The 57,671-nt window shown below is 45.9% G+C and carries 45 protein-coding genes and 1 pseudogene (2 of these 46 only partly in view); 15 read left to right on the top strand and 31 right to left on the bottom strand.

Features of this window, described 5'->3' with window-relative positions; translation table 11 throughout:
- Nucleotides 1-692, top strand: the 3' portion of a protein-coding gene (gene dacB, locus HQQ92_RS09055; RefSeq protein ID WP_173244755.1) for a D-alanyl-D-alanine carboxypeptidase/D-alanyl-D-alanine-endopeptidase. The gene continues 802 nt to the left of window position 1, outside the view; only the last 692 of its 1,494 coding nucleotides appear in the window; its start codon lies beyond the left edge, outside the window; its stop codon occupies nucleotides 690-692.
- Between the two features lie 101 nt (nucleotides 693-793).
- On the opposite strand, the gene HQQ92_RS09050 is transcribed toward dacB, so the two are convergent.
- The 10 genes and pseudogenes from HQQ92_RS09050 to aroA all read right to left on the bottom strand — a co-directional run bounded on the left by HQQ92_RS09050 (nucleotide 794) and on the right by aroA (nucleotide 10,996).
- Nucleotides 794-2,551 carry an acyl-CoA dehydrogenase family protein gene (locus HQQ92_RS09050; protein WP_173244752.1) on the bottom strand — a complete coding sequence of 586 codons (1,758 nt, stop codon included), beginning with the start codon at nucleotides 2,549-2,551 and terminating at the stop codon, nucleotides 794-796.
- A 229-nt stretch (nucleotides 2,552-2,780) separates the two neighbouring features.
- Complete coding sequence (locus tag HQQ92_RS09045) at nucleotides 2,781-3,323, bottom strand: DUF2058 domain-containing protein (protein ID WP_006086757.1); 543 nt, start codon at nucleotides 3,321-3,323, stop codon at nucleotides 2,781-2,783.
- A 70-nt stretch (nucleotides 3,324-3,393) separates the two neighbouring features.
- Nucleotides 3,394-4,215, bottom strand: a complete 822-nt coding sequence (locus tag HQQ92_RS09040; protein ID WP_028759878.1) for an SDR family oxidoreductase — start codon at nucleotides 4,213-4,215, stop codon at nucleotides 3,394-3,396.
- Nucleotides 4,216-4,400: 185 nt separating this feature from the next.
- Nucleotides 4,401-5,096 carry an orotidine-5'-phosphate decarboxylase gene (pyrF, locus tag HQQ92_RS09035; protein WP_173248631.1) on the bottom strand — a complete coding sequence of 232 codons (696 nt, stop codon included), beginning with the start codon at nucleotides 5,094-5,096 and terminating at the stop codon, nucleotides 4,401-4,403.
- A 45-nt stretch (nucleotides 5,097-5,141) separates the two neighbouring features.
- A complete protein-coding gene (lapB, locus tag HQQ92_RS09030) occupies nucleotides 5,142-6,302 on the bottom strand; it encodes a lipopolysaccharide assembly protein LapB (protein WP_113940394.1) in 1,161 nt (386 codons plus the stop codon).
- A 1-nt stretch (nucleotide 6,303) separates the two neighbouring features.
- Nucleotides 6,304-6,579, bottom strand: coding sequence for a LapA family protein (locus HQQ92_RS09025; protein ID WP_028759876.1), 276 nt, complete (start codon nucleotides 6,577-6,579; stop codon nucleotides 6,304-6,306).
- A 122-nt stretch (nucleotides 6,580-6,701) separates the two neighbouring features.
- Nucleotides 6,702-6,989, bottom strand: a complete 288-nt coding sequence (gene ihfB, locus HQQ92_RS09020; RefSeq protein ID WP_006081718.1) for an integration host factor subunit beta — start codon at nucleotides 6,987-6,989, stop codon at nucleotides 6,702-6,704.
- Nucleotides 6,990-7,062: 73 nt separating this feature from the next.
- Nucleotides 7,063-8,733, bottom strand: a pseudogene (rpsA, locus tag HQQ92_RS09015) (30S ribosomal protein S1); the annotation flags it as partial.
- 99 nt (nucleotides 8,734-8,832) lie between these two features.
- Entirely contained in the window at nucleotides 8,833-9,525 is a 693-nt protein-coding gene (gene cmk / locus HQQ92_RS09010) for a (d)CMP kinase (protein WP_168827070.1), read from the bottom strand.
- A 190-nt stretch (nucleotides 9,526-9,715) separates the two neighbouring features.
- Nucleotides 9,716-10,996 (bottom strand): 3-phosphoshikimate 1-carboxyvinyltransferase, encoded by a 1,281-nt coding sequence (aroA, locus tag HQQ92_RS09005; protein ID WP_173244749.1) that lies wholly within the window; start codon nucleotides 10,994-10,996, stop codon nucleotides 9,716-9,718.
- 435 nt (nucleotides 10,997-11,431) lie between these two features.
- On the opposite strand from aroA, the gene HQQ92_RS09000 reads away from it, so the two are divergent.
- The 3 genes from HQQ92_RS09000 (at nucleotide 11,432) to HQQ92_RS08990 (ending at nucleotide 15,425) form a co-directional block, all read left to right on the top strand.
- The gene (locus HQQ92_RS09000; protein WP_173244747.1) at nucleotides 11,432-12,622 is read left to right on the top strand and encodes an amino acid aminotransferase; all 1,191 of its coding nucleotides are present in this window, start codon (nucleotides 11,432-11,434) and stop codon (nucleotides 12,620-12,622) included.
- A gap of 375 nt (nucleotides 12,623-12,997) precedes the next feature.
- Nucleotides 12,998-14,557 (top strand): YjjI family glycine radical enzyme, encoded by a 1,560-nt coding sequence (locus tag HQQ92_RS08995; protein WP_173244744.1) that lies wholly within the window; start codon nucleotides 12,998-13,000, stop codon nucleotides 14,555-14,557.
- Complete coding sequence (locus HQQ92_RS08990) at nucleotides 14,529-15,425, top strand: YjjW family glycine radical enzyme activase (RefSeq protein WP_173244741.1); 897 nt, start codon at nucleotides 14,529-14,531, stop codon at nucleotides 15,423-15,425. Before HQQ92_RS08995 ends, HQQ92_RS08990 begins: the two co-directional genes overlap by 29 nt.
- On the opposite strand, the gene HQQ92_RS08985 is transcribed toward HQQ92_RS08990, so the two are convergent.
- The 3 genes from HQQ92_RS08985 to gyrA form a co-directional block, all read right to left on the bottom strand.
- Nucleotides 15,422-16,342: a LysR family transcriptional regulator gene (locus HQQ92_RS08985; protein ID WP_173244738.1), complete on the bottom strand. Its 921-nt coding sequence runs from the start codon at nucleotides 16,340-16,342 to the stop codon at nucleotides 15,422-15,424. The genes HQQ92_RS08990 and HQQ92_RS08985 overlap by 4 nt on opposite strands.
- A 357-nt stretch (nucleotides 16,343-16,699) precedes the next feature.
- Complete coding sequence (gene serC / locus HQQ92_RS08980) at nucleotides 16,700-17,791, bottom strand: 3-phosphoserine/phosphohydroxythreonine transaminase (protein WP_131524063.1); 1,092 nt, start codon at nucleotides 17,789-17,791, stop codon at nucleotides 16,700-16,702.
- 135 nt (nucleotides 17,792-17,926) lie between these two features.
- Nucleotides 17,927-20,677: a DNA gyrase subunit A gene (gyrA, locus tag HQQ92_RS08975; RefSeq protein WP_105253124.1), complete on the bottom strand. Its 2,751-nt coding sequence runs from the start codon at nucleotides 20,675-20,677 to the stop codon at nucleotides 17,927-17,929.
- A gap of 385 nt (nucleotides 20,678-21,062) precedes the next feature.
- Between gyrA and ubiG the strand changes: the two genes are divergently transcribed.
- The 5 genes from ubiG (at nucleotide 21,063) to yfaE (ending at nucleotide 26,906) form a co-directional block, all read left to right on the top strand.
- Entirely contained in the window at nucleotides 21,063-21,773 is a 711-nt protein-coding gene (gene ubiG / locus HQQ92_RS08970; protein ID WP_028759866.1) for a bifunctional 2-polyprenyl-6-hydroxyphenol methylase/3-demethylubiquinol 3-O-methyltransferase UbiG, read from the top strand.
- A 1-nt stretch (nucleotide 21,774) separates the two neighbouring features.
- On the top strand, nucleotides 21,775-22,446 hold the full coding sequence (locus tag HQQ92_RS08965; protein ID WP_173244736.1) for an HAD family hydrolase: 672 nt from the start codon (nucleotides 21,775-21,777) through the stop codon (nucleotides 22,444-22,446).
- Nucleotides 22,447-22,948: 502 nt separating this feature from the next.
- Nucleotides 22,949-25,237, top strand: a complete 2,289-nt coding sequence (gene nrdA / locus HQQ92_RS08960) for a class 1a ribonucleoside-diphosphate reductase subunit alpha (RefSeq protein ID WP_113940388.1) — start codon at nucleotides 22,949-22,951, stop codon at nucleotides 25,235-25,237.
- A gap of 74 nt (nucleotides 25,238-25,311) precedes the next feature.
- A complete protein-coding gene (nrdB, locus tag HQQ92_RS08955) occupies nucleotides 25,312-26,442 on the top strand; it encodes a class Ia ribonucleoside-diphosphate reductase subunit beta (RefSeq protein WP_028759863.1) in 1,131 nt (376 codons plus the stop codon).
- A 38-nt stretch (nucleotides 26,443-26,480) separates the two neighbouring features.
- Complete coding sequence (gene yfaE, locus HQQ92_RS08950; RefSeq protein ID WP_028759862.1) at nucleotides 26,481-26,906, top strand: class I ribonucleotide reductase maintenance protein YfaE; 426 nt, start codon at nucleotides 26,481-26,483, stop codon at nucleotides 26,904-26,906.
- 306 nt (nucleotides 26,907-27,212) lie between these two features.
- On the opposite strand, the gene HQQ92_RS08945 is transcribed toward yfaE, so the two are convergent.
- The gene (locus HQQ92_RS08945) at nucleotides 27,213-29,231 is read right to left on the bottom strand and encodes an NADPH-dependent 2,4-dienoyl-CoA reductase (protein ID WP_173244733.1); all 2,019 of its coding nucleotides are present in this window, start codon (nucleotides 29,229-29,231) and stop codon (nucleotides 27,213-27,215) included.
- A 165-nt stretch (nucleotides 29,232-29,396) separates the two neighbouring features.
- Between HQQ92_RS08945 and sppA the strand changes: the two genes are divergently transcribed.
- Together sppA and ansA are read left to right on the top strand one after the other, a co-directional pair.
- Entirely contained in the window at nucleotides 29,397-31,244 is a 1,848-nt protein-coding gene (gene sppA, locus HQQ92_RS08940; protein WP_173244730.1) for a signal peptide peptidase SppA, read from the top strand.
- A 137-nt stretch (nucleotides 31,245-31,381) separates the two neighbouring features.
- On the top strand, nucleotides 31,382-32,395 hold the full coding sequence (gene ansA / locus HQQ92_RS08935) for an asparaginase (protein WP_006086774.1): 1,014 nt from the start codon (nucleotides 31,382-31,384) through the stop codon (nucleotides 32,393-32,395).
- A gap of 305 nt (nucleotides 32,396-32,700) precedes the next feature.
- Here ansA and HQQ92_RS08930 read toward each other — a convergent pair whose 3' ends face one another.
- The 11 genes from HQQ92_RS08930 to HQQ92_RS08880 all read right to left on the bottom strand — a co-directional run bounded on the left by HQQ92_RS08930 (nucleotide 32,701) and on the right by HQQ92_RS08880 (nucleotide 46,958).
- Nucleotides 32,701-32,982 (bottom strand): YeaC family protein, encoded by a 282-nt coding sequence (locus HQQ92_RS08930; RefSeq protein WP_028759859.1) that lies wholly within the window; start codon nucleotides 32,980-32,982, stop codon nucleotides 32,701-32,703.
- Nucleotides 32,979-33,296, bottom strand: a complete 318-nt coding sequence (locus tag HQQ92_RS08925; RefSeq protein WP_028759858.1) for a hypothetical protein — start codon at nucleotides 33,294-33,296, stop codon at nucleotides 32,979-32,981. The genes HQQ92_RS08930 and HQQ92_RS08925 overlap by 4 nt, the downstream gene beginning before the upstream one ends.
- 12 nt (nucleotides 33,297-33,308) lie before the next feature.
- Entirely contained in the window at nucleotides 33,309-34,436 is a 1,128-nt protein-coding gene (locus tag HQQ92_RS08920; RefSeq protein ID WP_028759857.1) for a M14-type cytosolic carboxypeptidase, read from the bottom strand.
- 226 nt (nucleotides 34,437-34,662) lie between these two features.
- Nucleotides 34,663-35,343: a response regulator transcription factor gene (locus tag HQQ92_RS08915; RefSeq protein ID WP_028759856.1), complete on the bottom strand. Its 681-nt coding sequence runs from the start codon at nucleotides 35,341-35,343 to the stop codon at nucleotides 34,663-34,665.
- A 223-nt stretch (nucleotides 35,344-35,566) separates the two neighbouring features.
- Nucleotides 35,567-38,104 (bottom strand): TonB-dependent siderophore receptor, encoded by a 2,538-nt coding sequence (locus tag HQQ92_RS08910; RefSeq protein ID WP_173244727.1) that lies wholly within the window; start codon nucleotides 38,102-38,104, stop codon nucleotides 35,567-35,569.
- Between the two features lie 745 nt (nucleotides 38,105-38,849).
- Nucleotides 38,850-39,854 (bottom strand): Holliday junction branch migration DNA helicase RuvB, encoded by a 1,005-nt coding sequence (ruvB, locus tag HQQ92_RS08905; protein WP_028759854.1) that lies wholly within the window; start codon nucleotides 39,852-39,854, stop codon nucleotides 38,850-38,852.
- 47 nt (nucleotides 39,855-39,901) lie between these two features.
- Nucleotides 39,902-40,519 (bottom strand): Holliday junction branch migration protein RuvA, encoded by a 618-nt coding sequence (gene ruvA / locus HQQ92_RS08900; protein WP_028759853.1) that lies wholly within the window; start codon nucleotides 40,517-40,519, stop codon nucleotides 39,902-39,904.
- A complete protein-coding gene (gene ruvC / locus HQQ92_RS08895) occupies nucleotides 40,516-41,037 on the bottom strand; it encodes a crossover junction endodeoxyribonuclease RuvC (protein WP_006081743.1) in 522 nt (173 codons plus the stop codon). Before ruvC ends, ruvA begins: the two co-directional genes overlap by 4 nt.
- A 103-nt stretch (nucleotides 41,038-41,140) precedes the next feature.
- Nucleotides 41,141-41,887, bottom strand: coding sequence for a YebC/PmpR family DNA-binding transcriptional regulator (locus HQQ92_RS08890; RefSeq protein WP_173244724.1), 747 nt, complete (start codon nucleotides 41,885-41,887; stop codon nucleotides 41,141-41,143).
- 297 nt (nucleotides 41,888-42,184) lie between these two features.
- Nucleotides 42,185-43,963 carry an aspartate--tRNA ligase gene (aspS, locus tag HQQ92_RS08885; protein WP_028759851.1) on the bottom strand — a complete coding sequence of 593 codons (1,779 nt, stop codon included), beginning with the start codon at nucleotides 43,961-43,963 and terminating at the stop codon, nucleotides 42,185-42,187.
- A gap of 184 nt (nucleotides 43,964-44,147) precedes the next feature.
- Nucleotides 44,148-46,958, bottom strand: a complete 2,811-nt coding sequence (locus HQQ92_RS08880; RefSeq protein WP_173244721.1) for a transporter substrate-binding domain-containing protein — start codon at nucleotides 46,956-46,958, stop codon at nucleotides 44,148-44,150.
- A 150-nt stretch (nucleotides 46,959-47,108) separates the two neighbouring features.
- Here HQQ92_RS08880 and cmoA point away from each other — a divergent pair, with 150 nt between their 5' ends.
- From cmoA to HQQ92_RS08860, 4 genes are all read left to right on the top strand, one after another.
- Nucleotides 47,109-47,840 carry a carboxy-S-adenosyl-L-methionine synthase CmoA gene (cmoA, locus tag HQQ92_RS08875; RefSeq protein ID WP_173244719.1) on the top strand — a complete coding sequence of 244 codons (732 nt, stop codon included), beginning with the start codon at nucleotides 47,109-47,111 and terminating at the stop codon, nucleotides 47,838-47,840.
- Nucleotides 47,837-48,829, top strand: a complete 993-nt coding sequence (gene cmoB, locus HQQ92_RS08870; protein WP_113940377.1) for a tRNA 5-methoxyuridine(34)/uridine 5-oxyacetic acid(34) synthase CmoB — start codon at nucleotides 47,837-47,839, stop codon at nucleotides 48,827-48,829. Before cmoA ends, cmoB begins: the two co-directional genes overlap by 4 nt.
- Before the next feature lie 295 nt (nucleotides 48,830-49,124).
- The gene (locus HQQ92_RS08865) at nucleotides 49,125-50,984 is read left to right on the top strand and encodes a M3 family metallopeptidase (RefSeq protein WP_173244716.1); all 1,860 of its coding nucleotides are present in this window, start codon (nucleotides 49,125-49,127) and stop codon (nucleotides 50,982-50,984) included.
- Between the two features lie 203 nt (nucleotides 50,985-51,187).
- Entirely contained in the window at nucleotides 51,188-52,096 is a 909-nt protein-coding gene (locus tag HQQ92_RS08860) for a LysR family transcriptional regulator (RefSeq protein WP_028759846.1), read from the top strand.
- 154 nt (nucleotides 52,097-52,250) lie between these two features.
- Here HQQ92_RS08860 and HQQ92_RS08855 read toward each other — a convergent pair whose 3' ends face one another.
- The 6 genes from HQQ92_RS08855 to HQQ92_RS08830 all read right to left on the bottom strand — a co-directional run.
- Entirely contained in the window at nucleotides 52,251-54,464 is a 2,214-nt protein-coding gene (locus HQQ92_RS08855; RefSeq protein WP_173244713.1) for a putative metalloprotease CJM1_0395 family protein, read from the bottom strand.
- Between the two features lie 5 nt (nucleotides 54,465-54,469).
- Nucleotides 54,470-54,733: a chemotaxis protein gene (locus tag HQQ92_RS08850; protein ID WP_173244710.1), complete on the bottom strand. Its 264-nt coding sequence runs from the start codon at nucleotides 54,731-54,733 to the stop codon at nucleotides 54,470-54,472.
- A 102-nt stretch (nucleotides 54,734-54,835) separates the two neighbouring features.
- Entirely contained in the window at nucleotides 54,836-55,951 is a 1,116-nt protein-coding gene (gene thiH, locus HQQ92_RS08845; protein WP_173244707.1) for a 2-iminoacetate synthase ThiH, read from the bottom strand.
- Complete coding sequence (locus HQQ92_RS08840; protein WP_173244704.1) at nucleotides 55,948-56,712, bottom strand: thiazole synthase; 765 nt, start codon at nucleotides 56,710-56,712, stop codon at nucleotides 55,948-55,950. Before HQQ92_RS08840 ends, thiH begins: the two co-directional genes overlap by 4 nt.
- Before the next feature lies 1 nt (nucleotide 56,713).
- Nucleotides 56,714-56,917 (bottom strand): sulfur carrier protein ThiS, encoded by a 204-nt coding sequence (gene thiS / locus HQQ92_RS08835; RefSeq protein ID WP_173244701.1) that lies wholly within the window; start codon nucleotides 56,915-56,917, stop codon nucleotides 56,714-56,716.
- 1 nt (nucleotide 56,918) lies between these two features.
- Nucleotides 56,919-57,671, bottom strand: partial view of a HesA/MoeB/ThiF family protein gene (locus HQQ92_RS08830; protein WP_173244698.1) — the 3' portion only. 150 nt of this gene lie beyond the right edge of the window; only the last 753 of its 903 coding nucleotides appear in the window; its start codon lies beyond the right edge, outside the window; its stop codon occupies nucleotides 56,919-56,921.

The raw sequence follows: 57,671 nt of genomic DNA, 5'->3' as shown, positions 1-57,671 counted from the left end.
CCCAAGATAACCTCACCTATCTACTTAAAGGCGAGATGTCTCTTGCGGGTAAAGTACAACTCGGCACTAGCTTACCCCAAAAGGCAAAACTAATTGCCAGCCATAGCTCGGCGCCCTTACCTGAGCTGCTCGAGACTATGCTGCTCAAGTCAGATAATTTGATTGCCGATAGCCTTTTTAAGCAACTTGGTAAAAGTTATTTTAAGACCCAAGGCAGCTTTACCAATGGTGCCGCTGCCATGCAGCGAATTTTAACGAATTTAGGCATAGATTTGAGTAACGCCAATATTGTGGATGGTTCAGGATTGTCACGCTATAACTTACTCAATGCCAAGCAGTTAGCCGCGGTGTTGGCGCTAATCCACCAAGATAGCCGCTTTAGTCCGTTAATCACGAGTCTGCCACAGGCGGGGATCAGCGGCACCTTAAGATATCGTATGGGCTACAACAAGCCGCCGCTTAAACAGCAAATTTTTGCTAAAACAGGCTCGATGCAAGGCGTGTCTAATTTAGCGGGCTTTATCCGTTTGCCCCAGCATAACGATACCCTGTTTGTAATCCTTGAGAATGGCATGAGTCCTGAATTGAAAAATCAGCATAACCCCTCATTCAATGCCGAGTTTCTTAAACAATTGATTTCAGTGCTGCAACCGTCATCAACCACTGCAACTGTAAATACTGCGGCTCACTAGAGTCATTAATTAACTGCTACAGAGTAAAAAAATTGCACAAAAAAGCACTGAGTCATCAGTGCTTTTTCAGTTTTTATCTAAACGAATATACCGAAGCCTTGTTAAAACAACTCCGCAGGCATCGCCATAGTCGTCGCATCACCAGCTCTGACTTGAGCGATATGGTAATCCGCTTTTGGCAATAACTTATCAAAATAGAACTTAGCCAAATAGACTTTCTGCTCGGCAAAAGCTTTATCTTCATGATCCGCGACCTTATCGACCATAGCCAACCAGTAGAAACCATACAGGGTGTAACCAAAGGCATCTAAAAAGTCGACCGCACACGCATTAATAAGTGCAGGCTGAGCCACTTTGCGATCATTAACTGACTCGGCAACGATGACCAAGGCATCTAAACGTGCACATACTGCCGCCACTTTCACCGCATCAACGTGAGTAAATGCGCGCATTTGTGCCTTCAAGTCAGCCACAAATTCATTTAATGCGGCTAAGTTATCGCCAGTGACTTTACGACCGAGGAAATCGATGGCTTGAATGCCATTGGTGCCTTCATAAATCTGAGCGATACGGGTATCACGAACTAATTGCTCAATACCTGTTTCACGAATATAACCATGTCCACCAAAGACTTGTTGCGCCATGATAGTCGCATCTAGACCCCGATCGGTTAAAAATGCTTTCGCCACTGGCGTTAATAAACCCACATAACGCGCCGCTTTAGCCTTAACCTCATCTTGGGCATATTTTGCTAAATCCAGCTGTTGTCCTGTAAACACAGACAAAGCACGGCCCGCTTCTGTCATCGCACGAATGGTCAACAACATACGGCGCACATCGCCATGGACAATAATGGGATCAGAATCACTGCCCGTCGATGAGCCGCCAGCGGCGATGCCTTGATTACGCTCTTTAGCATAATCGGCCGCCATCTGGTACGCCGCCTGCGCACTGCCAAGCCCTTGAATACCAATTGCTAAACGCTCGTAGTTCATCATAGTGAACATGCACACTAGGCCACGATTAGGCTCACCAATCAAGAAACCTTGGGCATTATCAAAATTCATCACACAGGTCGCAGAACCTTTAAGGCCCATCTTATGCTCAATAGACCCCACTGATACACCATTGGCATTGGCTAAGCTGCCATCGGCATTCACCGATATTTTAGGTACAAGGAAGAGTGAAATCCCTTTGCTATCCGGTAGCTTGGCAAGCACTAAGTGGATGACGTTTTCCGTTAAATCATGATCGCCACCCGTAATAAAAATCTTGCTGCCCGTGATGGCATAACTGCCATCATCCTGCAGTAAAGCTCGAGTGCGAATATTACGCAGATCAGAACCCGCTTGCGGCTCCGTCATATCCATAGCGCCCGCCCATTCGCCGGAATATAACTTAGGCAAATAAGCTTGTTTCAATTCTTCACTGCCGTGGGCATTGATACATAAAGCCGCCCCCGCGGTTAACGAGCCATAAAGCGTAAACGCATTACAAGCACTGTAAGCCATTTCGTCAACTAAGATCCCCAGCATCTTCGGCATCCCCATGCCACCAAATTCAGGATCGCCACACAAACCAATCCAACCGCCCTGGGAATACTGCTCATAAACGGCTTTGTAGCCATCAGGGGTAATCACTTGATTTTCTTGATGCAACACGCCCTGCTCATCGCCCGTCCGGTTCAGCGGATGGATCAACTCACAGCTGATCTTGGCTGCTTCTTCCAAAATAGCATTGGCCGTGTCGATATCGACCATTTCTGCAATCTCAGGCAATTGTGCCCAAGTGTTTGGAGCATCAAATACCTGTTCCAGTAGGAAACGCATATCCGTCAACGGGGCTTGGTAAGGATTCATTGGTAGACTCTTAAACGTAGGATTAAAACAGTTGTTTTAATTTATACCAGTTCACTGTAGAAAACAATCTCATTACAAATACAGCCGCGAATAATATAAAAGTATGCGAGTGTGCGAGCTAAGTATAAATTCAACCCATAAAAAAACCCTTAAGCTTGAACTTAAGGGTCTCTATTTTATAAGCTTTAACACAGGGTTGTCGCAGCGTTAGCTCACAGGCTTGTGGCAATTACCACATTAAATCATCAGGAATTGCGTAATCTGCATAGGGATCATCTTCAACGACCACAGCTTTAGATTCATCCTGTTGCCACAGATAACCACACCACTGCGGCACCAGCAGTTTAACTCGCTCGGCTAACTTATGTGGTACTAAGTAACTCTTATCTTCGTAACGCACTATGCCTAACTGCCCTTTAAGCAATTCTGCCTGCAGTTTTTCATCTATGTATAAAGAATAAATTTTATTATCAAGAGTATAGTTAAATTTCACTTCAGCATAAGCTGGGATCTTAATCGCAGACTTAGTGAACTCTGTGATTAAACCGCGCACTTGTCCACGCTCAGATGCCTCAGCAAAACGTTGCTCATTTAGCACTTTATCTTTTTGCGCCTGCAACCGTTTTTGCTCGGCCACTTCTTGCTTAAAAGCACTTGAGCCATCATCAACTCGTGATTTTTTGTCACGGCGTTTTTGAGTCTTAACGTCGCGAACCTTTTGTTTACTGGCAAGCCCTGCTTTGAGTAGCTGCTCTTGTAATGCATTAGCCATGGATCATTACCTACTTAATTTCTATAAAATCAAAGTTCTCGATTTTGAATATCAATAATCTAAAACCAAACTACATTTTTGCGGCCAGTTCGCCAAGCTCTGTCATCGCGATACTGGCGCCGCCAAGTGACCAACCGCCATCAACCGGCAGCACAACTCCCGTAATATAGGAAGCTAATTCAGAGCCTAAGAATAGCGCGGCATTGGCGATATCCTGACCTGCGCCGTTGCGTTTTAGCGGAACGGATTGGGCAACCTTTTGCTGTAATGCGGCGCTGGGTGCAAGGCGATTAAAGCCTTCAGTGTTAGCTATGGGGCCTGGCATAATCGAATTAATTCTCAGCCCCTCACAGCCCCACTCTAACGCTAAAGTTCGCGTCAGCATATCCACACCCGCTTTAGCCGCACACACATGCACTTGCATTGGCATAGCGATCGAAGCCTGCGGCGCCGAAATCTGGATAATATTGCCATTGGGGCGACGCAGCAAAGGATAAGCCTGCTTTAGCACTTGAAAACTGCCGAGCAAATCAATGTCCATCACCGACTTAAAACCATTGGCCGAAAGCTTTGCGGCGCTGGCAGGGAAATTCCCCGCCGCGCCGCTTACCAGCACATCGATAAAACCAAACTCAGAAGCGATTTTATCAAAACCGACTTCAAGGGCGCTAAGATCGCGCACATCAAAACTCACACCCAAATGAATACCGTCAGGATTGGCCTGTTGCAACTGCAATACCGCGGCATCGATTTTATCTTGACTGCGGCTCGCAACGGCCACATTTGCGCCAGCCTGTGCGAACGCAATAGCAATCGCGAGATTTATCCCACTGGTACCACCAACAACGACAACATTCTTACCTTGATAGTTAAACATCGTAGCATTAAACATGGGCGTTCTCCGTGAACAGTGAGATATGCACTCAGGGCGTGATTAATTATTTTATGTTGTCATTCAACATACTATTTCAATTTTTATCCATCATCTCAAGGATACCAACGAGCGATTTCAAGCTTTTTTATTTAAACAACGGTCAAACGACTTTCAAACCGCGCTTTAGACGGCTAGTGTGGCGTCTATGCCAATGATTGGTGAATCGCTTGCAATGCCGCTAACGGATCGGCAGCTTTGGTAATTGGGCGACCAATCACTAAGTAATCAGAACCCGCTGCTATCGCTTGAGGTGGCGTCATCACGCGGTGTTGATCGCCAGCATCACTGCCAACTGGGCGGATCCCCGGTGTCACAAGCTTGAAATCATGACCTAACAGTGATTTCAAGGCAGTCGCTTCTTGGGCGGAACACACCACGCCATCGAGTCCCGCTTGCTGCGTGAGCTTCGCCAAACGTTGCACATGCTCAAACGCAGGCACATTGATGCCGAGTAATTTAAGATCGTCATCACTCATCGAGGTTAATACCGTGACCGCGATCAGCATAGGCGCTTTATCGCCGTATGGCAGTAAGGCTTTTTTAGCCGCTTCCATCATGGCTAAGCCACCGCTGGCATGTACGTTCGTCATCCATACGCCCAGCTCTGCGGCTGCGGCTGCGGCTTTGGCGACAGTATTGGGAATATCGTGAAATTTCAAATCAAGGAATAAATCAAAACCACGATCATGGATATCTTTCACCAGTTGCGGGCCAAACAAGGTAAACATTTCTTTGCCGACTTTAAGGCGGCACATGTTGGGATCGAGTTTTTCTATCAGTTGTAAAGCATGGTTTTTATTATCGTAATCAAGCGCTACGAGGATAGGTTTAGTCGTCATCATCTCTCCAACGGGGTTACACAAACTGTGTATTCTTCTAATAGATTATTCGCCGTCTAGGCCTCGGATCCGTTTAATGCTGCCCCAGTTTTTACAAGAAGGACAATGCCAGTAAAGCGCATGGGAAGGAAAACCACACTCCTTACAACGGTAACTCGGACGGAATTTAATTTGTTGTTCAACGAGCTGCTCTAGCATAGTTAAACTTTGCTTGGCTTGCCCTTCTTCGGCTTGACGCAAATGCATTTGCATCAAGTGCTGAAAACCTTTCATGGTAGGATGGCGATATAACGCATCGAGTACCATGGTCTCTGCCGCTTTAATCTCATCAAGACTTATCATGTGCTGCGCTAAGGCGACCACCACAGAAGCACCGGCGCCATCGGCCATTGCGCCCGCGAGTAATTCTTGAAAACCTTCTTTATCTTGCGTGTCGCGATAAACTTGTTTGGCCGTTGGAATTGCATCGGCAAAAAGCTCGATATCGGCTTTTTTCAATTGCAGCAGCATTTGCTTACACTGGGCATAATCTTGAATATCGAGGAATTTTTTCGCTAGGGTCAATAATGCACGACCGCATTGGGGATCTTGCTTCAGCGCTTGCTGTAGCAGTTTAATTTTCTGCGCATCATCACTGGCTTCATCGGCTAACTGGCAATAGAAATGCGCCGTTAACGGCTTTAAAACTTGCTGACGTTTACGACTCAAACGCTTAGTGATATCAATGGCTTTCTGCCACTCTTTAATCACTTGATAGATAGCAATCAGCTGTGTTTCAGATTCTTCACTGTGATCGTCTTGGCTGACCAAGTTGATAAAGATTTCTTCGGCTCTGTCGTAAAAACCTGCTGCTAGATAATCTTTACCCAGCTCCATCATAGCAATGTCACGCTGCTCATTAGTTAATGTAGGCCGCGCGATTAAATTTTGATGGATACGAATAGAGCGGTCGACCTCTCCTCGCTTACGGAACAGCGAACCGAGTGACAGATGGGTATCGATGGTTTCATCGTCAACATCTAGCATACTGATAAACAAATCGACGGCTTTATCCGATTCGTTCGACAGTAAGAAATTGAGGCCAGTAAAATAATCCCGGCTCAATTGTTTACGTTGATTACTTTGATTCTGCCTTATGCTCCGTCGCCCCATATACCAACCATAGGCGGCAGCAATGGGAAGCAACAGAAAGAGGATCTCAAGCATATTAGGCGTCTACATCCTGAGGGATTTTAGCGATCACTTGATTTAGTTTCTTTTTAGTTGCCGCTAAACTTAATTTCAAGCGAACAATATAGTAGCTAGCAAATAACCAACTCAAAATAAAACCAGCAAAAAAGACAATCGCTAAGACAACAGGTAAACGATATTCACCCTGTGCGACAAAATAGCTGATGGTCACCACTTGTTCATTACGCGCGCCAAAAATCAACGCCAAAATAAATAACAGTGCCACAAGCACAGTTGCTACAAATGATTTCACGCTGCACTCCCTAAACGCGTTTCAATTTAATGATTATCCAAGAAATTTACTAAGCTGACCAGCATTGCCTTACAATAGATACAAAAAAGCCTCCTAACGGAGGCTTTTTACTATGCGGTCAATCACACATTAACGGCGTCAACACGCTCGCGCAGTTCTTTGCCTGGCTTAAAGTGCGGGACGTATTTACCTTCCAAATCGACTGATGAACCAGTCTTTGGATTACGGCCAGTCCGCGGTGCACGATAGTGAAGCGAGAAACTACCAAAGCCACGGATCTCAATACGATCACCGCTTTCTAATGTTGTTGCCATTTGCTCCAACATTTCTTTGATTGCGCCTTCAACCTCTTTCGCCGACAGCTGCGACTGCCTGGTGGCGAGTTTTTCGATAAGTTCAGATTTCGTCATCCTAGCTATCCCCTATTATCAAGCCAAACACAGTCGCCTAATGGGGAGAGATGTCTCCCCAAACAACAGGCGATTATTTACGAGCTGCTTTAAACGCTTCAGCCATTGCATTGCTAATAACAGCGTCATCTTGTTTGTTCAGAGTCGCCATTACTTCTTTCTCTTCAGCTTCGTCTTTCGCTTTGATTGACAGGCTGATAGAGCGGTTCTTACGGTCAACACCCATGAACTTAGCTTCGATTGCATCACCTACATTATAGACAGTAGATGCATCTTCGATACGCTCACGTGAAATGTCAGCTACACGGATGTAACCTTCAACAGTGTCAGCCAGTTCAACAGTCACACCTTTAGCATCAACAGCAGAAACAGTACCGTTTACGATAGTACCTTTCTTCTTGTCAGCCAAGTATGCGTTGAATGGATCATCTTCAGTTTGCTTAACACCTAAGCTGATGCGCTCACGCTCTGGATCTACAGACAGAACCACTGCATGGATTTCATCGCCTTTCTTGTATTCAGAAACTGCGTCTTCGCCAGTACCGTTCCAAGAAATGTCAGACAGGTGAACTAGACCATCGATACCGCCGTCAAGACCGATAAAGATACCGAAGTCAGTGATTGACTTGATCTTACCAGAAACCTTGTCGCCTTTGTTGTAACGAGTTGCGAAGTCATCCCATGGATTGGTCTTACATTGTTTCAGACCTAGAGAAATACGACGACGCTCTTCATCGATGTCCAGAACCAGAACTTCAACTTCATCACCTAAGTTAACCACTTTAGATGGGTGAATGTTCTTGTTAGTCCAATCCATTTCAGAAACGTGAACCAGACCTTCAACGCCTTCTTCGATTTCTACGAAGCAACCGTAGTCAGTTAGGTTAGTAACGCGACCAGTTAAACGTGTGTTTTCTGGGTAGCGTTTGCTGATTTCTAACCATGGATCTTCGCCAAGTTGTTTCAGACCTAGAGACACACGAGTGCGCTCACGATCGTACTTCAGTACTTTAACGTTGATTTCATCGCCAACATTGACGATTTCTGATGGATGTTTAACACGTTTCCACGCCATATCTGTGATATGTAGCAGACCGTCAACACCACCTAAATCTACGAATGCACCGTAGTCAGTCAGGTTCTTAACGATACCCTTAACTGCTTGACCTTCTTGCAGGTTTTCTAACAGTGCATCACGCTCAGCGCTGCTTTCTGATTCGATAACTGCACGACGAGAAACAACAACGTTGTTACGCTTCTGGTCTAGCTTGATAACTTTGAATTCTAATTCTTTGTACTCTAAGTGAGCGGTGTCGCGAACTGGGCGCACGTCAACTAGAGAACCTGGTAAGAAGGCACGGATACCGTTTAATTCAACAGTGAAACCGCCTTTAACTTTACCATTGATGATACCGATTACAGTTTCAGCATCTTCATAAGCTTTTTCCAGAACGATCCAAGCTTCATGACGTTTCGCTTTTTCGCGAGACAGTTGAGTCTCACCGAAGCCGTCTTCAACAGAGTCAAGAGCTACGTCAACTTCATCGCCAACTTGAATTTCTAAAACGCCTTGAGCGTTTTTGAATTGTTCAGCTGGGATTGGGCTTTCAGACTTCAGACCCGCGTCAACCAGTACCATACCGTTTTTGATTGATACAACAGTACCACGAACGATAGAGCCTGGACGGAATTCCAGAGTTTGAAGGGATTGTTCAAATAGATCAGCAAAAGATTCAGTCATGTTTAGGTTACTTTCTTTATTAAACCACTGTCCGTCCTAGACGTGGAGTCAGTCAAATTATCCGTATCATCCTTAATACGAATACCTATCCGGTGAGCTAACTTAGTTAGTGCCGGATAATTTTTGGTTGATAAAGTTAAGCGCAAGCGCCAGCACTTCATCAATACCCTTACCGCTAGTATCGATAATGAGCGCGTCCTCGGCGGGGACTAAAGGAGCCACCGGACGATTCATATCGCGGTCATCACGTTCGATAATTTCACTTAAAAGGCGCTCGATATTAACATCGAAGCCCTTGTCCTGCAACTGATTATAGCGTCTTTGGGCACGCTCTTCGGCTGAGGCGGTTAAATATAATTTTGCCGGCGCACTTGGGAAAACGACTGTTCCCATGTCACGACCATCGGCAATTAATCCTGGCGCCGTTTTAAAGGCCCGTTGGCGACGTAATAAGGCTTCTCTCACCCGTGGAAAGGCAGCGACTTTTGAAGCGGCATTCGAGCACTCTTGGGTGCGAATGTCGTTGGTGACGTCTTCACCTTCCAATATCACTTGAACCGGATCTTTATCATTGCCTGTTAGAAACTTCACATCCAGATGTGCCGCTAACAACGTGATAGACTCTTCATTTTCCAGTTCAACGTTATGATGAATTGCTGCAAGCGCAAGAACTCGGTAAATGGCACCACTATCAAGTAGTTGCCAACCTAGATGCTGAGCCAATAATTGACTAATTGTACCTTTGCCAGCACCACTTGGGCCGTCGATTGTGACTACAGGAGCCCGTTCAGACATACATTCCTCCGCAAAAAATAACCATCATCCGTGAGTTCATCAAGTGAGCCCCCGAAAATGAGCGCGCCGCATTGTACAACAAAAGACAAACAAAATCCGTGGATTTTTTATGAAGATTTGAAGCCGCACAAATACGGCTTGCTATTCTTGACATCGATGGTTGTAACAATGACGAAACAAACAAACAGACTTAGCCTTGCAGGCTCGCAAACTGCTTAAAGTAGTCAGGGAATGTTTTAGAAGTACAATCTGGATCATTGATGGTGATACCGCAATCGGCAAATGCCAGCATAGAAAAGCACATGGCCATGCGGTGATCATTGTAGGTATCAATTTCAGCGGTGTTAATAACGGCTGGCGGGGTGATTTTAATGTAGTCATTCCCCTCTTCAACCTCGGCGCCCACTTTTCGCAGTTCAGTTGCCATAGCCGCTAACCGGTCGGTTTCTTTAATACGCCAGTTATAGATATTGCGAATAACCGTCGTGCCTTTAGCAAATAATGCGGCCGTTGCAATGGTCATGGCCGCATCGGGAATGTGGTTCATGTCTAAGTCGACGGCTGTTAATTGGGAGCCGCGGGCAATAATATAGTCATCGCCCCACTCGATATCAGCGCCCATTTTTTCGAGCACATCGGCAAATTTTACATCGCCTTGGATACTCAAACGACCCACACCCGTGACTTTGACTTCGCCGCCCTTAATCGCCCCAGCCGCGAGGAAATATGATGCCGATGACGCATCGCCTTCTACCAGTACTTTGCCTGGTGATATATAACGCTGGCCTGCAACAATCTCAAAACGGGCATAGTCATGGTTAATGACTTTAACGCCGAACTGCGCCATCAAGGCGATAGTAATATCGATATAAGGCTTAGAGACTAACTCACCTTTGACATGGATATTGACGCTGCCCTTAGCAAGCGGCGCCACCATCAACAAAGCCGTTAAAAACTGGCTCGATAAATCGCCTGCAATTTCAACATCACCGCCATTAAGGCCAGTGGCATTAATCGTCAGTGGCGGGAAACCGTCATTTTTAAGATAAACAATATTGGCACCGAGTTGCCTTAAGGCATCGACTAAATCGCCAATCGGACGCTCTTCCATACGTGGTTCGCCCGTGAGGGTAAATTCACCTTGGCCTAAGGTTAAGGCGGCGCATAAGGGGCGCATTGCGGTACCCGCATTGCCTAAAAACAATTCCTGCGCGGATGCTGAGGAAATCACACCACCTAAACCATCGAGTTCACACACAGTATTGTTTTGCGATAAACGGTAGTTAACCCCTAACTGTTTGAGGGAGGCCAGCATGTGGCGGATATCATCTGAATCGAGCAGATTGGTGAGCGTGGTCGTACCTTGGGATAAGGTGGCCAATAATAAGGCTCGATTTGAAATACTTTTTGAGCCCGGAATATTGATTTCACCGTGGACTTGCACAACAGGTTCAAGACGTAATTGCTTCATGAATAAATCTTCTTTCTCTATAGGGCGTCATCATCACGATCACGCGGACTGAATACGCAAAATGGCAACTTCACGCTACAGCGCGTCAAGTTAAGATTACAAATAAAAGGAGATTGGGGCCTTGTTGGTGCTTCGTCGTTATAAAATTACCGATTGTCGCTAAGGATTCAACCGTTTTTTCGAGAAAAATGGCATTTTGGTCAGATTATTTGCTGAGATCAGTGTAAAAATAACAAAAACGCAAAATTTAAGCGGTTAATTTATGATTTAACCGTATTTTTGGCAGGCTTTTTTGCCAAGATAACTGGCGTGTAATCACAGTTTTCACTTTAATTACTTTACCTTTCCGCGCTATTCTACCCTTTAAACGATAAATAACGCATATCTGATACGAACAATCACGTTTGCACTATAACCAGAAAGGTAGATGGAGCTATGTTTAACTCACTCATCGCAATGCCAGCGGACCCCATCCTTGGCTTGTTAACTCAGTACCGCGAAGACTCTCACCCACAAAAAGTGGATTTAGGTGTGGGCGTTTATAAAGATCCTACCGGCGTTACCCCTATTCTAAGCTGCGTGAAAAAAGCGGAAAAATTCCGTCTCGATACCGAAACCACCAAAGTGTATATCGGCCCAACAGGCTCACCACAATTCAACACCTTGATGACGGAATTAGCCTTTGGTGTTGGCCACAGTGCCATTATCGCTAACCGTATCCGCACAGTTTCAACACCCGGTGGTACAGGCGCGCTGCGCGTGGCGGGTGACTTTATCAAACGCTGCAACCCGAATGCCGTGTTATGGGTAAGCGATCCAACTTGGGCAAACCATATCGGTTTATTCGAAGCGGCTGGCATTACTGTTAAAACCTATCCTTACTATGACTACGATAGAAAATCATTGAAATTTGATGAGATGCTTGCTGCATTATCGCAAGTAAGTACTGATGATGTGGTGTTATTCCACGCCTGTTGCCATAACCCAAGCGGAATGGATTTAACCACAGAGCAATGGGATAAAGTGGTTGCCCTTACAAAAGAGCAAGGCTTTACGCCACTGATTGACATGGCCTACCAAGGCTTTGGTGATGACGTTGATATTGATGCCTACGGCGTGCGTCATATGGCGGCAGCGGTCGATAATATGATCCTGTGCAGCTCATGCTCGAAAAACTTCGGTTTGTACCGTGAGCGTATTGGTTCCTGCTCTGTGATTGCCAAAGATGCCAATACCGCCAATATCGCGCAATCGGTACTGCTTTATGTGGTTCGCTGCCTTTACTCTATGCCACCTGCCCATGGCGCGGCGATTGTTGAGACGATTTTAGGATCAAAAGAATTAACCCAAGAATGGCTTGATGAGCTGAAAGTGATGCGCGATCGCATCAACGGCAACCGCGCCATTTTAGTGGATAAACTTAAAGCCAACGGCGTAAACCGTGACTTTAGCTTTATCGCCCGCCAAAAAGGTATGTTCTCTTTCCTTGGGGTGGCTCCAGAGCAAGTGGCGCGCCTACAAAAAGAATTCAGCATCTATATGGTAGGTTCAAGCCGCATCAGTATTGCTGGGATCAGTGAAGATAACGTCGATTACTTAGCCCAATCGATCGCTAAAGTGCTCTAAGCGCCGCTGAGTTTATCTGCACCGCTCACTCTGCTGTATTCCCGCAATAAAGGGATACCGCAGAGTTCATTTACCGCCTAATGTATTCAATTTTTCAATCATCCTACCCGATAAGTTTTGACAGTTCATTAACCTCAGTTTCATATCCACAATATGACAAGCAAGGCCACGTCTCACTGTTCAAGCATTTATTTTTAATCGTAAAACCACATTCTAGCGATTTTATCATCGCGGCGTTATCGCAATAAGCCACAGATTGTGACCTCGGTCGGCGGATTTCCATTTCATTAATCAGGACTGCGGCTATTTTCACTTTTTAAAGCCAACGCCACTGAGTAGATTAGTGGTCATCATAGAACTTGTGGATGTTCAGCCATGTTATTACAAGATAAATTAGTGCAAATCGTCACCAACCCGCTGCTTTCACCCAAGCAAAAATCCAACTATTTAGCATTAGAAGCGGAAGCCAGTTTGCCCTATATGTCGATATCGCCCGAGGTAAAAGCGGCGATGAATGACGGTATTATTTGCGACATGTTTGAAGGCCATGCGCCGTTTAAACCACGCTATGTGTTGCCAGATTATGCCCGCTACCTTCAACAAGGCTCTGAATACTTAGAGTTATCTGCGGCAAAAAACTTGGACGAAGCCATCAATGCCTTAACGATTCTGTATCACCACGTGCCATCGGTGACCAATATCCCTGTGTATTTAGGTCAGCTGGATGACATTTTGATGCCTTTCGTTGAAGGAATGGATGCGGAAATCCTTTATCGTAAATTAAAACTGTTTTGGATCATGCTCGACAGAACCCTGCCCGATGCCTTTATGCATGTGAATATTGGCCCTACAGATAACATCGTTTGCCGCACCCTACTGCGCATTGATGCCGAGTTAAAACAAGTTGCCCCCAATTTGACCTTTATGTACGACCCCGCCGTCACACCGGATGAATTGTTGTTGCTTGCGACCACCAATATTTGTCAGTGCAGTAAGCCGCATATCGCGAATTACCCTCTGCATGCCAGTGCGTTTGATGAGCGCGGTTTTGGTATTGTCAGTTGCTACAACGCGTTGCCGTTAGCGGGCGGCGCCAATACCTTAGTTCGACTTAATCTTAAAGAAGTTGCGTTAAAGGCCAATTCTATAAACGATTTTTTTGATACTGTATTGCCAAATTACTGCTCACTCACCTTCGAGCTCATTGACGCGCGCTCGGCATTTTTGCATCAAGAATCACACTTCTTTGACAGCTTTTTAGTTAAAGAACAATTGATTGATGAATCGCGCTTTGCACCCATGTTTGGTATTTACGGCATGGCAGAAGCCGTGAATATTCTGCGGACATTCACGGCTACTGATGCAACGAAGTCATCTCAACGAGATCAACACACTGGCTATGGTCATCAGACAGACGCAAATCAACTTGGCTACCGTATTTCTGCCACGCTCGATGCCATAGTGAAATCCACACCCGTCGCCCATGGTTACCATGAGCGGGCACTACTGCATTCACAGGGCGGTATCAGTATCGACAACGATGTGACTCCTGGCGTTCGCATCCCCTATGGCACTGAACCGAATCCCATCGCCCATATTCAAGCCTTAGCGCAGCATCATCAGTATTATACGGCGGGGATTAGCGATATTTTGACTATCGATGAAACCGTGAAATCCAATCCTCAAGCCATGTTCCAACTGTGTAAAGCCGCGCTTGAGTTAGGTTTTAGGGAGTTTACCGCCAATGTCGCCTCTAACGATTTAATGCGCGTGACTGGCTATATGGTAAAACGCTCAGATATTGAAGCGTTTAAACAGTGCGGCTCGCGTCTCAATACCACAGGCTTAGCCGCAGAAGCTGCGGTTAATACGGGAATATTGCAACGACAAGCACGAGTTATCGCCCATGAACACTCCCCTTGTGTCTTTAAATAGACACGCTATTGTCAGTCAGCTATTGCCCTTTTCATGCGTCGACGGGCCTGGCAGCAGGCTCGTGTTATTCTTGCAGGGCTGCAACTATCAATGCAAAAACTGCCATAACCCACATACCATAGGTTTATGCGATGCCTGTGGCGATTGTGTCGCCACCTGCCCTGACAATGCGCTGACATTAATAAACCTCAATGATAAGCCTCGCATTCACTGGGATAATGAGCGTTGTAGCCAATGCGATACTTGTCTTGCCGTATGCCCGAAACAAGCGAGCCCTAAGGTCAGTCGTTACACCGTTGAGGAGATACTGACGATTCTCCATAGTCAGCGTCACTTTATTAATGGTATTACGGTTAGCGGCGGCGAAGCGAGTCTGCAACTGCCATTTATTCTTGCGTTGTTTAAAGGAATTAAGGCGACAGAGTCGTTATCACACTTAACTTGCATGCTCGACACCAATGGCAGTTTAAGTCTAACGGGATGGCATAAACTGCTGCCGTTTTTAGATGGCGCTATGGTGGATCTTAAAGCGTGGCAGCAAGATACCCATAGGTATATTACCGGTCGTGATAACCATGCCGTGTTCAAATCAATCCAGTTATTGGCTAAACAGCAAAAACTGTATGAGGTGAGATTGCTGCACATTCCGAGCATCACGGATTATGAGGAAGAAATAGACGCACTAGCGACCTATTTACTTCTGCTAGGCCCAGATACGCGAGTTAAGTTAAATGCCTTTCACCATCATGGTGTTGTCGATGAAGCTCTCAATTGGCCAAGCTGTAAACAAGCCGATATTGAACGCTTAGCCGCAACGCTTGCAAAGCGAGGCGTAACCAATCTCGTGTTGCCTTCTATATACCTTTAACGACTGCAAAGCAAAATTTGCTCATAAAGCCAGCGCAGTGCGGGATCTTTCATGCTTTGACTATGCCAAACTAAGCTGTAAGCCACTTTGCCATATTCTATAGGCAAAGATTTAATCGTTAAGCCTTGAGCTTGGCTAGCGATGGATGCCCAGCGGCGCGAGCAGGTAAAGAGCAACTCACTGTGATGGCACATTAACGCCGCACTGCCAAAGTCTGGGACCGAAATGGGAACGGCACGTTTTTTAGATTGCTGGGCGAGCAAAATATCAAAAAAAGGCGTACTCAGATCTGTGTCTGTAATGCCAATATGGCTAAAACTCAGGTAATCATCAAAGCTGATATGCGGCTGTTTAGCCAAGGGATGGGATGAATTCATCAGGCAGATCATTTCATCGCTAAACAAGGTTTCCCATACCAGATCGTCTTGAAGAGGATTAGGTTGACTCAGATCATGGGGTAACAGCACAAAGTCTAATGTACCTTTAAGCAATCCATCAAAACCAATATTGTCTTTGCTGTAAATATCGAGGCGAATATTAGGAGCCAAATTCAGAATATGGGCGCTGAGCTTGGCGGCCAGCAGCTCAAAGGTACTTTCCCGCATCGCAAGCGAGAAACGCCCCTCAAAATGTGCAGGGTTAAACGCATCCTGACTCATGATCTGATTCATATCATTGATCATCTGCTGCACACTTGGCCCTAATCGTCTTGCCAATGGGGTTGCTACAAGTGAGTTGCCGTTACGATAGAACAGTTCATCGTTTAAACTGTCCCTGAGCTGGCTTAAGGTTTTACTGACGGATGAGGGGCTTAAACATAAACGTTCGGCGCTGGCGGTTACACTCAGGGTATCGAGCATCACATGCAAAGTGATCAAATGCTTCATACTAATCCGCGAAAGTTTGGCCAAATCCATCGGTGACATCCTATTGATTTATCGTGTATACACATCTAAAGATACGTTCTTTTAATTATGATAAACAATAACATACAACTAACCCAGCATCTTACTCAGTAATGCGCGTCAGCTCACAGGCTTTCTCAAAACGAGTGTTCTTGAAGGCATCTGGTCTCAACGTCATCTTGCTTAACGCCATTGTCGATAAATTAAAGTTAACAAAAAAGCGAATGCATTTGAGCATTCGCTTTTGGGATGTCTCACTTGAGATGGCTAACTGATGATCAACATTCAATAAGCATAACGTTGATATTCAAGCAGCAAACTCTAGACGCTAAGCGTCGCAAGCTAATGAGTAACTCAATACAGCTAAGCCTAGCTATGTTTGTTTGCAAACTCATTCATAAACTTGACCAAGGCAACTACGCCATCGAGTGGCATTGCATTATAGAGGCTAGCACGCATACCACCTACGATACGATGGCCCTTTAAGGCAACGAGTCCAGCTATTTGGGCTTGCTTTAGGAACTCACTATCGAGCGCTTCGTTGACTAATTGGAAAGTCACGTTCATTTGTGAGCGGTTCGCTGCAACAACCCCATTACGGTAGAAAGCATTACCATCAATGCATTGATATAACATCTGCGCTTTTTGTTGATTAATTTTTGCAATACTCGCAATGCCGCCAATGGACTTAAGCCAAGCAAAGACTTCAGCGGCGAGATACCAAGCAAAGGTTGGCGGTGTGTTGAACATAGAGTCATGCTCAACGGCTAAACGATAGTCCATGATGGACGACTGCGGTAAACTCGGCAGTTTTAACATGTCATCGCGCACTATCACTATCGACAGACCCGATGGACCTATGTTCTTTTGTGCGCCAGCGTAAATCAAACCGTAGCGGCTGACGTCGATTTCACGTGACATAATGGTTGACGATAAATCGGCAACAATTGGCCAAGGTGAGTCTAATTCATCAAAAATTTCGATACCATCTACTGTCTCATTAGGGCAGTAGTGAACATAGCGATAATCGGCATCGATTTTATGTAAATCAGGCAAGACAACCGCATTGAGTCCATTGTGTTTTTCAACAATATTCAAGCTATCAATCTGCGCTTCACCCACGAGCTTTTGTGCTTCGGCTAATGCGGCAGATGACCATTGACCACTGACTAAATACAGGGCTCGGCCATGATTACCTAAAAAATTATTCACAACAGCGGAGAACTGTCCACGACCACCGCCGTGCATAAATAGCACATGGTAATTTGTGGGGATCTGCATCAGTTCACGTAAATCGGACTCGGCTTGTTGTGTAAGCGCGATGAACTCTTTACTTCGGTGGCTGATTTCCATCACGGAAACGCCTTGGCCATTCCAATCAAGTAATTCCTGTTGTGCTTTTTTCATTACCGCTGCGGGTAACATTGCAGGTCCAGCACAGAAATTATAAATCGCGCTCACTGACACTCTCCTTAATCCCAACCATGATGTAGGTATTGATAAATACGAAACCATTCTATAACGAACAATGCTATCAACATCAATGCCATTAAAAAAACGAGCGTCCAATTGGACGCTCGTTAATATGACACTTAATTACTCTTCGTCTTGCTCATCATCAGCAAGCTCGTCTTCATCTTCGTCCAACTCTTCTTCGTCATCCAGCGCTTCTTCAAGCGCCTCGTCGGCTAATTCGCCTTCGACAATGACAGGAACAATCGGTAAACCGTTTTCATCCAGCTCGACTTCATCTTCTTCAGTTTGGATTTCGTCGATACGTTGTAGGCCGACCACTTTCTCGTCGCCCGCAGTACGGATAATCGTTACACCTTGAGTGTTACGGCCAATGATAGACACGCCGCTCGCAGGTGTACGCACTAAGGTACCTTTATCACTGATGAGCATCAGTTCGTCGTTAAGACCGACTTGAACAGCCCCAACAACAGCGCCGTTACGTTCGCTCACCTTGATTGAAACTACACCTTTAGTCGCACGGCTCTTCGCAGGATATTCAGACAGTTGCGTCCGTTTACCGTAACCGTTTTCAGTCACAGTCAGAATCGCGCCATCGCCTTTGGGTACGATAAGCGACACGACTTTCTGACCTTCTTCTAAACGAATACCACGAACGCCTGTTGCAGTACGGCCCATAGGACGTAAGGACAAGACTTCTTCGCCGGTTTCAGGATCGGTTTTCACTTCGCCTGTTTCAGAATCACGTACTTTCTCACCAAAGCGAACCACTTTACCTTCGTTCGAGAACAGCATGATTTCGTCATCACCGTTAGTGATATCGACACCGATCAGTTGGTCACCGTCTTTGAGGTTAACGGCGATAATGCCGTTTGCACGTGGGTTGCTATAAGCAGTTAGTGCGGTTTTCTTCACAGTACCGTGTGAGGTGGCCATGATGATGTACTTGTCAGCAGCGTATTCACGTACTGGCAGAATCGCAGTAATGCGCTCGCCATCGGATAACGGCAACAAGTTAACAATTGGACGACCACGGGCCGTACGGCTCGCTAATGGCAGTTGATACACTTTGAGCCAGTACATCTTACCAAAATCAGAGAAGCACAAAATGGTATCATGGGTATTGGCAACTAACAGCTTCTCGACGAAATCTTCGTCTTTCACTTTCGTCGCGGCTTTACCTTTACCGCCACGGCGCTGGGCTTGGTAATCGGTCAATGGTTGATACTTGGCATAACCTAAGTGCGACAGTGTTACCACAACGTCTTCTTCGTTGATCAAGTCTTCAAGACTCATATCGACTTCGTTGGCATTGATCACTGTACGGCGCGCATCACCATATTCTTCAAGGATTTGAACTAATTCTTCCTTGATCACTTCCATCAAACGCTCAGGACTGCGCAAAATAAACAGCAGACCCGCGATAAATTCGAGCAGTTCTTCGTATTCGGCGATGATCTTATCGTGCTCAAGACCGGTCAAACGGTGTAAACGCAGTTCCAGAATGGCCTGAGCTTGTTGCTCAGTCAGGAAGTATTGACCGTCACGAATACCGTATTGTGGCTCTAACCACTCTGGACGCGCGGCGTCATCGCCCGCTTTTTCCAGCATGCCTTGAACGTGGCCTAATTCCCAACCTTGCTCAACCAATTTCACTTTGGCATCCGCAGGCGTTGGTGAGGCTTTGATCAGTGCAATAATCGGGTCAATGTTAGCCAGTGCAACCGCCAGCGCTTCCAAAATATGGGCACGCTCACGGGCTTTACGCAGTTCGAATACGGTACGACGCGTCACCACTTCACGGCGATGCAGAATAAAACATTCGAGCATTTCTTTAAGGTTAAACAGTTTAGGTTGACCATTGGTCAGGGCCACCATGTTAATCCCGAAAGAGCACTGCATTTGCGTTTGAGCATAAAGGTTATTGAGTACAACCTCGCCCACTTCACCGCGCTTAATTTCGATAACGATACGCATACCGTCTTTATCAGACTCGTCGCGTAGACCGCTAATCCCTTCAAGCTTTTTATCTTTAACCAGCTCGGCAATCTTCTCGATTAAACGGGCTTTATTCACTTGATACGGGATTTCAGTGACGATAATGCGCTCACGGCCATTATCTTCGGTTTCCACATCTGCCAGAGCACGCATGATCGCGCGGCCACGGCCAGTTTTATAGGCATCAATAATGCCTTTGCGGCCATTGATAATCGCTGCAGTGGGGAAATCTGGACCTGGAATGTATTCCATCAACTGTTCAATCGACAGTGAGGGTTCTTCAATCAATGCCAAACAGCCTTTCACGACTTCCGTTAGGTTGTGTGGTGGGATGTTGGTTGCCATACCCACGGCAATACCCGATGAACCGTTAATTAACAGGTTAGGTACGCGTGTAGGTAATACAGCTGGGATCTGTTCTGTGCCGTCGTAGTTAGGGACGAAATCCACTGTCTCTTTTTCAAGATCGGCCAGTAATTGGTGCGCTAACTTATCCATACGGATTTCGGTATAACGCATTGCCGCCGCTGAGTCACCGTCGACCGAACCGAAGTTACCTTGGCCGTCTACTAAGGTGTAACGCAGTGAGAATGGCTGGGCCATACGGACGATAGTGTCATAAACAGCAGAATCACCATGGGGGTGATATTTACCGATGACGTCACCGACCACACGGGCAGATTTTTTGTAAGGCTTGTTCCAATCGTTCTTCAATTCACTCATGGCAAACAGAACGCGGCGATGAACCGGCTTTAAGCCGTCGCGCACGTCTGGTAATGCACGTCCCACGATAACGCTCATGGCGTAATCAAGGTACGAATTCTTTAGTTCGTCTTCGATATTAATTGGCGAAATAGATGATGCCAGATCAGTCATAAACTGCTCGTTCCCCTGAAAAATAGCTGACAACGTATAATCCGTATCATTGCCTAGCCCAAAAACGTGATTTGGCATTCTAACACAGTTATTTAATGTCGCCAGACCTATCATTATCGAATTGAGAGTCTGGTGGCTTAATAGATGAAAACACTGTCAATTTGGTCGTTTGTGCGATAAACAAGCGTTGAAATTCACGGCTTACGATGAGGAAAAATCGTCAAAGGGATAAAGTAAAAGGTCGATACGGAGCACAACAATTAACATAAAAGTAGATAACTGCTGAAAATTCACTCAACCACAAGGGCTTAGCTCAGTCGAGCACTTTGTTTATCAAACATAGTCGTTATAATAGCCGCACAATACAGCTTCTTCAGGTAATAGCATGCATCAGAATACCAATGTAGACCCACAGGAAATCGCAAAGTTTGAACGTATGGCCGAAACTTGGTGGGATCTCAACGGCGAATTTAAGCCGCTGCATCTATTAAACCCGCTGCGCTTAAACTATATCGATCAAACCGCTGGCGGTATTTTCGGGAAGAAAGTGCTCGATGTCGGCTGTGGTGGCGGCATTTTGTCTGAAAGCATGGCCCGCATCGGCGCCGAGGTTGATGGCTTAGATATGGGTGATGAGCCCTTAGAAGTCGCCCGCCTGCATGCCCTCGAAACGGGCGTGAGCATTAATTATGTAAAAAATACTGCCGAGGCCCACAGCCAAGATCATCAAGCCTATTACGATGTGGTGACCTGCATGGAAATGCTCGAACATGTACCCGATCCACAATCTGTGATCAAGGCTTGCTGTGACATGGTTAAACCCGGTGGTCATGTGTTTTTCTCCACCATCAACCGCAACATTAAATCCTACGTGCACACCATTTTAGGCGCGGAATATTTGCTAAAAATGCTACCAGTTGGCACCCACGAGCATAAAAAATTCATTAAGCCTTCAGAGCTGATTGAGCTAGTAGATAATACCGATCTTATCTGTACCGATGCCTTAGGGGTAAGCTACAACCCATTGACGGGCATTTTTAAGTACACGCCTAAGGTTGATGTGAATTACATGATAGCGACGCGTAAGGTTGATTAATATGAGTCTGGCACAGATCAAAGGCGTACTGTTCGATCTCGACGGCACCTTAGCCGATACCGCGCCGGATCTGGTGCAAGCCCTCAATTTAAGTCTTCAAGATGTCGGCATCGCCGCGCAGCCGTTAGCGGCCATGCGCTACGCCGCCTCCCACGGCAGTTTTGCCTTAGTCGATGCCGCGATTCCTGATGCGGCAGAAGATCTTCGGTCTCAAGTTCAGCAAGGGCTACTCGCCCACTATCAGCATATAAATGGCGATCACTGTGCGCTATTCACAGGCATAGCGGCATTACTCGACTGGCTCGAGTTAACTCAGCTGCCGTTTGGGGTGATCACCAACAAGCCTGCGCGCTTTACCCGTCCCTTATTGCGAAAACTGAATTTACACTTGCGTATGCCCGTTATCATTAGTGGCGATTCTACAAAACACCCAAAACCCCACACTGCACCTATGCTGTTAGGCGCACAACAGCTGAACTGTGCTCCAGAACACATTTTGTATCTTGGGGATGCCGAGCGAGATTTGCTCGCGGCCAAGGCTGCTGGCATGTTAGGCGGCGTGGCCCTATGGGGTTATCTGGGCGTGAACGACAAGCCGTTGCAATGGCCAGCGCACGCGCATTTTGCGAGCCCAACTGAGCTACATCAAGCACTAATCGAAGCATTGGCTTAACAACATCAACCAAAAACAGCGCCTACAATGCTCAAGACTAAGGCATCCAATACGTAACTTCACTGACGGACATCAGTGTGTCAGCATACTATTTATGACCCACGAAAAAAGTCAGGCGGATAAAAGATCGGCACTCGTGAGCGATCGCGATCTAAAGAAAAGATCGCCTAAAAATCCCCCATGAGTGTGACACGCTAACCTGAAATTGAGCTTCAAGGTTAGTCGTTACTAACGCAAAATTTTATCCTCACGTTATCCACAAGATGTCCCCTGAATTCAGACTTGCAAATAGGGGCAAACCTCACTATCTTGTATCCCATATAATTTAAAACACCATATCTTGTGTATAGGTAACAATCAGACACACTAGAAGCTCGCCGCTTAATTGACTCGTTTTTAACCAGTCAGCTGTATTTAAGGGACGATTATTGATTGTTTTACAAGGATACGTACGGTGATTTTGCTCACCTAAATACATATAAGAACCAAGGCCTATCTCCAAATGAATAGCACTATGACAGTCACAAAACGCTGTGGCGATCGTGAGAATATCGATCTCGAAAAAATACACCGCGTAATTACTTGGGCAGCCAAGGGATTAAAAAACGTTTCTGTTTCGGAAGTTGAACTTCGCTCGCACCTACAGTTTTTCGATGGCATCCCAACCGAAGCTATCCATGAAACCATTATCAAGGCTGCGGCGGATTTAATTTCTCCAGAATCACCGGACTATCAGTTCCTTGCTGCCCGTTTAGCGGTGTTTCATTTGCGTAAGAAGGCCTTCGGTCAGTTCGAGCCGCCCGCATTGTATGCTCACGTGACTAAGTTGGTTGAGCTAGGTAAATACGATCAACACATTTTAAGAGATTACACCCGCGAAGAGCTGGATGTGATGGATACCTATATCGACCATTGGCGCGATATGGATTTTTCCTACGCTGCGGTAAAACAGCTTGAAGGTAAATATTTAGTTCAAAACCGTGTGACCCACGAAATCTATGAAAGCGCGCAGTTCCTTTACATTTTGGTCGCGGCTTGCTTGTTTGCCCGTTATCCAAAAGAGACGCGCTTGAAATACGTTAAAGATTTCTATGACGCGGTATCAACTTTTAAACTGTCGCTGCCAACGCCAATTATGGCCGGTGTGCGCACCCCAACGCGTCAGTTTAGCTCTTGCGTACTGATCGAATGTGGTGACAGCTTAGATTCCATCAATGCGACCGCTTCGTCTATCGTGAAATACGTCAGCCAACGTGCGGGTATCGGTATTAACGCCGGTCGTATTCGCGCCTTAGGTAGCCCAATCCGTGGTGGTGAAGCCTTCCACACAGGTTGCTTACCTTTCTATAAGTATTTCCAAACCGCAGTGAAGTCGTGTTCTCAAGGCGGCGTGCGTGGCGGTGCTGCGACCCTGTTCTACCCTATTTGGCACTTAGAAGTCGAATCTCTGCTGGTATTGAAAAATAACCGCGGCGTCGAAGACAACCGTATCCGTCATTTAGACTACGGTGTGCAGTTGAACAAAGTGATGTATCAACGTCTGATCAAAGGCGAGAACATCAGTTTATTTAGCCCATCTGACGTACCTGGCTTGTACGATGCTTTCTTTGAAGATCAAAACGAATTCGAACGTTTATATGTGCAATATGAGCAAGACAGCAACATTCGTAAGAAAACAATAAAAGCAGTTGAGCTGTTTTCACTGATGATGCAAGAGCGTGCTTCAACGGGCCGTATCTACATTCAGAACGTGGATCACTGCAACACTCACAGCCCGTTCGATTCAAAAGTCGCGCCGATCAGACAGTCTAACCTGTGTCTTGAAATCGCCCTGCCGACTAAACCATTAAACAACATCGATGATCCAGAAGGTGAAATCGCGCTTTGTACGCTGTCAGCACTTAACTTAGGTTCTATCAAAGAGTTATCTGATATTGAGCCATTAGCCGACCTCGCCGTACGCGCACTGGATAATCTATTGGACTATCAAGATTACCCTATCAAAGCCGCGCAAATCGCCTCGATGAATCGCCGTACCTTAGGCATAGGCGTGATCAACTTCGCTAACTATTTAGCGAAAAACGGCATGAAGTATTCCGATGGTAGTGCGAACGCTTTAACCCACAGAACCTTCGAAGCGATTCAGTACTATTTACTGAAAGCCTCAATGAACTTAGCCAAAGAGCAAGGTGCGTGTCCGTTATTCCACGAGACCACTTACTCTCAAGGTATTTTGCCAATTGATACCTACAAACGTGATTTGGATAAAATTTGTGCCGAACCATTGCACTTAGACTGGGAATCACTGCGTAGCGATATCAAGCAATATGGCCTGCGTAACTCGACGCTGTCGGCATTAATGCCATCAGAAACCTCGTCGCAAATCTCCAATGCGACCAATGGTATTGAGCCACCACGTGGCCTTATCAGCGTGAAATCGAGCAAAGACGGTCAGCTAAAACAAGTGGTACCTGATTTCGATACACTGAAAGATAGCTATGAATTGCTGTGGAAAATGCCAAGCAACGACGGTTACTTACAGTTAGTGGGTATTATGCAGAAATTCGTTGACCAAGCGATTTCGGCTAACACTAACTACGATCCTTCACGTTTTGAAGGCCGTAAAGTACCCATGCAAACCCTGCTGAAAGATTTGCTCAATGCTTACAAGTTAGGTGTTAAAACGCTTTACTACCATAACACTCGCGATGGTGCGTCGGATTCACACGATGACATCACCAATTTAGAGAAAGAAGATGACGGTTGCGCCGGCGGCGCATGTAAAATCTAGTCTTTAACTTTAACGTTAACGGTTTTATAGGGATCCCTATTTAGTGGATCCCTATCCATTGGAAAAATAGCACCATGGCCTACTCTACCTTCTGTCAAACACCTAACGATGCCACCCGTGAACCTATGTTTTTAGGTCAATCGGTCAACGTGGCTCGTTACGATCAACAAAAATATGAAGTGTTCGAAAAACTGATAGAAAAGCAGTTATCTTTCTTTTGGCGCCCGGAAGAAGTAGACGTCAGTCGCGATAAGATTGACTACGGTGCATTGCCTGATCATGAAAAACACATCTTTATTTCGAATCTGAAATACCAAACCCTACTCGACTCGATTCAAGGCCGCTCGCCCAATGTGGCCTTTTTGCCGCTGGTGTCACTGCCTGAATTAGAAACCTGGATTGAGACTTGGTCTTTCTCTGAGACGATTCACTCGCGCTCATACACCCACATCATTCGCAATATTGTTAACGATCCTTCAGTGATCTTCGACGATATCGTCGTGAACAAAGAAATCTTAAGCCGTGCGACCGATATCGCCGCTTATTACGATCATTTGATCCAACTGACTCAGATATTCCATTTACTCGGTGCAGGAACCCATGTCATCGATGGCAAAGAAGTCATAGTAAACACCCGCACCCTGAAAAAAGCCTTGTACCTGTGCATGATGTCAGTCAACGCCCTAGAAGCCATTCGTTTCTATGTTAGCTTCGCCTGCTCATTTGCCTTTGCTGAACGTAAGCTCATGGAAGGTAACGCGAAAATTATTCGCTTAATCGCCCGTGATGAAGCCTTACACTTAAACAGCACTCAGCATATTTTAAGCATCATGCAAGGCGGTAAAGACGATCCAGAAATGGGTGAAATTGCTGCAGAATGCCAACAGGAAGCTTTCGATTTATTCTTCAAAGCCGCAGAGCAAGAAAAAGAATGGGCCAAATACCTGTTCAAAGACGGCTCTATGATAGGTTTGAATGAACAGATCCTGTGCCAATACGTTGAGTTTATTACTAATCAACGCATGAAGTCGGTGAATCTACCGCAACCATACCCAGAAATAACCAATCCATTACCTTGGATGAAAAACTGGTTAGAAAGCGATGCAGTGCAAGTTGCACCACAGGAAGTTGAAGTCTCTTCATACCTTGTCGGCCAAATCGACTCCGCGGTTGATGGTGATGAGTTCCTCGACTTCGATCTATAAGACACTTAAAAGTGACGTTACAAAATGGCATTAAAACAGTGACATCAAAAAAACGGCCACAAAACCTGTTTGCGAAGGCGCCAATCGTGCGCCTTCAAGGTCAACCTGTGTTGCTCTTTACCGAGCAACAAGGCACTTTGCTGCAAGCGCTCGAAGCCAAAAAAGTCAAAATCTTCTCAGAATGTCGTAACGGTTTCTGCGGAGCCTGCAAAACACGCGTCATCAGCGGAAAAGTCAGCTACTTAAACGAACCCTTAGCCGAACTCAAACATGATGAATGTTTGCCCTGCTGCTGTGTGCCAACCGAAGATTTAGAGCTGGACTTGTCACCTGAAGGTGCAGCTGTGGTCACCTATGCGTGTCAATCTCATCAGAATAAAGCCAGTTTGGCTAAGCCAAAGCAAACACAAAATGTAGCAAGTGACACACGCACGCAGAAACAGGCAGTGTTTGAAGACTCATAACGGCAAGACTCGATTGTTCAATAAGCTGTTTTAAACAAGATGTGGCGTTAAAACCCAAAATCGCTTTAAAACAAAAATGAGCTTTTAAACAAAGAGTAGCTTTAAGACAAACAGCCCCTTTCAATACAGCCTTATTCAATCCGCGCCATTAGATACCAAACGTTTTAAAACCCACTATTTTCCCTTCTCTCTATTTTCAATGCATTCACACAAATAAACTAAAACAAAAAAGCCTGAACACAAGTTCAGGCTTTCAGGATCTAACATTGAATACTTAACGCTTAAAACGTAAGGCTTATCGACTTTCTATAAACGCATTGCCAGTTCAGCGCCTTGGCGGATTGCACGCTTAGCATCAAGCTCTGCCGCGACATCTACGCCACCAATCAGATGCACAGGCAGGCCCGTCGCTTTCATCTCATCCACTAACGTGCGATTCGATTCTTGCCCAGCACACAAAACGACGTTATCAACGGCCAGCACTTCAGCGGTTTCACCCACGCGAATATGCAGTCCAGCATCATCAAACTTATCGTAACTCACGCCCGTTTTCATCTTCACATCATGTTGCTTAAGCACAAGACGGTGGATCCAGCCGGTAGTTTTACCTAAGCCCTTGCCCATCTTCGACGTTTTACGTTGCAGTAAAAACACCTTACGATGATCAGTATTGTCGGAATGAGGTTCAGTTAGGCCGCCTGCATGCAGGTAAGTTTTATCTATGCCCCACTGTTGCAGCCATTTATCGGGGTTCAAGGTGCTCGACTGGCGCTCACACAAAAAGTGCGCCATATCGAACCCTATACCGCCAGCGCCAATCAAGGCCACCGTATTACCGACAGTCACTTCACCCGAGAGCACTTTTTGATAATCGACCACCCGTGGGTCGTCAAAACCGGGTAAGACTAAATCACGCGGCACAACGCCTGAGGCGATTACCACTTCATCAAACTTTTCCGTCGCCAGCACACTGGCATCGAGGCGAGTGTTTAATCTCAGCTCCACCTTATGCAGCTTAATTTGGTTAATGAAATAACGAATAGTCTCGTTAAACTCTTCTTTCCCAGGGATTTTACGGGCGAGATTAAACTGACCACCCACCTCAGATTTCGCTTCAAACAAGACAACGTGATGGCCTCGCATAGCGGCATAAACAGAAAACGCCATGCCCGCAGGGCCTGCCCCCATCACCGCAATACGCTTTTTATTGGCTGTGGGTAAGAAGTTGATTTCAGTCTCATAACAGGCGCGAGGATTCACTAAGCAAGTTGCGCGCTTGAGGGAAAAAGTATGATCAAGACAAGCTTGGTTACAGCCAATGCAGGTGTTGATAAGCTCCGGCGTGTTCGCCGCAGCCTTATTCACAAACTCAGGATCAGCAAGGAAAGGCCGCGCCATCGACACCATGTCAGCTTGACCAGAGGCGATAATCTGCTCACCAATCTCAGGGGTGTTAATGCGGTTAGTCGCAATTAAGGGAACGGCAACAGATTGTTTGAGCTTTTCTGTCACCCACGCAAAGGCGCCACGGGGCACGCTTGTCGCAATGGTCGGTACTCGCGCTTCATGCCAGCCAATGCCCGTATTTAGAATGGACACACCAGCTTGCTCTAACCACTGGGCCAGTTGCACTACTTCATCCCAAGTCGAACCGTTATCCACCAGATCGAGCATGGATAAACGGAAGATAATGATGAAATCTTTACCAACTTTTGCCCGTATCGCGTTAACAATCTCAATCGGGAATTGCGCCCGTTTTTCAAACGCACCACCCCATTCATCGGTGCGAGTGTTGGTGCGCGCACTGACAAACTGATTGATCAAATATCCTTCAGAGCCCATCACCTCAACACCATCGTAACCCGCTTTCTTGGCAAGGGCGGCCGAACTGGCGTAATCCTTAATGGTCGAGCGCACTTGACGGCTGGACATCGCAGACGGCGTAAAGGGTGTAATGGGTGACTTAATCTTACTTGGTGCTTGGGAAAAAGGATGATAGCCATAACGTCCCGCATGCAACATTTGCATACAGATCTTACCGCCAGCCTCATGCACCGCCTGCGTTACCACGCGATGCTTACCCACTTGCCAAGGAAAACTCAGCTGACAGGCATGGGGCGTAAGGCGACCACGAAGATTGGGGGAAATACCACCCGTCACAATCAAACCTACACCGCCCAAAGCGCGTTCTTTATAAAACGCTGCCAGTTTCTCAAATCCGCCCTTTTCTTCTTCCAAACCTGTATGCATTGAGCCCATAAGCACACGGTTTTTGAGCTGGGTAAATCCCAAATCTAAGGGTTCTAATAAATGGGGAAACGACATTCAAACATCCTTTTAAAACAAGTGATTTAAATCAGCATACCTTGTGTCAAATCTAAGCTCAACCGTTGGATCGAGGCCATCAGTCAAAATCCTTTACAATTGTGTTTAGCCTGTAGCGCCATTTTCAGTTAGCATTGGCAGATTGGACTTATAAAGGAGTGGCAGATGTCCGCTAACCCATCGTTTTTCAAGAGAATATGTTTGTTTATTTGGCACACCCTGAACGGGACACGTAAACTCATCCTCAATCTAATCTTTTTTGGACTCTTAGCCGCGATCATTATCTCCATTGGCAGTAGCGAAGATATCCAAGTTGAAGATAATTCGGCACTGGTGCTTAATTTAGCCGGCTCTATTGTCGATCAGAAACAACAAGTCGATCCCTTAGAAGCCGCATTCAAACAAGGCCAAAATGCCAACGCCGATGGTGAAATCCTACTCGCCGATGTGCTTTATGTCATTGACAATGCAGCGCAAGATCAACGTATTAGCGTACTAGTGCTCGATCTGGTCGATCTTAAACGTGCTGGGATCAGCAAACTACAATCTATCGGAAATGCACTCAATCGCTTTAAAGAGAGCGGTAAAAAAGTCATCGCCATTGGCAACTACTACGAGCAAAATCAATATTTCCTCGCCAGTTTTGCCGACACCATTTACCTCAATCCCCAAGGCGGTGTCTCGCTTGATGGCCTGAGTATGTACAACCAATATTTCAAATCGGCCTTAGAAAAACTCAAAGTCAAAGCGCATATTTTCCGCGTGGGGACCTTTAAATCTGCGGTTGAACCCTACATACGTGACAATATGTCAGATGCTGCGCGGGAAGCCAGTAGTGCACTGTTAGCCGATGTATGGCAAAGCTACACACAAACGGTTGCAGGCAATCGTAATATCGAACCGAATTCTCTGGTGCCCGACGCAACCACTTATTTGGCAGAACTCGATAAAGCCAATGGCGATTCAGCCACAATGGCAATCAACATGAAATGGGTTGATAACCTAGCGACCACAGAAGATTTTCGTAAAACCATGCTAGAAACCGTAGGAAAAGCCAGCAGTGGTGACAGTTTCAAGCAAGTCAGTTTTTATGATTACTTAACCTTAGTGACGCCATTACCCAGCTTTGTAGAGCAAGACAGTGTTGGTATTATTGTGGCAAGTGGCACAATTTTGAACGGCACTCAACCTGCGGGCCAAATTGGCGGCGAAAGCACTGCCGAACTGCTACGTAAGGCACGTTTTGATAAGCACATTAAAGCCTTAGTATTACGTGTTGATAGCCCTGGCGGTAGCGCCTTTGCCTCTGAGCAGATTCGTCAAGAATTACTGGCACTTAAAGCAGCAGGTAAACCCGTGGTTGTGAGCATGGGTAGTTTAGCCGCATCCGGTGGTTACTGGATTTCAGCCAGTGCCGACTATATCTTCGCAACGTCAACGACACTCACGGGTTCGATTGGGATCTTTGGCATGATCACTACCTTTGAAGATTCATTGGCCAGTATAGGCGTGCATACCGATGGCGTATCGACCTCAGAATGGGCAGGATTATCTGTTACCCGCACACTTTCCCCCCAGATTGAAGCGATTATCCAACGTCATATTGAACGCGGCTATTCAGACTTTATCTCCCTGGTCGCCAAAGAACGTAAGATGACCATAGAACAAGTCGATAAGATTGCTCAAGGCCGCGTTTGGAGCGGTAAAAAGGCTCTTGAACTTGGCTTAGTCGATGAACTGGGTGATGTAGATGAAGCCATAGCTAAAGCCGCTAAACTCGCGGATATGACGCTATTTGATACCCGCGTCATCGAACAAGAGCTGACACCCGAACAAAAATTCATGCAGCAGATGTTTGCCTCAGTATCGAGCTACCTGCCCGCCTCACTAAGTCAGTCATCGATGTTAGAGCAAATGCTACAACAGTGGACTAGCAGTTTGAAAACGTTAACCTCTTTTGATGATCCAAATAACGTCTACATCTACTGTGATAGTTGCAATATGATGAACTAAATCTGCCAGCGTCTAGGTTGCAGCTCGCAACTTCAAGATGATGACAAAGACAAAGCCCGGATCTCCGGGCTTTTTTATTGGGTTTATGTCAGTAAAATCGTATAATTCGGCCACTTGAAGCTAAGAAAACGACAAGAATGACTAAACGCTCCATTTATGTTGCCTATACTGGTGGCACCATCGGTATGCAAAAGACCGATAACGGCTTTGTTCCCGTCGCGGGATTCCTGACTCAGTGCGTGCAATCTATGCCTGAGTTTTACCATGAAGAAATGCCGACATTTGTGATCCACGAATACTGCCCGCTTATCGACTCTTCCAATATGGCACCAACCGATTGGCAGATGATCGCCGACGATATACAAGCTAATTACGATAAGTACGATGGCTTTGTGATCCTTCACGGCACAGATACCATGGCGTACACGGCTTCAGCACTATCATTTATGCTGCAAGGATTGTCAAAACCTGTGATAGTGACGGGCTCGCAAATTCCCCTCGCCCAGCTACGCTCAGACGGCCAAACCAATTTATTGAACTCACTCTATATAGCGGCGAATTATCCAGTTGCGGAAGTGTGTTTATTCTTCAATAACAAACTCTTTAGGGGTAATCGCTCGACTAAGGCCCATGCCGACGGTTTCGATGCTTTCGCCTCACCCAACTTCCCACTACTGCTTGAGGCGGGGATCAAAATCAATCTACGCGCAGGCAAAATCACGGTAGCCAACGATACCCCATTAGAAGTCGCTCATATCAGCCCACAACCTGTCGGTGTGGTGACCTTGTATCCTGGGATATCGACACAGATTTTTGAGAACATTCTGCAACAGCCAGTTAAAGCCCTCATACTGCTGACATTTGGTGTGGGTAACGCACCGCAGGATGCCGCCTTACTCAAAACCTTAAGGCAAGCAGATGAACGTGGCATAGTGCTGGTGAATCTAACCCAATGTTTCCAAGGTAAGGTGAATATGGGCGGCTACGCCACAGGCAATGCATTAGCCAAAGCAGGCGTGATCAGTGGCGCCGATATGACCATAGAAGCGGCCTTAGCAAAACTGCATTATTTGCTATCTAAAAATTTGCAGCCAGCTGAGATAAAAGCGGCCATGTTACAAAATCTAGTCGGTGAACTGAGCATAGATTAAAGATAGTGTCTTCTAATCTGTTTGTTGCCCTCAAACGCTAGCAACAAAAAAAGCCCATATTTGATGGGCTTTTTTGATTTAAACTCAGACTAGATTTTAGTTCAGACTTAACAGCACTAAATGAGCGTTTATTTTAAGACTTTTGCGGACCAAGAGTTGGATTGAAGTTATTTGATATCAAATCAATGTTAGCATTGATATCACTAACAAAAGATAAAATGCTAGCTCCCTTTGCCAACCTCAGACTTACACCTAATTCCTAATAAAGCACACCTTGCAAGCCGATCTGCGCGGCCAGTCAGAAATTATAAATCCTGCGCTTTAAAGCCAGCAATCGGCTCACCGCGGAATTGCTTTTTCAGCTCGGCCTTAGACAGCTCATTTATTTTACCGTCAGATGCAATAGTGAAATGCTCTGTTTGCTCAAGCTTACGCGCTTGATACAACATCACCACCTGCAGAGTCGATTCACGCTGAGTCTCACTCAACACAGTACCATCCTCCCACTTACCCAGCTCAGCAGCACTGCGAAGCCTTTCATAGACTTCAATGGGCATTTGATCGATCACTTGATTGATATCCGTCATACACTTTTCCGCTTATGTAACACGATTCTGACTCGTGTAATGAGATAACCTACAAAACCAAACACAAAACATATTCCGGCGATATTCGCCCGCATACCTTCGGCGGGTTCCCCACCCCAAAACCAAATCACCACACCAGCAATGAACAAGGTCATAGCAACGAAACTCTGATTCATTAAGCTGCTGGACTTTTGAATATGGCTAATGCGCGATAAGGACTCATTGTCGCCATCGGTTTTTGCTTGGCAATGGGGGCATGAAGGCGCTTTGCTCGACATACGTTTACGACACACCGGACATTCAATTAATGCCATATCAGCCTCGCCCTAACGTAACTTATCAACAACGGCGAGCATGGCAATCAGCGATGCTTCACCTAAATAAATACTGCGTTCTGGTGACCAACCCACAAAAGGATCGGCCAGATTGTTATTGTCTTTAAACGGCATCTCAAGGGTATTTGATAAACACTTGAAGGTCTGGGCAACCCAATTAGACGCTACGGTCAGATTCGCTTGGCCTGGCTCATCTTTATCATAGCCAAACTGAGTTTGAAAATCGGCACTGGCTAAGGTCAATGCTTGGCTAAAGTCCGCTTGCAGCTGCGCGAGTTTATCATTGTAAGCGGGAACGCCTTCACAACCCGCTAGAAACACATAAGGTAAGCCTTCATCACCATGCACATCATAAAACAGGTCAACACCCGTTTGCTGCATCTTGTTGACGACGTGATATACCTCAGGGCTTTTTTCTAAACTCGGAGTTTGCCACTCGCGGTTAAGATTAATCCCAATCGCATTAGTGCGCAGGTGGCCTCTGACACTGCCATCGGGATTCATGTTGGGGACTATATAGAAATTAGCCTTATCAAGCAGCGCCTTTGCCGTGGGACAGTCATTATCGAGTAAACGATTCACTAGGCCTTCAACTAACCATTCAGCCATCGTTTCACCCGGATGTTGTCTGGCGGTGATCCAAATATTGCGTTTAGAAGGATCGCCATTCCCTACTTTCATCAGAGTAATATCGCGGCCATCTAAGGTCAGGCCTAAATGCTCTAAATTGACATCTGGGTGTAACTGGGCGCCGCTGAGTAAATCTAAATGACGCTCATAGCTGTAGGGTGCAAAGTAAGCGATTTGAATGGCATCGCAATCTAACTCTATGCTAATACTCAGTTTACCGTCTTGATATTGAGTCGGAATACGGAACCAATGCTGGCGATCATAACTGGCCACCGCCTGATAATCTTCCCATCCCTTGGTATAAGAAGCGGTTCCCGCATTGATAATATTCAAGGTGTAATGGTTACCCACCTCACCTTCAAATCGAAAATTGAACCATTGATAAAACTCACCACCCGCATCAGGGCGGATAGCAAGTTGAATATCGTCTTTATTATCAAGATTGACGACTTGGATATTTCCGCCATCAAAGTTGGCACTGATCCGCATAATGATTCCTAATAGGTTGTTAAAACTAAGGGCAATTTAATGGCGTGCGACAGATAGCACACGGCACATTTTATTATATGGCCGATAGAATAAACCAAAACATCCCAAGGGGAAAACGAAAGCCATTAAATTCAGTCAAGACACTTGCAATCGGCCTTTAATTAACCAGTTAACACGCCTAAAATCCACAAAAAAAAGAGCCTTTCGCTATAAATTAATGAAGATATTAGACCATAAAACTATAACCTTGGCCTCGTACTGTATTTATCAAATTACGCGGCAAGCTGATATTGGCTAGCTTGCGGCGAGTGTTACTAATATGCATGTCCAGATTACGGTCAAATCGGCCCAAATCTTTCTGTAGCACTGAGCGCTGCAACTCTTGCTTGGTGATGACTTGGCCTTTTCTTTCAAAAAGATATTTAAATAATTTAAACTCGGTTTGGGTCAAATCGACATAGCGGGTGCCAATAGTGATCCTATAACTCATTTCATCGAAGTTAATCACTTTAGCCGCCACAGTCGCCATTTGCGGCGAGTGAGAGTGACCGGCACAGAGACGCCGCTCTAAGGCTCGTAAGCGGACAAAAATCTCTTTTATGCTAAACGGCTTACTCAGAAAATCATCTGCCCCCAATTCATAACCAGTGATGCGATCATCTTCATTGTCACGTGCTGAAATCATCAATACTGGCGTTGAACATTCACGCGCTTTTAGCAACTCAAACCCATTCATCTGTGGCATCACTAAATCAAGCACTATGATGTCTGGAGCAAAACTTTCAATGCATGCCAGACCCTCTATGCCATTAACCGCACACTTAACCTCATGCCCTTGCGTACATAGGGCATCAGCTAACCACACGCTAAACAATGGATCATCATCGACCAAGAGTATTTTACTCATCCTTAAAGCCCAAACGAGAATCTATATCATTTATATTACCATGCGAATCGAGACGACTCTAGCGCTATTACATTCGTTAAGAAGTGTGATGTTCAAAACTGTGAACAAAATACGATATTAACAACCAATCAACGGATGATTAGCGACTCTAAAATCATCTCGTAAACTCCCAATAAAAAAGCGCCCTAAGGCGCTTTTTAGAAACTAAGAGTCTGAACTTAGCTTAGAATTTAACAGTTACACCACCGTAAATCACGCGGCCGACTGTGTCATATACTTGTGGAACTGTACCACCATCGCTACCGTTAGAAACAGTAACTGGTTTTTCATCAGTGAAATTCTTAACGCCTAAACTGACAGTCGTCATATCATTGATATGATAAGTACCAGAAATGTTATGGTACAAAATTGAGTCTACATCAGTACCTTGAGCTAGATCTGTCATTCCGCCGATATAACGATTGAAGTACATAACACTCCAATCATCTTGACCCGCTGACAAGCTAAAGTTGTTACGAACTCGGGCATAAGCACCAAAGTTACCATCAATAGTACCAGTATAGCTTTCACCATCCTGCTCGAAGTTAACTAAGTAAGTTGTGTCATTGTTTAGTTTCCAATCTAAACCAATAAGCTCAAAGCTGTAGGCTAAGTTGAAATCTACACCACTCGTGTCTTGTGTACCCACGTTAGTTAAAGCATTCGTTAAATTATCTAAATCGCCATTAGCGCCGATATTGAAAATTTCACAAGATGCTGCACCTGTTGCATCGCCATCTACTTGGAATCTATGACATGCATCTAGACCTGCTTGAGTGTCCATACGCGCAATCGCGTTATCAACTTTGAAACTCCAGTAATCCAAAGTCACAGACATACCATCAAGATAGCTTGGCGAATACACTAAGCCAGCCGTATAAGACTCTGATTCTTCAGGCTTTAAATCTGGATCTGATGTACGATTTACTAAAATTTGTGGATCTTGAGCATTGCCCCATGGATCATCTAAATAATCAAACGAACCTGAGTTACCACCATACAATTCAGCAACACTTGGAGCACGGAAACCAGTAGCCGCTACACCACGAACCATTAACTCATCCGTTGCTGCATAAGTTAAGCCAATCTTCCAAGTGGTTGCTTTACCAAAAGTAGAGTAATCATCTAAACGTAGCGCAAATTCACCCGTTAATTTCTCAGTGAAAGGCACACTTACTTCTTGGAAAATAGAAATAACGTTATAGTTACCATCTGTAGGGTCTTGTTGAGCAGCAGTACTTTCACCAGCAACAACTACAGGATCAGGATTATAAAAACCACTTTCACGACGGTATTCTGCACCAATCGCAAAACCAACGGCACCTGCTTTTAAATCAAACAATTCGCCATTTAAACCAGCAGAAAGTGTTTGTTGCTCATTACCACCATTTGCTTGCTCTGAATAACCGATTTCGTTAATCATTTGCTGTGTTAATGGGGTGCCACTAAACCATGCATTAGGATTTGCATAGATCGAATCAAGCATATCTGATGCATTGATAGAATTATCTACTGCAGTTTTAGCTTGGTTTTTACCATAGGTGTAGGTTACATCCCAGTTCATACCAGTATGAACATCTAAGGTGCCCGCTAAGCCACCTGATAAACGCCAAGTATCAGTATCCTGAGTATAAATACGAGGACCTACATCGTTAGTCCGGCGACGATAGTTAACTAAACCCTTATCATCGGCTTTAATACCTGCTGCGATCATGCCGCTATCAAGCGTTACACATGGAGCTCCGGCTGGAACGCCCGCCGCGCCACAAACATTTAGCATAAGATCAGCGGGTTGAGCAGCCATTTGCTGGTTAGAACGACGGTTGGTATAAATAGCATCTGCAGTTAACACAACATCATTACCTAACTCTTGAGTCATGTTAGCAAATAAACTACGACGTTCACTTGGTGTTTGATAGTAACTATCTTGGGTAAAATCATAACCGTATGAACGGTCTACCCAGTTGCCATTGGCATCTTTAATCTTGCCGCCTAAAGTACCTTCAGGGATAAATGAACTTGCACCAGGTTCAGTCCAATCACGGTCACCTTGGATCACGCCACGACGGTCAGAAAAAGCAGCACCAAAGGTGTAATTACCACCATCGGTATTGAAACCGTATAGTGCACTTACGTCGCCATTTTTACCGTCACCCTTGTCAGTGCCACTACCGTTAAAATCGAGCTGGAAACCTTCAAAGTCTTTCTTAGTGATAATATTCACTACACCAGCAATCGCATCAGAACCGTAAACAGCTGAAGCGCCGTCTTTCAGAATTTCAACACGTGCAATCATAGCGACTGGAATAGAGTTCAGATCCACTGCACTATCAGCGCCTGAACCTGAGTTAACCATGCGGCGACCGTTTAATAACACAAGCGTACGTTGTGAACCCATGCCACGTAAATCAACTTGTGCAACACCGTCTGCACCGTTGTTTGTTGTTGAACCAATTGCCGCACCCGCCATCGAAGTCTGTACTTGCAGCATTTGGTCAACAGAAGTAAAACCTTCCGCTTTAATCGCAGCAGCATCAATAACGGTCACAGGAGATGCTGTTTCCATATCTTGGCGTTGAATGCGTGAACCTGTCACTTCAATACGTTCAACTTTTGCTTTTTCTTCAGCAGCAAATGCGCTTGACGTAACAAATGCACCAGTAGTGATAGATGCAACGATAGCTAAGTTAATAGCTGACGCTACTTTAGTTCTTTTGATCATGTATGAATGCTCCCTAGATCTTACTATTATTTTTATGCTTACAGCTTGTACAGCTATTGCTGTACTAGTGTTGCACCTGATACTGAGGATTCACTTTAACTCCGTCAATGCTCAAAATTTTAACCAATAAAAACAAATTGTTAATTATTGTGATTTATTTGGTTAATTAATTTGGATGCTATTTTTTAATACCCTTATTTACCACACTTATACAGAGTTAATCACCAAGATGTGGATATTAAGCAGACTTTAAGACTGTTAATAAGAAACATGAATGCAACATTTTGCACATTAAAAAATGTGATGCGGATCACACTTTTTAATCCTTATTAAAGTTATCTAGAAGAACAGTGTATTGATTAACTATTGTTAAATCTGCATATCTAGCAATATCCACAGATAGCCAAAGCGCTAAAATACCGATAAACATAGATAAATTGCATTAAAACAGAGATACACTATGTATCAATTGTGCTAATTATGCATTTTAACAACGTCTAAAATTATGGTTTAACAATTAAGGTACAAATAATTCTACACGTCTTTGAAATGACTATTTGTTACTGATCTTGTATATTAATTTTAAATATAAGTATTAGCTTCCAATCCCTCTAAACACTCCCTATTTCTTATTCTTAAATAAATGACTTACATCTCATACGGACCACATTCAAGGACAAATTTTCTTTATAAAAAAAGCGACCACTTAGGTCGCCTCTTAGAGTCTGTATCATCAAAATGATGATTACTCGGGTTTGATCAATTCGAAATGTTGATATGCCCGTGCGGTTGCAATACGGCCGCGGGGCGTGCGTTGGATAAAACCTTGCTGGATCAAAAAGGGCTCTAGCACATCTTCAATGGTTTCGCGTTCTTCGCCTATGGCTGCTGCTAAGTTATCGAGTCCAACTGGGCCACCCATAAACTTATCGATAATGGCGAGTAGTAACTTGCGATCCATGTAATCAAAACCTTCATTATCGACATCTAGCAAGTCTAGTGCATGGTCAGCAACAAACTTAGTGACAGCGCCATCATGCTTCACCTGCGCGTAATCCCGCACGCGGCGAAGCAGTCGGTTAGCTATCCGTGGTGTACCACGTGAACGGCGTGCGATTTCAAATGCACCTTCAGCATCAATATCCAGTTCCATCACCTGCGCCGAACGCGTGACTATGGTGCTTAAATCTTTGATGTTATAGAATTCAAGCCGTAGCGGGATCCCAAAACGCGCCCGAAGTGGTGAAGTCAAAGCCCCTGCCCGTGTTGTCGCGCCCACTAGAGTAAACGGCGGTAAATCAAGCTTGATAGAACGTGCCGCTGGCCCTTCACCTATCATGATATCCAGCTGGTAATCTTCCATCGCTGGATACAAAATCTCTTCTACCACTGGGCTTAATCGGTGGATTTCATCGATGAATAACACATCACCGGATTCGAGATTGGTCAAAAGTGCGGCGAGATCTCCCGCTTTTTCCAGCACAGGCCCCGAGGTGGATTTAATGTTCACCCCCATCTCGTTCGCAACAATCATGGCTAAGGTGGTTTTACCCAATCCCGGCGGACCGTAAATCAACATATGATCTAAGGCTTCATTACGATTCTTTGCCGCTTGAATAAACACCTTAAGCTGTGCCCGAGTGTCATCTTGACCCGTGTATTCATCGAGCATTTTAGGGCGCATTGCCCTGTCGATGGATTCATCTTGAGCTTGGATCTGCGGCTGGATGAGTCTGTCTGCCTCAATCATTGTTATTCCTTATCGCAGCTTTCATCTTAATTATCATAATTGTTCAATTAAAGCATCGATTTAAGGGCGGCTTTGATCAGAGTTTCTGAATCCATGCCCTCTTTGTAGGCTGCAGAAACCGATTTGCTCGCCTGCGGTGGTTTATAACCCAGCGAAATTAAAGCTGAAATAGCATCTTCTTCGGCGCTATTGACTGTCGGTGCGGGTGAGTAATTGGATTGCAGCACGAACTCACGCTCTGAGCCTGCGGAGGCTTCCATCAAGCTCTTGAGCTTATCGCGCATTTCTACCAGTAACCGCTCGGCGGTCTTCTTGCCAACACCGGGTAATTTCACTAAGGTCACTATATCATCGCGCTCAACGCAACCCACAAATTCTGCGGCTGTCATGCCTGATAAAATGGTCAAAGCAAGCTTGGGACCGACACCATTGGTCTTGATCAGTAAGCGAAATAACGCCCTTTCCTGCTTAGTGATAAAACCATAGAGAAGCTGTGCATCTTCACGCACCACAAAGTGGGTGTAGACCATAGTTTCATGATTAACTTCAGGCAGCTCATAAAAGCTAGTCAGCGGCATCTGCAACTCGTAACCAACACCATTAACATCGATCAAAATTTCTGGTGCTTGTTTCTCAACGAGCACGCCCCGTAAACGACCTATCATCTGTACCGTCCGTATGTTCTTGCCGTTGCCCGGCCACTCAATGCAATTAAACTCTGGCTAGTGTGATAATGACACACAGCAACACCGAGTGCATCTGCAGCGTCAGCTTGTGGGGCTGCGGGTAACTTAAGTAGTTGTTGGATCATGTGTTGTACTTGGGCTTTCTGTGCTCGCCCCGTACCCACGACGGCGCTCTTAATTTGAGTCGCACTGTATTCGGCCACAGGTAAATTGGCGACTGTGGCAGCAACAATGGCCGCGCCGCGTGCTTGGCCTAACTTGAGCGCAGAATCGGCATTTTTTGCCATAAATACGCGCTCAATCGCAAATTCGTCCGGTTGATACTGACGAATAATCTCAGTGATCCCATCAAATATTTGCTTGAGCCTGCCAGGCAGTTCTTCAGACGAAGTGCGAATACAACCACTGCCGAGGTAAATCTGATGCCGTCCCTGACATTGGATCACGCCGTAGCCTGTGATCCGTGAACCTGGGTCAACACCTAAAATAATTGCCATTCAATACCTTATAGGGGATCTACATTTGCGTCCCTGTTCCTACGTAAGCGTTTGCGAGCTGAAATTGGCATCAATTGACGCCCCAATTCAGCTCACAGTCAATCTAGCCTAGGCTTGCCATCACATCATCGGAGATTTCCGCATTATGATACACCTCTTGCACATCATCGTGATCTTCAAGAGTGTCGATAAGGCGCATAAATTTTTCGGCGGTTTCTAGATCAAGCTCAGCTTTCGTCGAGGCTATCATCGCGATTTCGGCATTCTCCGCCACAAAATGGGCTTTATCGAGCTGCTCTTTCACCGTATAGAAATCAACAGGATCGGTAAACACATCCACCGCGCCATCATCATAGCTGACAATATCTTCCGCGCCCGCTTCAAGCGCCGCTTCCATCAATGCATCTTCATCGGTTCCCGGCGCATAGGATAACACTCCACGCTTAGTGAACAGGTAAGAAACCGAACCATCCGTGCCTAAGTTACCGCCCGATTTACTAAACGCATTACGTACACCACTCACAGTACGATTACGATTGTCCGTCATGGTTTCAACCATCACAGCGGTGCCGCCTGGGCCATAACCTTCATAGAGAATGGTTTCGAGTTGCTGGCCTTCTAATTCACCGGCGCCGCGTTTAATCGCACGCTCAACCGTGTCTCGGGTCATATTACCACCGAGGGCTTTATCGATGGCGACACGTAATCGTGGATTGGAGTCGGGATCTGAGCCACCTTCACGGGCTGCAACGGTTAACTCGCGAATGAATTTAGTAAAGAGTTTACCGCGTTTAGCATCTTGAGCCGCTTTACGGTGCTTAATGTTGGCCCATTTACTGTGACCTGCCATGGGAAGTCTCCTCTACTTAGGTATCATCTAGGTGCCATCGCAAAGCTTATCAAGAGCCGAAGGTGGAATAAGACTAAATAACGGCTATTTACTTAAAGGATTGAACTAACAGATATTGATAAGCGGTGGAATGACGGTTCACTAAAACAAACCGAGGCTCATGCCTCGGTTTTCGGTACGACAAAAAATAACTGACAAGGCTAACGTCAATCGACTTACACTAAAACGATTTACATAATGTCGATTTGAATAAGGTCGATTTACAAAAGTCGCCTTACAAAACCCTCTTACAAAAGATCAGTCTTCCGCTTTAACAGCTTTCTCAACCACGGCAATACCCAGTTCAGCTAACTGCTGCGGATTGGCAAAACCAGGCGCGTTAGTCAGCGGACAAGCAGCAGTGGTGGTTTTAGGGAACGCCATCACATCACGGATTGAGCTTGCGCCCGTCATCAGCATGATGATGCGGTCTAAACCAAACGCTAAACCAGCATGTGGCGGTGTGCCGTAACGCAACGCTTCTAACAGGAATCCGAATTTCTCTTTGGCTTCATCGTCAGTAATGCCCAGAATACGGAATACCGCAGACTGCATTTCTTGGTTGTGGATACGCACCGAACCACCGCCTAATTCGCAGCCGTTTAATACCATATCGTAAGCATCAGAAACGCGATTTGCTGGGTTAGCTTCAAGTTCAGCTGCCGTTACGCCGCGCGGTGCGGTGAACGGATGGTGAACCGCGTGGAAGTTGCCGTTGATTTTCTCAAACATTGGGAAGTCAACTACCCACAGTGGACGCCATTCACCTTGCAATAAGCTAAAATCTTCGCCCGCTTTAAGACGCAGTGCGCCCATAGATTCGGCAACCACAGTCGCCTGATCTGCACCAAACAGGATAATGTCACCAGTTTGCGCGCCAGTGCGGCTCACGATTTCATTGACTATGCTTTCGTTTAAGAATTTCAGCACAGGTGATTGAATGCCTTCTAAGCCAAGGCTTAGGTCATTAATCTTCATCCACGCTAAGCCTTTAGCACCATAGATGCCAACAAATTTAGTGTAATCATCGATTTGCTTACGAGACAGCGCAGCGCCGCCCGGAATACGCAGTGCAGCAACACGGCCTTCTTCATCGTTCGCAGGACCAGAGAATACCGCAAATTCGACTTCTTTGAGTAAATCGGCAATGTCCACCAGCTCTAATGGGTTACGTAAATCTGGCTTATCTGAACCGAAACGACGCATCGCTTCGTTGTAGGTCATGCGCGGGAACTCGCCGAGATCGACGTTCAGCATTTCAAGGAACAGACCACGCATCATCTCTTCGGTTTTCGCCATCACTTGCTCAGAGCTCATGAAAGACGTTTCGATATCGATTTGGGTGAATTCTGGCTGACGGTCGGCACGTAAGTCTTCATCACGGAAGCATTTTACGATTTGATAGTAACGATCAAAGCCTGACATCATCAGCAACTGTTTAAACAACTGTGGTGATTGTGGCAAGGCAAAGAACTGACCTTTATAAGTACGGCTTGGTACTAAATAATCGCGGGCACCTTCTGGGGTTGCCTTGGTCAGGATCGGTGTTTCTATGTCTAAGAAACCGTTTGAGTCGAGGAAACGACGCACAGAACTGGTCACTTTAGCGCGGAAAATTAATCGCTGCGCCATTTCTGGGCGACGTAAATCTAAGTAACGATACTTAAGACGTTGCTCTTCGCTGTTGTTCTGGTAGTTATCCATGCTCAATGGCAGTGGATCGGCAGCATTGATAATCGTCAAGGCTTGACCTAAGACCTCAATCTCACCCGTCTTCATTTGACCATTGACTTGGCTATCAGGACGGGCACGAACTAAGCCTTTGACCTGAACGCAAAATTCGGCGCGCAGCGTGCTAGCGACATTGAACACCTCAGGTAAGTCTGGATCATAGACCACTTGGATGAGACCTTCTCTGTCTCTTAAATCTAAAAAGACAACGCCACCCAAATCACGGCTACGATTAACCCAACCTACCAAGGTAACTTCTTGTCCAACGTGAGACTTATTGACGTCTCCACAATAATGACTGCGCATCTAACTCTATCCTTTATCCGGAAACCGGTGCTTTGGAAATAATCAAAACGAGATAAAAGCGGCATTATAGTAAAATAATGCCGATTACCAAAGTACTTCACACTTAGGCGGTGAAGTATCAAACAGTTTTACGCCCTTGACTAGAGGCGAACGCACTATCTGAGCATGAGCGTTCAAAAAAACATCAAGCTGAGCGATAACAACGCCCGCCGCTACTTTTTGCTTGGTACATCAGCTGATCGGCTTTTTTCAATAAACCGATGGCTGTGTCACCATCGCGGGGGTATATCACCACGCCAATACTGACTGCTATGCTGACACTGACGCCTTGAATAAGCAAAGGGCTCGACAGTGCCTGTAGAATATTATCAGCAACTTGGGTTGCAGCATCGAGATCTTGCACACGATTTAGCAGGATAACAAACTCATCGCCGCCAAATCGCGCAACGGTATCTGAGCCACGGATAACCTTGGTTAACTTTTGGGCGACCAGTACCAGTAATTCATCGCCAATGGGATGACCGTGTTGGTCATTGATTTGTTTAAAACCATCGAGATCGATGAATAACAAAGCGAAATGTGCCTGTTCTCTGCGATGAGATAGCAAAGCTTGGGTTAGTCTGTCATCAAGTAAGGCACGATTGGGCAACTGAGTTAAAGCATCATGATTAGCCACATGCAACAAACGTTTTTCAGCCACCAATCGCTGAGTGATCTCACGATTTAAGCGACGATTCACTAACAACACAGCCACCATCACTAAGCACAAGATTATCACGCCAAACACGATATAACGCAGCCATTGCAGATATTTAGCGCTCTCTGTCGCCACTGAAAATGACACCCAGCGCGTATATATTTTTTGCTGATGTTGAGCATCAACCAAAGCCAAAGCTTTATTAATCAGCGGCACTAGCGGCGCAAATTGAGGATAAACACCAATATGACTATGCTGATCGGCGAGATCACTGAGCAGCGACATTTTTAGTGTCGGATAGTGGCTGGTTTTAAGCTCAGAAGCTAAAGTCACCACTTTATCGATAAACACATCCGCATTGCCATTCGTCACGGCCGCTAATCCGGCCTGCGTATTTGGCACTATGACTAACTTGAGCGAAGGCTCCAGACTCATCAATTGCGCCACCAAATGATATCCCTCAACCACAGCCACCCTTTGACCTGCGAGCTGAGCAATATTAAAAACCGAGACTTGTTCCAGTTGCGACACTAAGGCCCACGGCGATGGCCAATAGGCTTCACTAAACGCTAAACGCTGCTGGCGCTCCGCCGTTTGCGCGACACTGCCGGCTAAACTCACCTCGCCCTTTTGCAACGCCTCGATTAACGAATGCCAATCATCAAAGGCAACGGGCGTGAGCTTAAGTTTGAGTTGTTCCTTGAGCAATTTGACGATATCGCTATTGATCCCCGCAAACTCACCCTGTTCATCCATAAACTCCATCGGTGGCCATTGTTTTAGATAACCGACTTTGAGCTCGCCTACGCTTTCCACATAGGCCTGTTCTGCTGGGCTTAGGCTGACATGGCGCTCAGCTTGGGTAAAAACATGATCTTTAGGATTGAGCATCCATTTATGTTCAATCTCAGCAAATTCTTGATTGCTAATACTGTTAAACCCATTGGCTATCCTCTGTGTAAGGCCAGCATCATCGCTACGGGTCAGCACATAAATGTTGGTGCTAAATTCGAGATCAGGATACTGGCTAAAGTCAGACCAGCCTTTATTGAGCAGTAAATAATGGGATGTCCATGCACCCGCGGCGATAAAACCGACAACTTCTCCAGACCTCGCCCCCGCCACCATGGCATCCATACTGTCGTAATAACGCAGTGACACTTGGGGTAATGCTTTACGCAAATCCACCAAATAAGGCGCTGTCGGCACCACACCAATACGTTTACCTTTTAAGCTGTCTAAATCGATTAACTGTTGCTGATAGAGAAAGAGTCGACTCTTCACCGTATATAAATGCCAAGCCTGAGTAAGGCCCGTTTTAACATCATCACTTTCAGGATAACCTATGTGGGCATCGGCGAGACCGCGACGAACATCATCCACGCTGGAGTTCATATCACCAGAAATAAAATCAACGGCAATACCCGTTTTCTCAGACCAAAGCTGCCACATGTCCACATACAAACCATGGGGTAAACCATCGACCCCTAAGTCCACAAAAGGCTCGACGCCCAGTTGCATCGAAATAACGAGTCCAGCTTGTTGACGTTGATAGCCAAGCCAACGTCGCTCCGTTTGCTGAATAAAGTGCACATCGAGCGCAGTGAAACCTTTATTGATCTTATCGACTAATGCAAGATTGCCCTTTTGAACTGCGGGTACAAACTGCATCGCCTTAATTTGAAGGCGGGCAGTATTGGGAAAGTTTGCGGCAATCTCTTGGGATGAGTCGGGATCTTTTAAATAGCCTTCTAACCCCGCAAAGACTACGATCTCGCCCGCGGCGACCCCTGCCAATAATTTCTCACGACTTTCGTAGCGTTTAAACACAAGCTGCGGTTCGATACGGTGTAATTCCGCTTCATGGGATGAAGCCGCTACCACACCAATTTGAAAGGGGATCAGTTCTTTGATGGATTTTTTGCCCTGCAAGGATTTATGCAAATACAAAAAAGTGCCCACATCAGCAATGGGCACTGCAAAATCAAATTCTTGCTCTCGCTCTGGGGTTTTCCCCATGCCGATATGCACTTGCGCCTTACCTTGCCGCAGTTGATCAAGGGACTCATGCCAGTGGCGTGCCACAAAAACGACTTGGGTATGGCTTTGTTTAGCCCACTCTTTCCATAAATCAACCAGTAATCCAGTCGGCTCGCCATCGTTGTCGACATATTGATAGGGAAAGCTATCCTCACCCATAACGATGATTAATGGCTCAGAGGACAACGGACTTGCCTGCCCCGTTATGCTCAAAAAACAGCTGCACAAGATCACAATTAAGTGGATCACAAACTTCAAGTTGAGCCCTTAGTACTTGATGTACATGTAACGATTTTGTTATCTATTAAGTATTAGACAAAAATTTATCGCAAATTACTAGCATGAGACTTGCTGCTAATCGCTCTGATTCGTTAAAATGCGCAGTTGAATTCCCATGAAAAATCTCAGATGAACGTTTCTCAAGACACTATCTACGCTCAAGCGAGCGAGCATATTAGCGATTTCCAGTTTGATAACCGTGTAGCAGGTGTGTTCAGTGACATGATCCGCCGCTCAGTGCCTGGATATGCGCAAATTATCAATACCATAGGCGATTTTGCAGATCGTTTCGTCATGCCAAATACTCAAATTTACGATTTGGGTTGCTCACTCGGTGCCGCGACCTTAAGTATTCGTCGCCAAATCCAAGGCCGCCAATGTCGCATTATTGCTGTAGATAACAGTGAATCTATGGTCGCACGCTGCCAAGAGAACCTGAATGCCTATGTCAGCGATACAGACGTCGATCTGGTTTGCGGTGATATTCGCGATATCGATATTAAAAATGCCTCACTAGTGGTACTCAATTTTACCTTGCAATTTTTACCACCAGAAGACAGAGAAACCCTGATAGCCAAGATTTATCAGGGTCTTAATCCCGGCGGGATTTTAGTGCTGTCTGAAAAAATTCGCTTCGAAGATGCTCCTATCCAAACCCTATTGGAAGAGCAACATTTGGACTTTAAACGCGCTAATGGTTACAGCGAACTTGAGATCAGCCAAAAACGCAGTGCGCTGGAAAATGTCATGAAGCCCGACACCTTAACCACGCATCAACAACGACTCACCAGCCAAGGCTTTAGTCACTTTAGTCTCTGGTTCCAATGCTTTAACTTTGCTTCTATGGTGGCCATCAAGTGATCAGCTTTAGCTCGTTTTACCAACAAATCGCCGATTCGAATCTACAACACTGGCTCGAAACCCTGCCGAGCATTTTAGGCAAGTGGCAACGAGATCATAAACACGGCAACCTGCCAAAGTGGGAAAAAGTGCTCAACAAGCTGCACTATCCTGCACCAGATCAAATAGATTTTATCGATAGCGTGACCGTCGGTAGCGGCGAGCAACTCAGCCCTGGTGAAAAAGAGAAGCTAGAAAACCTGCTGCGCCTTTTTATGCCATGGCGTAAAGGCCCCTTCCACATTCATGGCATCCATATCGATACCGAATGGCGCAGTGACTGGAAATGGGACCGCGTTAAGCAACATATTTCGCCGCTGAAAAACCGCACTGTGCTCGATGTCGGTTGTGGCAGTGGTTATCACATGTGGCGCATGTTGGGCTCAGGTGCCAAACGTGTCGTCGGTATCGACCCTTCGCCGTTGTTTTTATGTCAGTTTGAAGCCGTCAAACGTTTAGCGGGCACACATCACCCTGTACACCTGTTACCATTGGGTATTGAAGAGCTGCCACCGCTCGATGCATTTGACACGGTTTTCTCCATGGGTGTTTTGTATCACAGACGTTCGCCTATCGATCACTTGTTACAGCTGCGTGATCAATTGCGCACCGGTGGTGAGCTCGTGCTAGAAACCTTGGTGATAGATGGCGACGAAAATGCCGTACTCGTGCCTCAAGATAGATATGGCAAAATGAATAATGTATGGTTCATTCCGTCCGTTGCCGCGCTCATGCTATGGTTAAAAAAGTGTGATTTCACTGATATCCGTTGTGTCGATACCGATGTCACTACCCTTGCCGAGCAACGCCGTACCGACTGGATGCCCAACGAATCACTGGTTGAATACCTAGATCCTAACGACATCACCAAAACGGTTGAAGGTTATCCTGCGCCCAAACGCGCCACGATTATCGCGGTGAAAAATCAGCCTAATCAGGATTTAAACTAACCTTTTCAGTCTGAAGTAAGCAAATATCAGTCATTACGTCCTCAGGGTTTGAGTTGGTAATGGCTGATATCAAAAGCCGAAAGAACACCATTCCTCTAGTACATCTGGAATCTGTAGGTGTTCAGCAGCTCAGTGTAACTCCTTCCTTGAATAGCAATACATTTGCGACTCCCACCCTTATCGTTGACATCCAGAACAGAACAGGGTTTCATGCATAACAATGACTTGAAGCTAACTCAATTGGATACTAAGTCAAAGTTAACTCATTCCATCACAGATGCAGAACACATTACCCATGTTAAAACCCACTTTACTGGTTAGCCTGTTTGGCTTGAGCCTTTATGTTACGAATGCCGCCTATGCGGCGCCAAGCCCTGTTCCCCTTTTAGTTGAACAATGCCTGCGTTTGCCAAGTATTGATCTCGCAACTGTGTTCGCCAATGCGCGTTTAACTGCGTCTGAATTAACCTTGGCCCAGCGCGCGCTTATTTTTGAGCAACAGATGTTAGGGCTTAATAATATCAACGACAGACTCAACTATTACCGTGGGTTTAACTTACCGAGTGAAGAGCGCGAAGGTTTACTGCAATGCCAGTTACACCTCGCCGACACCCTGTCGCAACTTCTCAGCCAAGCAGAATTTAGCCAACTCGCCTACGCCTTAGCCCAAGGCAATGCAGAACAAATACTGCTGAGCCAACAGCTTAAACAATTGCTACAACAACATTGGCGCGCCGAGGAGAAAGCGAAATTACATACAGCGCAAGCCAGCATAGGCCAAGGGTTAGGCAGTCAACAATTTAGTCTTGCCTTCAATGACAGCCAATGCCAACCTGAAGTGACTCAGCAACATCATCTGCATAAAAAAGAGGATAAAAGTGACGAGCCGAAGCCCGACAGTTCAAAGCAGAGCGACTTTTCTGGCACTATCGCCAGTTACTTACTGACGCAAGAAAACGCCGTATGTCGCAAAAATGTATGGCAGGCCTACCAAGCCAGAGCCAGTGAAACCAATCAAACGGCATTAGAGCGAATTGCTGAGCAGCGCCAACAAGCTTCCACTGCTGCAGGCTTTACCGATTACAGCGCATTAGTGCTTAGTTCGCAGCAGTTATCGTCCCCTGAATTAGTCAAAGCTTTTCTTGATAGCCAAACCCAAGATCTGCAAATGGCTCCCTGGGATATTGGGCGAACCCTGTCACAACAAGCATCAGCCAAGGGGCCGACATGGCAAACCTCTGACGTCTTGAGTCGCAGCTTTACTTATCTGCAAGTGTTTGGTTTGCAGTTTGAGACCATAGAAACCGCTAAGGTCGATAAAATACCTGCCGATCCCAATCGGCCACATATCGTCAGGGTCTACCACCAGCAAAGATTGTTAGGTGAAATCTATGTGACGTATAACCCAAATCCACAGCAAGGTAGTCAACAGCAGACATTGCGTCAAAGTGTACTCGGCCAGCAATTTGGACAACAAGCGTTGGATCTCAAACCACAGCTGAGTAACTACAAAGACATTGAGCAATTAACCGAATCCATCGCAGAGGCTGTCACTTCCCTTGCTAAAGCGAGTCATTTCTACCTCAACAATGCCATGGGACAGAGTCAAGATAGCTATTTTGTGGCGAGCCTCTGGTTAGCTGAAGTGCTACGCCATCAACTATTTCCGCAATTTGAGCACACCTATTTACAGGAGCGTGAAACACTGGCTAAAGCTTATTCGAAGCAGCTTAAAGTCTTTCGCGCTAAGGTTGCAGTCAACTTTTACCAAAACTCAAGTGCACAAGTCTATCCCGATCTCGCTGCAGAGTTTAGTGCCAGCTTTGGCCAAGGTTGGCCGCAAACCAAGGATTATCCCTACAGCTTTAATGCTATCGCCAACGAAGGACCGCTCTACTACCAATTACTCTGGCAAGCATCGCTAGCCAGGCTGATAGATCAATCCACATTCAACTGCCGAGACAAACTCAAATTATTCAATGTATTAGTCATCAATGAAGACGCTTTAAGCTTCAGTGACCAATTAAAAGTGGTCATTGGCGCCCCCGTTAATAGTGCTGCACTGATCCAAAGAATTTCAAATAGCGCCGCTTCAGAACATGCTGACAATTCCAACAATCAAGCTTTCGACGCAACAGGTTCTTGTGCGTTTTAAGTGTGAATGCTTAGGATGTGTTTGTGACTCGCTCGGGCGCAAACACTGAAAATCGTCATGATTAGCCTCTCTATCACCTTAATAACTTAGCGCGACATAACTATCTATATGTCGTGAGAATGACTGACTCTATGATATTTAATTGAAAAAGTCGTAAGAAGTGGCCACTATAAGCCTCAATCTATCGTTTTTTTGAGATTATAATGACTCGAGCTAAATCTACCTTAGAACAATGGCGTATTTTGCAAGCGGTGGTCGATTTTGGCGGCTATGCCCAAGCGGCCGAAAAACTCAACAAGAGTCAATCGTCACTTAACCATGCCGTTGCCAAATTACAGCATCAGTTAGGTATCGAGCTACTCGAAGTCAAAGGCCGTAAAGCCTATCTCACCCCGCAGGGCGAAGTGCTGCTGCGCCGCTCACGGCATGTCACCCAAGCCGTCAACGAGTTAGAACAACTTGCGAGTAATCTCGAACAAGGGTGGGAGCCGACACTCACGATTGCCCGTGAAATTATCTATCCGATGGAAAGCTTAGTGTGCGCCCTCAATGCGTTTCTGCCCCATAGTCGTGGCACTCGAATCATCATGCTGGACTCAGTGATCACCGGCACTCAAGAGCTCATTCAGCAGAGTAAAGTCGATATTGCTATCTGTGCAGGGGTGCCGCCTAAAGGGTATTTATCCGAACCCTTATGTGAACAAGAACTCTACCTCGTCTGTCATCCAAATCACCCACTCGCTGACTTAGGCACAATTGAAGACGATAAACTACTGGCACAATATTTACAGTTAGTGATCAAAGATACCGGCGTGCAATCCAATATCGACATAGGCTGGCTCAAAGCTGAGCAGCGCTGGACAGTCTCTAACTTCCATGAAGCTAAAGTCATTTTAAATCAAGGTATTGGTTTCTGTTGGATCCCCTCTTTCTTAGTCCAAGAAGAATTGGCTTCGGGTAATCTAGTACGTTTACACCTTGAGGGCAGCCAAAAACGTCGCATCATGTTGAGCTTAGTTATCCCTAATAGGGATCAACAAGGGCCTGCATCAAAACTGCTTGCTTCCTTGATTTTAAAACAGCATGGAATTGAAACGACGAATAGTCATTAACAGCAAGATACAAAAAGAGTTATCAATTCGAGTGAGCAAAACGATAAGTGCTAACTGCTGATTAAATGCTTAGTTCTTAGTGGCGCTGAGAAGTTGTTTCGAAAAAGATAATGAAAAGCGAATCATGGAAATAGTTAAAGCTTAAAACCTAATCTTACACACTAAAGTCGACATAGCGCGCTTGTTGATAACCCAAGTATTGCGGCTGAATAAATCCTGTCTCCTGCAAGAGGTCATCTACCACATATAACTTGCTCTGCAAAGACACATTCGAATTCGCGCTAGCACTGATATTTGAAGACTGCTCATTTACATCGTTTGCGGACAAAACATCCGTAGATTGCAAATTGCTAAGCAGATCATTTGAAGATGCCAGATAAGAAGGCTGAATATTGGCTTGCGACGTCATATCGACACGAACTGAAGGTCCAGCACTGGCTTGTGCAACCGCGACATAATAACGGCTTGCAGCACTATCGGATCTTGAAATAAAACCCGTCGCTAAATCCGCTGAAGTTGAAGCTTCTCCAAATGCTAAAGTTGCGGTCGGTGGCTCAATCGTTTCCACTGTGGTCGATGTAGTGACTGAGTCACTGATATCAGAAGAGGTTTTCGAACCCGTATCAATGACTCTCGTGTTGACCGTTTGCGCCTCGATCGCTTGTTTTAGCTTATCAAGCGCAGTAGAGGCGGGGGTGAATACAGCCTCTTGGGGCTGAGCAATATTACCGGACTCATCAACGTCTCCCGTCACTACAGGTGTATGTTTTTCTAACGGTGGCAACTCTTTGATTTGTGCATCTGCGTCTATTAATGTTTGAGCCGTTTGCAAGTCAACAATTTGTTTTTGTCGCTCCTCTGCCAGCATCACCTTAGCTTCATTCATTTTTTGCAAGGCTTCCGCGGCAACACGGATATCCGCTGATGACGGGTCAACAGGAGCCATTGCTGCGGCATAAACTTGCTTCATTTTGTTTATCGTTGCAAGCGGGTCGCCTCCCACTGGAGAGACATCAATCTGCACTTCGCCATCGGTGGCGTAACGTTGGCCATCAGCACCCTTTTCATACTTAAAACTCGGGCTCTGAGCGTATTGTCCTCCGACGGTTGCGTGGGCATGCTCATGGGCTTTAACCTCTGAATCTCGAGTTTTAAGTTCATCGACTTGCTGTTGCTGTTGAGCCTGCACTTTTTCTTGGGCTTGTATCTCTTGTTCTTGAGCCTGTTGAACCAGTGATTGTTGCTTTGCCTCTTCCGCTGCTGCTATTTGCTGTTTCCGCGATTCTTCTTCCTGTACTTGCTTTTCAAGCTGATTATCATTTGGGGCAAAGACAGCAGCTAAGACTTGTTGACTATCATCTGGGTTAGACGCTGTCGCAGGAGCATCTACAGGACTAGCTTGAGCCTGAGCTTCACCGAAAACTTGAGTAAATAGTTCTAACACAGTCGGTCGAGCAACATCATTGCTAGCGGATTGATCTGTGGCTTGCGTAGAGTTTGACTGACCAACAGGCCCTGCACTCGTTGCTACACTCTTATTTACAGAACTGTTAATTGCAGAATCGGACGTAGTGGGATCAACTAACGCAGCTCCAGTAAAGACAGTTTGTGGCCCAAACACTGCCGCTAAATCAGGCATTATTGGAGAAACATCACCCGTGCTAGATGGATTGAAAGCAGGAATATAAGTACCCCTAGTGCCAATTGATGGACTCAGAGGCGTAAAAATATCAACGGGAATATTGCTCGTTACACTGAGATTTGGACTTATTGTAGCCAAGGAATTTACCCCAAGTCCGCTATTACTCGTACCCGCGACGGGCGAAAATACCTGAGTAGAAATAGGTGTCGCAATCTGTCCCCCGCGTACACCAGAAATGGATCTTGGTCCTGTTAACAAACTAAAACTCGCATCGGCATGTAAGCTAGCTCGATCATTTAACGTATTTACCTGAGGATTGCTCCTTGGCGTTGGTACGGAAAAAGGAGCGACCTCGAGTGCTTGGCTTGCACCATTCAGTACAGGAAGTACAGGTGCTGCAGTTGATGAAACAGCACTAGAAGCAGCAAAAGACACATTCGGTGATGAGTGGAGAGATTGGGAAACGTTAGCAGCTAATGAAGTAATAGGCGTGGCTTGAACTGGAGCAAATGAAGTTCCAGTAACCTGTAGTTCATGGACACCACTCGCTTCAATTTTTGCGGAGCCTGCAGTGTGAGCGCTGGCTCCTTGATAAGTGCTATTAGCGTGACTCTGGTTTAGGCTCTGGCTTTGAGTCTGGCTTAGATTCGAGCTGAGCATCTTATCATGTGCCGAAAATGAAGAGGATGGCGCTCCAACCTTAAGTGATAGCGCCACAACCGACATGATATTTACACCTTAATATTAATGATCGAACCTATCGTTTCAGAATCAGTTTCAATCACTTCTGTTGACGCTTCCCCTTGTCTTAATGACTCATTAGCGGTAAGTAATGCCGAGGTTTTATCAGGCTGCGCAACATCTCTTGTAGATTCAGCCGGAGTCGCACTTTGAGTCGGTGTAGGTTTAGCCACATCTATTGTTGCTTGAGTGAGCCCAGATTGAGCACTTTGCAAGCCTTGCAGACCGGATGAATAAGCAGATTGGATTTGCATAACGGTATTCCTGCACGCTGTGATTAATGGGTCAATTATTGACCAATCACCTGCAAAAGTACAGGTTTTATCCGCATTCTCACCATTTATTTATGGTCTTATTTATCCTGTGATCCAATTGGCTTCCCAATCCTTAAATACGGGATTAAAACCCTGCAGTTGCATCTGTTCGATGACTTGCTCGACGCTGCGATCATCGCTTATCTCAAATTGATCGAGTTGACTGTCGGGTGCTTGATAGCCGCCCGGTTGTGTCGAACTACCCGCACTGATTTGAGTAATTCCAAGTGGCAAAAGATTATCCCTCAGCTCAGGGCTTTCCCTTGTCGACATACTGATATCAAGCTGATGATTAAAAAGTCTAAATGCACAAATCATTTGCACTAAACCTAAATCCGATAGCATAACTTTTGGGGTGATCCCGCCAGTACAAGGCCTTAACCTTGGCAGCGAAATACTAAAGCGAGTGCGCCAATAGCGACGCTCTAAATAGTCAAGATGATATCCCATCATTAACGCATCTAAACGCCAATCATCCAGCCCCAGTAATACCCCAAGACCAATTTTATCCCCCCCCGCCGCCGCAACTCTATCCGGTGTTGCTAAGCGATAGGCAAAATCCATTTTTTTACCTCGGGAATGGTGACGAGCATAAGTCTCGGGCTGATAGGTCTCCTGATAAATCATCACAGCATCTAAACCTAGCGCGACTAACTGGCGATAATGGTCCTCACTCATGGGTTGGACCTCCATCGCCACATGGCTAAATTGCTGCTTTACCAACGGCAACATTTGCTTAAAATAATCGATGCCGACCTTAGTTTCATGCTCACCCGACACCAGTAAAATAGAATCAAAACCTCTGCCTTTGATAATAGCTATTTCAGCCATCAACTCCTGTTCATTCAAGGTCTTGCGTTTGAGTTTGTTACTCATGCTAAAACCACAGTAATCACATTCATTAGCGCACAGATTCGAGACATATAGCGGTAAATACATGCCAAGATTCGCGCCAAATCGCTGCCGCGTAAGCGCCGCAGATTGCTGCGCCATGGTTTCGATATAAGGCTCTGCCGCAGGTGATAACAAGGCCAGTAAGCTGCGTAAATCCCCTGCTGGACTCACTAACGCCCGCTCGACATCTTGGGCTGTGCAAGAATACAAATCGAGTAACAGTTTATCCCGTGGGATTTTGGCAAATTCCGCTACAAAACTCATTGGTTTAAAAATCCTGTCAGAGGACTGGTCTGTACCGCGCCCGTTTGTACTCGGCCAAGCCCAGCTTCAAACGCCCGTCTACCGCATTGCACCGCATCCTTAAAGCACTCGGCCATCACTATCGGCGACGCGCTGCTGGCGATGGCGGTGTTGACGAGCACCGCATCGGCGCCCAGCTCCATTGCCCGCACAGCCTGTGAAGGCGCGCCAATGCCGGCATCGATCACCACTGGCACCCGCGACTGCTCTATGATGATTTTTAAAAAGCTTTCAGTGACTAAACCCTGATTACTGCCAATCGGACTCGCCAATGGCATAACCGCAGCGCAGCCCACCTCTTCCAAGCGACAGCACAGCACAGGATCGGCATGCACATAGGGCATCACGATAAAACCTTTATCACAGAGAATCTTGGCCGCTGCTAAGGTTTCAATTGCATCGGGCATCAGGTACTTAGGATCGGGGTGGATTTCGAGCTTAATCCAATGAGTTCCCAGCATTTCACGGGCAAGCTCAGCCGCAAACACCGCTTCCTTGGCGTTTCTCGCCCCCGAAGTGTTAGGCAATAGCCGGACACCCGCTTGACGTAACGGCGTGAGTAAATCATCAAGCCCCATTTTAAAATCAATTCTTTTCATCGCAACTGTCACTAACTGCGATTTTGAAGCCATTATCGCCTCGATCATCACTTGGCTATTACTGAACTTTCCCGTTCCTGTAAATAATCGCGACTCAAACTCCACATCGGCAATCTTTAACATACTAGCCTCCCGCTACAGCTGAGAAAAGTTCTAATTTATCTTCATGTTGGCAGAGAATAGATTGCCAGCGATTACGCGGAATCACCTCTGCATTCAACACGATAGCAACCGAATCGAGTGCAATATTTTGTGCGAGGATCACAGCCTCGAGTGACGTCGGTTCAGATAACGACTGCGGGAGATTGTTTATGTGAATTAAAATCATATCAAACCTCAAGATTATCTTTATTTGATGATAGATAAGCCCCTTGGGGACCACACACGTCACAGTGGGGATCCCGCGTTAATACCGCAGCGGTCCACACAAGTGATTTAGCGTCAAAGCGCCAAAAACGCCCCAACAAGGCATTTTTCGGTGCATCACCACCGCTATTCACACTCAGCAAGAGTTGCATGGCCACCAAAGATTGCATTGACGCCATCACGCCCACGCTGGGGCCGAGTACACCTTGGGTACTGCAGCTCTGCGACACTCTTGTCTGTGCGGGGAAAATACAGTGATAGCAACCGCCAGAGGGGAGCTGCATTTGATTGACTGCAAATAATTGACCGCTAAATGCTGCGATTGACGCACTAACTAAAGGCAAGGCAGCTTCGATACAGCAGCGATTAATGGATTGGCGAGTCGCAAAGTTATCTGTGCAGTCAAGCACGAGCACTCTTTTACCCTGTTGTTTTAATTGTAAAACCTCAGCGAAGTGATGAGCTGATGTCTCATCACTAAATGCTGTTTCATGGGCAGTAACAGTGCACTGCGGCGCTAAGCCTTTAAGCTTTTGCTTGGCAACTCGCGCCTTATTGAGTCCAATGTCGGCATCGGTGAATAGCAATTGTCTTGGTAGATTCGAAACTTCAACCTTATCCATGTCGATTAAGGTCAAGCGACCAATACCTGCACAGGCCAGATATTGCGCCGCCAATTGCCCTAAACCGCCAAGCCCTACAATAACAACGCTGGC

This window comes from Shewanella sp. DC2-4, assembly GCF_013248875.1.
GTDB lineage: Bacteria > Pseudomonadota > Gammaproteobacteria > Enterobacterales > Shewanellaceae > Shewanella > Shewanella oncorhynchi.
Note: the sequence above shows the minus strand (reverse complement) of the source record. Positions and strands in the feature narration are given on the sequence as shown.

Excerpts from the sequence above, each read along its gene's own strand:
- HQQ92_RS09050 (WP_173244752.1), bottom strand. The coding sequence starts at position 2,551 with ATGAATCCTTACCAAGCCCCGTTGACGGATATGCGTTTCCTACTGGAA.
- HQQ92_RS09045 (WP_006086757.1), bottom strand. The coding sequence starts at position 3,323 with ATGGCTAATGCATTACAAGAGCAGCTACTCAAAGCAGGGCTTGCCAGT.
- HQQ92_RS09040 (WP_028759878.1), bottom strand. The coding sequence starts at position 4,215 with ATGTTTAATGCTACGATGTTTAACTATCAAGGTAAGAATGTTGTCGTT.
- pyrF (WP_173248631.1), bottom strand. The coding sequence starts at position 5,096 with ATGACGACTAAACCTATCCTCGTAGCGCTTGATTACGATAATAAAAAC.
- lapB (WP_113940394.1), bottom strand. The coding sequence starts at position 6,302 with ATGCTTGAGATCCTCTTTCTGTTGCTTCCCATTGCTGCCGCCTATGGT.
- ihfB (WP_006081718.1), bottom strand. The coding sequence starts at position 6,989 with ATGACGAAATCTGAACTTATCGAAAAACTCGCCACCAGGCAGTCGCAG.
- cmk (WP_168827070.1), bottom strand. The coding sequence starts at position 9,525 with ATGTCTGAACGGGCTCCTGTAGTCACAATCGACGGCCCAAGTGGTGCT.
- aroA (WP_173244749.1), bottom strand. The coding sequence starts at position 10,996 with ATGAAGCAATTACGTCTTGAACCTGTTGTGCAAGTCCACGGTGAAATC.
- HQQ92_RS09000 (WP_173244747.1), top strand. The coding sequence starts at position 11,432 with ATGTTTAACTCACTCATCGCAATGCCAGCGGACCCCATCCTTGGCTTG.
- HQQ92_RS08995 (WP_173244744.1), top strand. The coding sequence starts at position 12,998 with ATGTTATTACAAGATAAATTAGTGCAAATCGTCACCAACCCGCTGCTT.
- HQQ92_RS08990 (WP_173244741.1), top strand. The coding sequence starts at position 14,529 with ATGAACACTCCCCTTGTGTCTTTAAATAGACACGCTATTGTCAGTCAG.
- HQQ92_RS08985 (WP_173244738.1), bottom strand. The coding sequence starts at position 16,342 with ATGGATTTGGCCAAACTTTCGCGGATTAGTATGAAGCATTTGATCACT.
- gyrA (WP_105253124.1), bottom strand. The coding sequence starts at position 20,677 with ATGACTGATCTGGCATCATCTATTTCGCCAATTAATATCGAAGACGAA.
- ubiG (WP_028759866.1), top strand. The coding sequence starts at position 21,063 with ATGCATCAGAATACCAATGTAGACCCACAGGAAATCGCAAAGTTTGAA.
- HQQ92_RS08965 (WP_173244736.1), top strand. The coding sequence starts at position 21,775 with ATGAGTCTGGCACAGATCAAAGGCGTACTGTTCGATCTCGACGGCACC.
- nrdA (WP_113940388.1), top strand. The coding sequence starts at position 22,949 with ATGAATAGCACTATGACAGTCACAAAACGCTGTGGCGATCGTGAGAAT.
- nrdB (WP_028759863.1), top strand. The coding sequence starts at position 25,312 with ATGGCCTACTCTACCTTCTGTCAAACACCTAACGATGCCACCCGTGAA.
- HQQ92_RS08945 (WP_173244733.1), bottom strand. The coding sequence starts at position 29,231 with ATGTCGTTTCCCCATTTATTAGAACCCTTAGATTTGGGATTTACCCAG.
- sppA (WP_173244730.1), top strand. The coding sequence starts at position 29,397 with ATGTCCGCTAACCCATCGTTTTTCAAGAGAATATGTTTGTTTATTTGG.
- ansA (WP_006086774.1), top strand. The coding sequence starts at position 31,382 with ATGACTAAACGCTCCATTTATGTTGCCTATACTGGTGGCACCATCGGT.
- HQQ92_RS08930 (WP_028759859.1), bottom strand. The coding sequence starts at position 32,982 with ATGACGGATATCAATCAAGTGATCGATCAAATGCCCATTGAAGTCTAT.
- HQQ92_RS08925 (WP_028759858.1), bottom strand. The coding sequence starts at position 33,296 with ATGGCATTAATTGAATGTCCGGTGTGTCGTAAACGTATGTCGAGCAAA.
- HQQ92_RS08920 (WP_028759857.1), bottom strand. The coding sequence starts at position 34,436 with ATGCGGATCAGTGCCAACTTTGATGGCGGAAATATCCAAGTCGTCAAT.
- HQQ92_RS08915 (WP_028759856.1), bottom strand. The coding sequence starts at position 35,343 with ATGAGTAAAATACTCTTGGTCGATGATGATCCATTGTTTAGCGTGTGG.
- HQQ92_RS08910 (WP_173244727.1), bottom strand. The coding sequence starts at position 38,104 with ATGATCAAAAGAACTAAAGTAGCGTCAGCTATTAACTTAGCTATCGTT.
- ruvB (WP_028759854.1), bottom strand. The coding sequence starts at position 39,854 with ATGATTGAGGCAGACAGACTCATCCAGCCGCAGATCCAAGCTCAAGAT.
- ruvA (WP_028759853.1), bottom strand. The coding sequence starts at position 40,519 with ATGATAGGTCGTTTACGGGGCGTGCTCGTTGAGAAACAAGCACCAGAA.
- ruvC (WP_006081743.1), bottom strand. The coding sequence starts at position 41,037 with ATGGCAATTATTTTAGGTGTTGACCCAGGTTCACGGATCACAGGCTAC.
- HQQ92_RS08890 (WP_173244724.1), bottom strand. The coding sequence starts at position 41,887 with ATGGCAGGTCACAGTAAATGGGCCAACATTAAGCACCGTAAAGCGGCT.
- aspS (WP_028759851.1), bottom strand. The coding sequence starts at position 43,963 with ATGCGCAGTCATTATTGTGGAGACGTCAATAAGTCTCACGTTGGACAA.
- cmoA (WP_173244719.1), top strand. The coding sequence starts at position 47,109 with ATGAACGTTTCTCAAGACACTATCTACGCTCAAGCGAGCGAGCATATT.
- HQQ92_RS08865 (WP_173244716.1), top strand. The coding sequence starts at position 49,125 with ATGTTAAAACCCACTTTACTGGTTAGCCTGTTTGGCTTGAGCCTTTAT.
- HQQ92_RS08860 (WP_028759846.1), top strand. The coding sequence starts at position 51,188 with ATGACTCGAGCTAAATCTACCTTAGAACAATGGCGTATTTTGCAAGCG.
- HQQ92_RS08855 (WP_173244713.1), bottom strand. The coding sequence starts at position 54,464 with ATGTCGGTTGTGGCGCTATCACTTAAGGTTGGAGCGCCATCCTCTTCA.
- HQQ92_RS08850 (WP_173244710.1), bottom strand. The coding sequence starts at position 54,733 with ATGCAAATCCAATCTGCTTATTCATCCGGTCTGCAAGGCTTGCAAAGT.
- thiH (WP_173244707.1), bottom strand. The coding sequence starts at position 55,951 with ATGAGTTTTGTAGCGGAATTTGCCAAAATCCCACGGGATAAACTGTTA.
- HQQ92_RS08840 (WP_173244704.1), bottom strand. The coding sequence starts at position 56,712 with ATGTTAAAGATTGCCGATGTGGAGTTTGAGTCGCGATTATTTACAGGA.
- thiS (WP_173244701.1), bottom strand. The coding sequence starts at position 56,917 with ATGATTTTAATTCACATAAACAATCTCCCGCAGTCGTTATCTGAACCG.